Genomic DNA, 57,671 nt, shown 5'->3' with positions numbered 1-57,671 from the left:
TGATGACGGCTTCGGCAGCGATCTCGCTACCGTGCAGGATGATTACATCGCCCGCTCACGCTTACTGGATGGTGCTCGCTGGGCTAAACGTGCCTGGTGGCAACGCATCGTTGAACGACTGTTTTACTTCTTTAGTCCTTTACTGTAAAACGAGCGAAAATATTACCGCCTCAGGGCAAGCAGGAATGACCATGGATTTAAATAATCGCCTTACTGAAGATGAAACGCTGGAGCAGGCTTACGATATTTTTCTTGAGCTGGCTGGCGACAATCTCGATCCCGCTGACATTATTCTGTTCAATCTGCAGTTTGAAGAGCGCGGTGGCGCGGAACTGTTCGATCCTGCGGAAGACTGGCAGGAACATGTTGATTTCGATCTCAACCCAGACTTCTTCGCAGAAGTGGTGATTGGCTTAGGTGAAGCCGACGGCGAGCCGATCACTGATGTGTTCGCACGCGTCCTGCTTTGCCGCGAGAAAGATCACAAACTCTGCCACATCCTGTGGCGCGAGTAAGCGACAGACAAAAAACGCCGGGCAATCGCCCGGCGTTTTCATTTACAGCGGATCGACTTTTAAACAAGAGACCGCATGACGGAAGCTGCCTTCCAGCAGCGGCCGGGTTTTCGCGCACTCTGGTCCGGCAATCGGGCAACGGGTGCGGAACACGCATCCCGATGGCGGATTGATCGGCGATGGCAGCTCTCCTTCCAGCAGCTGGATTTGCTTGTTCTTCTCCAGATCCGGATCGGGAATCGGCACCGCTGACATCAGCGCGCGGGTGTACGGATGCTGCGGATTGTTATACACCGCATCGTAAGTACCCAGCTCAACCGCATGCCCGAGATACATCACCAGTACGCGATCGGAGATGTGTTTTACCACCGCCAAATCGTGCGCGATAAAGATCAGTGACAGCCCCATTTCTCGCTGCAATTGCTGCAACAGGTTAACGACCTGTGCCTGAATCGACACGTCCAGCGCCGATACCGGCTCATCGCAGATGATCAGCTTCGGCTCGAGAATCAGCGCACGCGCGATGCCAATACGCTGACATTGGCCGCCCGAGAACTCGTGCGGATAGCGGTTGATGAGGTTAGGTAACAACCCAACCTTCATCATCATGGTTTTCACCTTATCCTTCACTTGCTGGCCCGGCATCTTTGGGTAATAGGTGCGCAGCGGTTCAGCAATGATATCGCCAATGGTCATACGCGGATTGAGCGATGCCAGCGGATCCTGGAAAATCATCTGGATATCGCTGCGCGCCTGACGCCATTGCTCCTGGCTTTGCCCGAGCAGATCGCGTCCTAACCAGGCGACGCGCCCTTCTGTGGCTTTCACCAGGCCAATGATGGCGCGGGCCAGCGTTGATTTACCGCAGCCTGATTCGCCTACCACGCCCAATGTTTCACCTTCGTACAAACGCAGACTGACGCCGTCGACCGCTTTCAGAGTATGCGGTGGCTGCCAGAACCACTGTTTGCCATCCTTGATCTCGAAGTGCACCTTAAGGTCGGCGATCTCCAGCAGGACTTTTTTCTCTTCGACTACGGTGCTCATACTAACTCCTCCACCGGCTTGAAGCAGGCACGCAAGCGCCCTTCAGCGAAAGGCTCCAGCGGCGGTGCCTTGGCACAAATGTCCATGGCGTAAGCGCAGCGAGGCTGGAACGGACAGCCTTGCGGCAGGCGCAGCAAATTTGGCGGGTTGCCTGGAATGGTGGTCAGCGACTCGCCCTCCTCAGCATCCAGACGCGGCACCGCACTCAGCAAGCCAATCGAGTATGGATGGGCAGGATGATAGAACACATCGCGTGCGCGTCCATATTCCATGGTACGACCGGCGTACATCACCAGCACTTTGTCACAGATACCCGCTACCACGCCGAGATCGTGGGTAATCATCACAATCGCGGTATTGAATTCGCGCTTCAGCTCATTCAGCAGCGTCATGATCTGCGCCTGTACGGTCACGTCGAGCGCCGTAGTCGGCTCATCGGCAATCAGCAGCTTCGGCCGACACAGCAGCGCCATCGCAATCATCACACGCTGACGCATACCGCCCGAGAACTCATGCGGAAACATCTTCATACGCTTACGCGCTTCCGGCATTTTCACCGCATCCAGCATGCGCACCGACTCTTCGAACGCCTGCGCGCTGTTCATGCCTTTATGCAGCTTCAGCACTTCCATTAACTGCTCGCCGACGCGCATGTAAGGGTTAAGCGACGTCATTGGATCCTGGAAGATCATCGCAATCTGCTCTGCGCGCAGTTTGTTGAGCTTGTTTTCCGGCAGATTGAGGATCTCTGCGCCGTTAAATTTCGCTGAACCGCCAATGCGCCCATTTTTTGCCAGCAGGCCCATCAAGGCAAACGCGGTTTGCGATTTCCCCGAGCCGGATTCGCCAACAATGCCCAGCGTTTCACCCGCATGCAGTGAAAAGTTGAGGTCGTTCACAGCGGTGACATCGCCATCGTGGGTGCTGAAGGTGACGCGCAGGTCTTTTACATCAAGCAGCAGGTTATTGTTTCCCGCACGTGCAGCCATGGCTGGCTGAAATTCATGAATGGTCATCGGGAAACTCCTTAACGATCTTTCGGGTCGAGGGCATCACGCAAGCCATCGCCGATAAAGTTAAAACAGAACAGCGTGACCACGAGGAAACCTGCCGGGAACATCAGTAACCACGGCGACACTTCCATCGAATTGGCGCCATCGCTTAGCAATGCGCCCCAACTGCTCAGCGGTTCCTGAGTGCCGAGGCCAAGGAAGCTGAGGAAAGATTCGAACAGGATCATGCTCGGCACCAGCAGCGAGGCATACACCACCACCACGCCTAATACGTTTGGCACAATGTGACGCAGCACGATTTTGAAGGTGCTCACACCGCCGACCTGCGCCGCTTCGATGAACTCTTTGCGCTTCAGGCCCAGCGTCTGCCCACGTACGATACGCGCCATATCCAGCCACGACACCATGCCGATCGCCACAAAGATCAGCAGAATATTGCGACCAAAGAAGGTTACCAGCAGGATAACGAAGAACATGAACGGGAAGGAGTTGAGGATCTCCAGAATACGCATCATCACCGAGTCGATTTTACCGCCCAGATAACCCGCCAGTGAGCCATACAGCGTGCCCACCAGCACCGCGATCAGCGCGGAGGCAATGCCCACCATCAGCGAGATACGGCCACCAATCGCAACACGCACCAGCAGGTCGCGACCCGATGAATCGGTGCCAAACCAGTGGCCGGAGACGGTATCCGGCGCGGCAGACATCATCGCCCAGTCGGTATCGTCATATTTGAACTGCGACAACATCGGGGCGAACACCACGAACAAAGTGATCACCAGCAGCACCAGCAGGCTGATGAAGGCTGCGCGGTTGTGAATAAAGCGGCGACGCGCATCCTGCCAGAGGCTGCGCCCTTCGACTTCCAGTTTTTCACTGAAGGTGTCCAGAGCTTCGCTGTTTTTCTTACTTAACATCATGGGCGAGCTCCACAATCAGTAACGGATTTTCGGATCGATCACGGCGTACAGCACATCAACGATCGCGTTAAACAGAATGGTCAGCACGCCGACCAGAATGGTCAGACTCATCACCAGCGAGTAGTCACGGTTCAATGCCCCGTTAACGAACAGCTGGCCGATGCCCGGCAAACCATAGATGGATTCAATCACCATGGAACCGGTGATGATGCCGACAAACGCCGGTCCCATATAGGAAAGCACCGGCAACATGGCAGGCTTCAGCGCGTGACGCAGCACGATACGACGCAGTGGCAGTCCTTTAGCACGCGCGGTACGGATGAAGTTTGAATGCATCACTTCAATCATCGAACCACGGGTAATACGCGCGATGCTGGCGATGTAGGCCAGCGACAGCGCCACCATTGGCAGCAACATGTAATTCCATTGGCCGCCGTTCCAGCCGCCGCCTGGTAGCCAGCGTAAAGTAATCGCAAACACCAGCACCAGTAACGGTGCCACGACAAAGCTGGGGATCACCACGCCGGTCATCGCGACCCCCATCACGGCATAATCCCACAAACTGTTTTGCTTCAGGGCGGCGATCACGCCAGCCGTTACGCCCAGCACCACGGCGAGGAAGAAGGCAGCCAGACCAAGTTTGGCTGACACCGGGAAGGCGTGGCCGACCAGATAATTGACCGAGTAATCTTTGTATTTAAACGAAGGGCCAAAGTCGCCATGTGCCAACTGCACCAGGTAGCTCAGGTACTGCTTGCCAATTGGATCGTTGAGATGGTACTTCGCTTCGATATTCGCCATCACTTCCGGCGAGAGGACACGTTCGCCGGAAAATGGACTGCCGGGTGCCAGTCGCATCATAAAGAAAGAGATGGTGATGAGGATAAACAGCGTCGGGATGGCTTCAAGGAGCCGACGCAGGATGAATTTTAACATTGCCGTACCTACCAGGCTGTTGCTTCACAAAGTAAAAAGGCGGTGCCGCAGCACCGCCACTGTCGATAGCCTGAGTGCTATTAATGTTTAATGATATACAGGTTTTTATCGACGGTTTTATCCAGCGGATCGTTGCCGGTGTAACCGCCCACGTAAGGTTTCACCAAACGCGCATTGACGTAGTAGTAAACCGGCACGATGGTGCTGTCTTTATCCAGAATCTGCTCAGCTTTCTGATAATCCGCTACGCGCGCTTTATCGTCTGTGGCTTTCACCGCATCGTGGATAACTTTATCGAAGTCAGCGCTCTTGTAGTGCGAGGTGTTACTGCTGCTGTCAGACAGCATGATGTTCAGGAATGAAGTCGGTTCGTTGTAATCCGCACACCATGCCGCACGAGAGACATCAAAGTTGCCCTGATGACGCGTGTCGAGGAAGGTTTTCCACTCCTGGTTTTCCAGCTTGATGTTCACGCCGATGTTTTTCTTCCAGATAGAAGAGGCCGCGATCGCCAGTTTCTTGTGCAGATCGGAGGTGTTGTACAGCAGGTTGAAGGTCAGCGGTTTATCCGCGGTGTAACCCGCTTCAGCCAGCAGCTTTTTCGCTTCTTCGTTACGCTTGTTCTGATCCCACTTGAACCAATCCGGCGGCAGCAGTTCCATGCCATCGGTGGCTGGCGGCGTAAAGCTGTAAGCCGGTTGCTGACCTTGCGCCAGAACCTTGTTCACCATGATGTCGCGATCCAGACCGAGTTTCAGCGCGGTACGCACGCGTGGATCGGTGAATGGCGCTTTCTGGTTATTGATTTCGTAGTAATAGGTGCACAGGTATGGCTTGACCATCAACTCTTTGCCGTTGTCCCGCTGCAGTTTTTTGAACAGCTCGATAGGCATGTTGTTGTAAGTGATATCGCTGCCGTTCTCAGAGAAGTAACGGTTAACGTCGCTGACTTCGGAGTTAATTGGCAGGAAGGTGACTTTGTTCAGCACGGTGTGCTCGTTATCCCAATACTGCGGGTTACGCACCAGCGTTACGCGTTCGTTGATCACGTGCGATTCAAGTTTAAAGGCGCCGTTACCGACCCAGTTTTGCGGTTGAGTCCACTGATCGCCAAATTTGTCGATCGCCGGCTTATACACCGGAGACATCACGGAGTTGATCAGCAGTTTATAGAAGTACGGCACGGGCTCGCTCAGCGTCACTTCCAGCGTGTGATCGTCGATGGCTTTTACGCCCAGCTCGGAAGTTGGCTTTTTACCGGCGATGATGTCGTCAACATTGACGATGTGGCCGTATTGCGGATAGCTGGCATAAGGCGATGCGGTTTTCGGATCGACCAGGCGCTGCCAGCTATATACGAAATCTTGTGCAGTAACCGGCTCACCGTTGGACCATTTAGCGTTCTTGCGCAGGTGGAAAGTCCAGACTTTGAAATCTTTGTTTTCCCAGCTTTCTGCCACGCCCGGTACCGGTTTGCCATCGCTGTCGCTGGTGATTAAACCTTCATACAGGTCACGCGCGATGTTGTCTTCGGGTACACCTTCAATCTTGTGGGGATCCAGCGACTGTACTTCATCGCCGTTACCGCGAACCAGTTCCTGTTTTGCTGCCAATTCAACGCCTGCTGGCACTGTTGCTGCCAGCGCGGCATTCCCTGCCAGCGCGCCGATTGCGGCTAATACGCCCGCGGCAATCAGGCTTTTTTTTGTGATGTTGTTCATTATTACGCTCCAGTTTTATTATCTTTACCGGGTCGATTTAACGCCCGGCGTACCCCGTTTCCAGGTGATCTTCGCGTGTCTGAACGAAGACCCTAATCACCCTTCAGGGTTTACCACGGTAAAGTGCCGCCCGACTGTAGCGCCGGATCGGCCCATTACTCAATGTTTCTTTATGTAATAGTATTTCAACGCCAGCATGTCCTGCGGATCTTTGCCGGTAAAACCACCCACCCAGGGTTTTACCAACCGCACGCTAACGCGGTAATAGACCGGTACAATTGGCGAGTCTTTATCGAGTTGTGCTTCCGCCTGCTGATAAAGCGAGGCGCGCTTTGCTTCGTCTGCGCTGGTTAATGTTTGCTTCATCAACTGGTCAAACGCCGGGCTGTGGTAAAACGCGGTGTTATTGGATGAACCGCTCAACAGCATATTCAGGAAGGTAGAAGGTTCGTTGTAATCCGCGCACCATGTGGCGCGTACCACCTCATACTGCGCCTGATGGCGCGTCTCCAGCAGCGTTTTCCACTCCTGGTTCTGCAATGTCACCACCGCCCCCAAATTTTTCTGCCACATCGAGGCCGCAGCAATCGCCTGTCGCTTGTTTTGTTCGGAGGTGTTGTACAGCAGCGTAAAACGCAGCGGGTTTTGCTGATTAAAGCCGGCATCGGCTAATAACTGTTTGGCGCTGGCATTACGCTCGGACTGCGTTTGTTGCGCCCAGGCCGGTGGGGAAAGCGTGATACCGTGGGTAAACGGCGGCGTCAATCCGTAGGCAGGAATCTGCCCCTGCCCCATGATCTTCTGCGCAATGATGTCGCGATCGAGGGTTAACTTCAGGGCTACGCGAACGCGCGCGTCATCGAATGGCGCTTTTTTGTTATTGATTTCGTAATAGAAGGTGCACAGCAGCGGGCTGATTTTGACCTCATCGCCGAGATCCTGCTGTAACTTTTTGAACATTTCCGGCGGCACCACACTGTTGGTCATATCAGTGCCTCCGCTGCGATAGCGGTTGATATCGCTGTTCTCTGAGGAGAGCGGTAAAAATACGCCCTCTTCCATCACCGTGTGGGCATTATCCCAATACTGTGGATTGCGTTTAACCACGATTTTTTCATTTACCACCCATTCCGAAAGCGTAAATGCGCCGTTGCCAACATAATGTTGCGGCTGCGTCCACTGTTCGCCCCACTGCTCTATCGCAGGACGATAGACCGGTTTCATCGCGCTATGAGCCAGCATGGCTACAAAATAGGGAACAGGTTCAGAAAGGGTGACTTGCAGATGGCGATCGTCGAGGGCTTTAACGCCAAGTTCAGCGGGTGCGGCTTTGCCAGACAGAATGGCATCAACGTTCGCCACATGCGCAGCCTGTAAGTAGCTGGCGTAAGGCGATGCAGTTTGAGGATCGGCGAGGCGCTGCCAGCTGTAGACGAAATCCTGCGCAGTAACAGGCTGGCCGTTACTCCAGCGCGCATCGTCACGCAGCGTGAAAATCCAGATGCGCCCTTCTTCGCTTTGCCATTGCTTAGCGACACCGGGGACGAGTTGACCGTTATTATCGGTTTCAACCAGGCCTTCCAGCAAATTACGCATGACATTGGATTCCGGCACGCCTTCTGCTTTCTGCGGATCAAGCGTTGCCACCTCACTGCCATTATTGATCACGATACGCTGTAATTCTGATAATTGCGTGCCCGCGGGAATTTGGGCTGCCTGGCTTGCTGCCAGTGCGCCTGTAAGGCAGAAGGCAAGCACTGAACGTACGGCCGTTTTCGCTACCATGCATTTCATCAACAAATATCAACCTTAATCATAAGCCTGATAGCCTGTAAGCAAGAAGCGTACACATTTGTCACTATCAGATAAAAAATTTGTGATGTGCCGAAAATTATCAGAACCGATGCCCGCACGCCAAAGCTAAACTGCAAAAATGTTAGCATATTCTCTTTTATCACGTTCGCGAGAGTAGGAGAAGTGTTAATTCTTTTATTGAATTATCGATTAACCAAATGATTTTAATGTTATTTGTAGGATAACTGCATGTAATTTACTCGTTATTGTTCTTTCAATATGATTTTTACGAATTCGACTATAAAAATAGCCATTATCCGCATAAAGAGTCATCGATTAACTTATCAACTTTTCTCAAATGCTAATTTCAAAGATATGTGCAGAACAATTATCTGTGACAATTATCACAGTTTAGTGTGAGGTTTTACTCGGATGGGATGAGGATAGTAGTAAAAGTGATGCTGGACGTTTGCAGTTAAGGCTAACGAATAAATTAACCAAAATGGTGCAATAAAATGAAGATATGCACCATTTTGGATCGTGAAATCTCTTAAAAGAAAAAAATAACTTCGTTTAATTCAGCAAACCAGGAAAAATAGATTTCATACCTGTAACAATAAACTCGATGCCCAACGCCATTAACAACAAGCCCATAATACGGGTAATCACGTTAATCCCGGTTTGTCCAAGCACCCGCACCATCAACGGTGCTGCGCGGAACAGCAGCCAACAGCAAAAGGCGAAAATGGCAATCGCGATACTAAAACCAATTAAGTTCTGCCAGCTGTGATAACGCGTACTCCAGACAATGGTTGAACTAATTGCACCGGGACCAGCCATTAACGGTAACGCTAGCGGTACCACGCCAATGCTTTCGCGAATAGCGCTCTCTGACTTCTCCTGCTTGTTCTGCTTATCCTCACCCAGTTTTCCGCTGATCATCGACATCGCGATAGTGACCACCAGAATACCGCCAGCAATACGGAATGAATCTATCGAAATGCCAAACAGATGCAGGATGCCATCGCCAAGAAACAGTGACGTCCAGAGGATGATGGCCACGGCCAGGTTGGCGGTAAGATTAGTTTTATTACGTTCAACAACCGCCTGATAGCTGGTCATGCTGATAAAGACCGGGATGATACCTACCGGATTTACCAGGGCAAACAAACCGACAAAAAACTTAATGTAGCCGGAAAGATCGAGTAGCACGGGATTCAAAGTGGGCTCCGGTAAAGTCTGAGTAGAAAAGCGCGCTTAATGTAGTGCATAAGCCGGGCGAAAAACCAGAGGTGACGGCAGAAATTTATGCTATCCGTCTGGCTTTGAGCCAGTTTTTTCAGCTGCTGTTAACCGTTGGTTATTACGATGCAGCCCATGCGTGCAGAATATGTGGCACATCACGCTAACTTTACTTACGAAAGTTAGTGCTGAAAGGTGTCAGCTTAGATCAGGATTGATCTGAATCAAAATTTAGCTACCTCATCAGGGGTAATCTTACCCCGTCGAAACAACTTCCTGACGCTTAAGTATCTTGACCAGGAAACCCTTTTAGTAAGCAACGGCAAAACAGACGCCAACCTGCCCAAAATATAAGCATAGCGTGACTATACTTCTGGATTCAGGCTTGTTTACTAAAAGAGTTTAACTTCCTTCAGGAGAGCACTATGGCCGTTACTAATGTTGCCGAACTTAATGCACTGGTTGAACGTGTAAAAAAGGCACAGCGTGAGTACGCTAATTTTAGTCAGGAACAAGTTGATGCAATCTTCCGCGCCGCCGCCCTCGCCGCTGCAGACGCACGCATTCCACTGGCCAAGCTGGCCGTTGCCGAATCAGGTATGGGTATTGTTGAAGATAAAGTCATCAAGAACCACTTTGCTTCTGAATACATCTATAACGCCTATAAAGATGAAAAAACCTGCGGTATTCTCGCCACTGATGACACCTTCGGCACGATTACTATTGCTGAACCGATTGGCCTGATCTGTGGCATCGTTCCTACCACCAACCCAACTTCTACGGCGATTTTCAAAGCACTGATCAGCCTGAAAACCCGTAACGGCATTATCTTCTCTCCGCATCCACGTGCGAAAGATGCCACTAACAAAGCCGCTGACATTGTGCTGCAGGCAGCGATTGCGGCGGGTGCGCCAAAAGATATCATCGGCTGGATCGACACCCCATCTGTCGAACTTTCTAATCAGTTAATGCATCACCCTGATATCAACCTGATCCTTGCAACCGGCGGTCCGGGCATGGTCAAAGCCGCTTACAGTTCCGGTAAGCCCGCAATTGGTGTTGGTGCCGGTAACACGCCAGTCGTAATTGATGAAACAGCGGATATCAAACGCGCTGTCGCATCCATCCTGATGTCGAAGACCTTCGATAACGGTGTGATTTGTGCGTCTGAGCAATCCGTAATTGTGGTTGATTCGGCCTATGACGCGGTACGTGAGCGTTTTGCCAGCCACGGCGGCTATCTGTTGCAAGGTAAAGAGCTGAAAGCGATTCAGGATATCATTCTGAAGAATGGCGCGTTGAATGCAGCGATTGTCGGCCAGCCGGCGACGAAGATTGCCGAATTGGCGGGAATTAGCGTGCCGGCAACCACCAAGATTCTGATTGGTGAAGTGAAACTGGTTGATGAATCAGAGCCTTTCGCGCATGAAAAACTCTCTCCAACCTTAGCGATGTACCGGGCGAAGGATTACCACGACGCGGTCGATAAAGCTGAAAAACTGGTAACCATGGGCGGTATCGGCCACACCTCATGTCTGTATACCGATCAGGATAATCAGATTGAGCGTGTGCACTACTTCGGCGACAAAATGAAGACCGCGCGTATTCTGATTAACACGCCGGCGTCACAAGGCGGTATCGGTGACCTGTACAACTTCAAGTTGGCTCCATCACTGACGTTGGGCTGTGGTTCATGGGGCGGTAACTCCATTTCTGAGAACGTGGGACCAAAACATCTCATCAACAAGAAAACCGTGGCCAAGCGAGCTGAGAATATGTTGTGGCATAAACTTCCGAAGTCTATTTACTTCCGTCGCGGCTCACTGCCGATTGCTCTGGAAGAAGTGGCAACTGATGGTGCCAAACGCGCCTTTATCGTTACCGACCGCTTCCTGTTCAATAATGGCTATGCCGATCAGGTGACTCGCGTACTGAAATCTCACGGTATTGAAACCGAAGTCTTCTTCGAAGTAGAAGCTGACCCAACGTTGAGCATCGTCCGTAAAGGTGCAGAGCAGATGAACAGCTTTAAACCTGATGTGATTATCGCACTCGGCGGTGGTTCACCGATGGATGCAGCAAAAATCATGTGGGTGATGTACGAACATCCTGAGACGCATTTCGAAGAACTGGCACTGCGCTTTATGGACATCCGTAAACGCATCTATAAGTTCCCGAAAATGGGTGTTAAAGCGCGTATGGTGGCCATCACTACCACTTCCGGTACGGGTTCTGAAGTAACGCCGTTTGCCGTGGTGACGGACGATGCGACCGGCCAGAAATATCCATTAGCGGATTATGCGCTGACGCCAGATATGGCCATAGTTGATGCCAACCTGGTGATGGATATGCCGCGTTCACTTTGCGCCTTCGGTGGCCTCGATGCGGTAACGCACTCACTCGAAGCCTATGTCTCCGTATTAGCGAATGAGTATTCTGATGGCCAGGCCTTGCAAGCACTGAAACTGCTGAAAGAGAACCTGCCAGCCAGTTATCGCGATGGCGCAAAAAATCCGGTAGCACGTGAACGCGTTCACAATGCGGCAACTATCGCGGGGATTGCGTTCGCAAACGCCTTCCTGGGTGTGTGTCACTCAATGGCGCATAAACTGGGCTCTGAGTTCCACATTCCACACGGTCTGGCAAACGCCCTGCTGATTTCAAACGTCATTCGCTATAACGCCAATGACAACCCGACTAAGCAAACGGCTTTCAGCCAGTACGACCGCCCACAAGCACGTCGTCGTTATGCTGAGATTGCTGACCATCTGGGACTCTCCGCCGCTGGCGACCGCACCGCGCAGAAAATTGAAAAACTGCTCGCCTGGCTTGAAGAGATGAAAACGCAGTTGGGCATCCCAACCTCAATCCGCGAAGCGGGCGTGCAGGAAGCTGATTTCCTCGCGAAAGTGGACAAACTGGCTGAGGATGCATTCGATGACCAATGTACCGGTGCGAACCCACGCTATCCGCTGATTGCTGAGTTAAAACAAATCATGCTGGATACCTTCTACGGCCGTGAATTTTCTGAGTCATTAAGTGAGAATGCTCAAGAAGTTAAAGCCGAAGTGAAAATTGACAAGAAAACCAAAAAAGCCTAAACCGCTTTAAACAAAAAACCCGCTACGGCGGGTTTTTTTATGGCTTGCTGATGAGTTAAACCTGCGGCGATTGTGAGCCATATATCGCCTGAAGTGAACCCTCATCGATTGCCTGCTTATAGTGTTTACGGCAGACCGATATATAACGCTCATTGCCACCAATCACCACCTGCTCGCCTTCGCTGAAAGGTTTACCCTTTGCATCAAGACGAAGCACCATGCTGGCTTTTCTGCCACAGTGGCAGATGGTTTTAAGCTCAACCAGCTTATCCGCCCATGCCAGTAAATATTGGCTGCCAACAAACAGCTCTCCACGGAAATCTGTGCGCAGGCCATAGCAAAGCACCGGAATATCCAGATTGTCGACAACATCAGATAATGCTTTGACCTGTTCGCGCGTAAGGAACTGGCTTTCATCGACCAACACGCAATGCACGGGTTGCTTCGCATGTTCTGCAGCTATTTCCTCATCGAGCTTTGTCTCATCGTTATATAAAAATGCAGGAGACGAAAGCCCGATACGTGAACTGACTTTGCCTGCACCAAAGCGGTTGTCGATCTCGGCGGTATAAACCAACGATCGCATACCACGTTCATGATAATTATAAGAAGACTGTAGCAAAGCCGTTGATTTACCCGCATTCATCGCAGAGTAATAAAAATAAAGTTGAGCCATTAGAAAATCTCATCGCAGCCTATATCTGTTGCGGCGCAGTTTACCATAAACCTGTATAGCTGTAGCGATGCATTATTTTTATCATCTGCTCAAAATAACATCACCATTAAGATGGATATCACTGTCACTATAGATAGAAAGCACGTTTTGACAAAATAACGATTACGCCGATATTTTATTCATTTAAATTAAAGCCGAAGCGTCAGGTTCAGCGTTCAGTCTGGTCAGCAAGTTAGAAAAGTTTACCAAATAAGTAAATATATTCTGAAGAGCGTTATCAATCTGCCCTTCTTTTTTATTTTTACGTTTTGCTTTTAAATCTGGCTATTGCAGTTATTTTTTTGCACCATTATTATGAGTCGGCAGAACAACTCCCATTTATTATATTTTGAGATTAGGACAATGAGCGAAGCACTTAAAATTCTTAATAATATCCGTACATTGCGCGCACAAGCTCGGGAATGCTCTCTGGAAACATTGGAAGAGATGCTAGAAAAACTCGAAGTTGTGGTCAATGAGCGTCGTGAAGATGATACTCATGCACAAGCGGAAAATGCAGAACGCACACGCAAACTCGAACAATACCGCGAGATGCTAATTGCCGATGGTATTGACCCAAATGATCTGTTACAGGCATTATCTGAAACGAAAGTTCCGGGCAAAGCTAAGCGCGCTGCGCGTCCAGCTAAATATTCTTACGTTGATGAAAACGGTGAAAACCGTACCTGGACTGGCCAGGGCCGCACTCCTGCTGTGATTAAAAAAGCAATTGAAGAACAAGGTAAACAACTGGACGATTTCCTACTGTAATCATTCCAGCGCTCAGCATTGTAATTAGTTCATCGCTAATTCACTTTGACCAGGTAAGAAAAAGGAAGCCAATGGCTTCCTTTTTTCATGCTTAATTATTGTTGATAGAAGCGGCGATACCAATCAACAAAATGCTGCACACCTTGCTCTACACTAGTTTGAGGACGGAAATTGATCGCGTCGTACAAAGGTTGCGTGTCAGCGCTGGTACCCAGTACGTCGCCAGGTTGCATGGGCAGCATATTTTTTTTCGCTTCAATGCCCAATGCTTTTTCCAGCGACTCAATATACGTCATTAAGCTGGTCGGCTGGCTATTACCAATGTTGTAAACGCGGTAAGGAGCCGAGCTGCTGGCGGGAGAACCTGCTTCCACCGTCCACTTTTCATCCGGTTGAGGAATCACATCCTGCAAGCGCACGATTGCTTCAGCAATATCATCGATATACGTAAAGTCACGCGTCATTTGTCCGTTGTTATAGACGTCAATTTGCTCACCCGCTAACATCGCGCGTGTAAATTTGAACAATGCCATATCCGGACGGCCCCATGGGCCATACACGGTGAAGAAACGTAATCCCGTAGTGGGCAATTGATAAAGGTGTGAATAGGTATGCGACATCAATTCGTTGGCTTTTTTTGTGGCCGCATAAAGTGAAACCGGATGGTCAACGGAATCGTCCGTTGAAAAAGGCATTTTGCGATTCAGGCCATAAACTGAACTGGATGAGGCATACAAAAGGTGGCCGATTTTATGATGACGGCAACCTTCAAGAATATTGAGGTGGCCGATTAGATTTGCTTCGGCATAAGCATGGGGATTTTCGATTGAATAACGCACGCCGGCTTGAGCGCCCAAATGAATAACGCGTTCAAACGCATGCTCAGCGAATAAAGAGGAAATGGCCTGGCGATCCGCCAGGTCCATTTTTACGAAAATAAAATCAGGATGTTGGGTGTTATGGTCTAAACGAGCCTGTTTTAGGCTGACATCATAATAGTCATTCAGGTTATCGATACCGACAACCTGGTGACCAGCGGCCAGCAAACGCTGACTGACGTGAAATCCAATAAAACCTGCCGCGCCGGTGACCAGAAACTTCATACATCCCTCATTATTCTACGATTTTAATTGACGCTCCGCGGCCGATTGCATAGTACGTGAAACCGCGCTTGCTGATACGCTCAGGATCATACAGGTTACGACCATCAAAAATCACGGGTTCTTTTAACGCACTTTTGATGACGTCAAAGTCTGGCGCACGGAAGTTTTGCCACTCAGTACAGATCACTAAGCCATCCGCACCCTGCAGCGCTGCTTCCTTGGTACCCATCAACTTCAGATCGTTACGATGGCCGTAAATGCGTTGCGCTTCGTCCATCGCTTCTGGGTCGAACGCCTGAACCGTTGCCCCTGCTTCCCACAGCGTCTCCATCAGCACGCGGCTGGAGGCTTCACGCATATCGTCAGTGTTCGGTTTGAACGCCAGTCCCCACAGAGCAAAGGTTTTGCCGCGCAAATCGTCGCCAAAATGGCGTTTGATAAAGGTTGGCAGCTTGTTCTTCTGCGAATCGTTGACGTCTTCAACCGCCTGCAGTAGACGCGGAGTGTAACCAATTGACTCAGCAGTGCGAATCAGCGCTTGCACGTCTTTCGGGAAACAAGAACCGCCATAGCCGCAGCCTGGATAGATGAAGTGATAACCAATACGTGAATCTGAACCAATACCCTGGCGAACTTTCTCAACGTCGGCTCCCAGACGTTCTGCCAGGTTAGAGATCTCGTTCATGAAGCTGATTTTGGTTGCCAGCATGCAGTTAGCCGCATATTTGGTCAGCTCTGCACTGCGGATGTCCATCAAAATCATACGATCATGATTACGGTTGAACGGCTCGTACAGCTCGCGTAACAGCTCAACCACTTCATCATTATCGGTACCGACAACGATACGTTCAGGACGCATGCAGTCATTGACTGCCGCACCTTCTTTGAGGAATTCCGGGTTTGAAACCACGTCAAAGGCGATGTTTGCATCACGCTTTTGCAGGGTTTCCGTCATTACCGCTCGCACGCGATCTGCGGTACCCACTGGTACAGTAGATTTGTCGATAACAACTTTGTGATCGTTCATGTGCTGCGCAATCGTGCGCGCAACGGCAGTCACATACTTCAGATCGGCAGAACCGTCTTCATCCGGTGGCGTACCCACGGCGATAAACTGCATCACGCCATGATTAACGCCTTCTTCCGCATTCGTACTGAACTTCAGGCGACCCGACTCGTAATTAGACATAACAAGCGGCGTCAGGCCTGGTTCAAAGATCGGAATATTGCCTTTCTTTAAGTTCTCGACTTTCTTTTCGTCGACATCAATGCAGAGAACGTCATGTCCGACTTCGGCCAACACCGCAGCCTGAACCAGACCGACATAGCCGATACCAAATACAGTGACTTTCATTGAATTATCCTGTGTTTATTGAGTTACTTTTTGTTGCCTACCGCGCCTTCAAGCCACTGGGTGAAATCTTTACCCAGCACTGGATGGCGAACGCCGTACTCAACAAACGCTTGCATGTAACCCAGTTTGTTACCGCAGTCATGGCTGACACCGTTCAGGTGATAAGCTTCAACGGTCTCTTTTTCCATCAGCATCGCAATGGAGTCAGTCAGCTGAACTTCGCCACCTGCACCTGGAGGCGTTTTCGCCAGCAGCGGCCAGATTTCAGCAGACAACACGTAACGTCCCACAACGGCCAGGTTTGATGGGGCTTCTGAAGCTTTAGGCTTCTCAACCACGCCAACCATTGGCGCGCTCTGACCTGCAGAGAGTTCAGCACCCTGGCAATCAACTACACCGTAAGCGGTTACATCAGCAACCGGCTCGACCATGATCTGGCTGCGGCCGCTCTCTTCGTAACGAGCCAGCATCTCTGCCAGGTTGTCTTTGGTTGGATCAGATTCGTATTCGTCGATGATTACGTCTGGCAGGATTACAGCGAACGGCTCATCACCAATCAGCGGATGTGCGCACATTACTGCGTGGCCCAGACCTTTCGCGATACCCTGACGAACCTGCATGATGGTGACGTGTGGAGGGCAGATTGACTGGATTTCGTCCAGCAGCTGACGCTTAACACGTTTTTCCAGCATAGATTCCAGCTCAAAACTGGTATCAAAGTGGTTTTCGATGGCGTTTTTAGAAGAGTGCGTAACCAGCACAATCTCGTTAATGCCTGCTGCAATGCACTCATTTACGACATACTGGATCAACGGCTTATCGACCAACGGTAACATCTCTTTTGGAATAGCTTTGGTCGCAGGCAGCATACGCGTGCCGAGGCCTGCAACTGGGATTACCGCTTTTTTAACTTTAGTCTTATAGGCAGACATCAAAAATACCTCTCTTAATAGGCCGTTCAAGTTAATACTTGATATGTCGGTTTAAAAACGAAATGAGTATATCAGTTACTATCAGGTGGAATTATCCTGGAAGAAGTTAATCCACGGAATTTAGGACTATTACCCAAGTGTAAAGCTTGCTCCTGGTCCTGTCTTTAACCCACGGAAAAATTAAATCTAACCGGTTATTCTTCGGCTGAAAGCATCAAACGTAACCTGCCTCCGGCGCCCCAAATATGACACTGCCAGGCGTCGGCACGTTGGCTGATTTGATTAAGATGAGTGCTGCCCATAGTACCAAGCGGCACACCATTACTGAGTTGGATTTGATGAGTATTGACATGCAACGTCGCGTTGAGCCCTGCTGAAACCAGGATTAGGTTTTTTAACTGGCGATGATAATAGCCCACCAGCAACGGGAACTGCCCGCTTAGATTCGCCTGCCTTAACAGCATGTTGACCTGACGCAGCAGCCCATTTAACTCAGGCAGTCGCTGCTTCTGGCCGGAGAGCTGCTCCTGCAGCAAACCATTAAACAGTGCGCGCAGTAACAGCGCGGCTAACACGCCATTATCGCCAGCGCGCGTTACATCAAGGCAATAGAATGCCAAATCGTTATCTGACAGCGCCGCGATATCCAGTACTAAGCCCGGCTGTTCCGCCATGGTGAGCTGACGGTAATTGATACGGCAATTGGCAATGGTTTGCTGCACCGGCGGCTGGAGCTGTTTAAGTAATTTAGAGGCCGCCAGCGGATCGCTGACCAGCGCATCCCAATCCTGAAACAGTTGTTCATCCTCCTCGACTTTGGAGGTAAACATGGATGGATAGAGACACTCAAACACCGCTTCACGGAAACGTTCCATATTTTTGAGCGGTTTTAGCAATACGTCCTGCACGCCCAAACGCAACACATGCGCGATATCCGCCATATTTTGTGTGGCGGAGATAATCAGAATGGGCACATTGTTGCCGCGCGTGCGAAGACGCTCAACGAACGGGATACCGCCCATACGCGGCATTTCAAGATCGCAAATAACCAGATCCACTGATTGCGCCGACAACAAGGTTAAGCCATCAACACCATCACCTGCCTCAAGCGTTGTTGCACCTAAGCTGGTTAATAAATTGTCTATCAATGAACGGAAAACGACCTCATCTTCGACAATGAGTATCTTTTTGCCGATTAGCGGTTTTTCCATTCTCTCCCCCTGCGTACCAGATAATTCAATAGTGGTTCATAAAATGCCGTTGCGCCTTTCAGAATTAGCTGAAGTCGCAACACCTGTGAATGAACAACCTGACTATCTGCCACGGACCAGCGGTAATAGTTCATCCATTTTTTTCTCAACGGCGGCCTTGCCAGCCGCAATGGCTTCTTCTGCACGATGGAAGTCCAGTGTGGAAATTTGTGGACAAAACGGCTGAATCAGCACATCCGGCGGATCGCCCGCCATGCGGTTACGTTTCAGGCGATTTTCCAGAACCTGGATTGATGTCGACATAATCTCCATCGCACCCGGCGTTTGATTAGCACGGCGATGCGTCAGGCCAATCAGGCGTTGACGCAGTTTCTTTCCCCAGCTCAGCGCTTCTACTGCCGCCGCTTCTTCACCGCTCTGCGGCGTAACTGACAATAAATCCTGTTGCATCAGATGTGCGTCATGCTGTAAATCCACGGCGATGACGATGTCAGCACCCAATGCGCGGGTTAATGAGATCGGCACGGGATTCACCACCGCGCCATCCACCAACCAGTATCCATTGTAAGCAATGGGTGGCAATAAGCCTGGCATACTACAGGACGCACGCACAGCTTGATGCAAATCGCCTTCGGTCAACCACACTTCTCGTCCGGTACTGAGATTGGTCGCGACGACGCCAAATGGCTTATCGCACTCATCGATGAGGTCGTTGGGAATCAGCTGGCGGATGTGGCTAAACACCCGGTCGCCGCGCAATAAACCACCGCGCTGCCACGACAGGTCCATTAATCGAATGACATCCCAATAACGGAATGCACTCACCCACTTCTCCATCACGCCCAGCCGTCCATTCACGTAAGCCGAACCGACCAACGCGCCAACAGAACATCCGGCCACCACATCGATTTCAATCCCTGCGCGTTCCAGCGCATTGATCACGCCGATGTGGGACCAACCTTTGGCAGCACCTGAACCCAGTGCCAGCCCAATCCTGACCTTTCTCATCTCACCTCATGATTGGCATGGTACGTAGCATCACGCCTGACAGTCGGCTACCATAGCGCACGCTTAAATTTACTTTAATCACTTCCAGGAGATGACGTGTCTGAAAAGTGCCCTTGCTGCAGCGGAAAGGAGTATAGCGTATGTTGCCAACCCTTTCTGAATGGCCAAGCGAACCCGTCCAGCGCGGAACAATTAATGCGCTCACGCTACACCGCCTACGTCGTGAAAGATGCCGCGTGGCTGGCGAAAACCTGGCACTCCAGTAAACGCGTGGCCGACCTTGAGACGTTATTATCCGAAAGTTTTGCCGGTACTGAATGGCTGGGCTTGAATGTAACTCGTTGTAATCATGGAAGCCATGAGAATGAAGCCTTCGTGACGTTTTTTGCGCGTTACCTCGAAAAAGGCCGCACTTCAGCCATCTATGAATGTTCGCGCTTTCTTCGCGAGGATCAACGCTGGTACTATGTCGACGGAACAACGCCTGAGTTGGGACGTAACGATCGCTGTCCTTGTGGCGCCGATAAAAAATACAAAAAATGTTGTGGGTAATCTGGACAGATACACAACGGCTTTACCATTCATCGCTTTGACAGGACTCTGATCGAGATGCAAGCGCAAACCATCCAACGAAAAGTTTTACGAACCATTTGCCCTGATGCGAAAGGTTTGATCGCCAAGATCACCAACATTTGCTACAAGCACGAACTCAACATTGTGCAGAATAATGAGTTTGTCGATCACCGCACCGGACGCTTTTTCATGCGCACCGAGCTGGAAGGCATTTTCAACGACAACACCTTGCTGGCCGATCTCGATAGCGCGCTACCGGTCGGTTCAGTGCGTGAACTGCAAAGTGCCGGTCGTCGCCGTGTCGTGATTCTGGTGACCAAAGAGGCGCATTGCTTGGGCGATCTGCTAATGAAAAGCGCGTTTGGCGGTCTGGATATGGAGATTGCTGCAGTCATCGGTAACCACGAAACGCTGCGTTCACTGGTTGAACGTTTCGATATTCCGTTTGTGATGGTGAGCCACGAAGGCCACACGCGTGAAGAGCACGACAACCGCATGGCGGATGAAATTGACCGTTATCAGCCTGATTATGTGGTGCTGGCAAAATATATGCGCGTGTTGACGCCCGCCTTTGTGCAACGTTATCCAAACCAGATCATCAATATTCACCACTCCTTCTTGCCGGCGTTCATTGGCGCGCGTCCGTATCATCAGGCTTATGAGCGCGGCGTGAAAATCATCGGCGCCACCGCGCACTACGTGAACGATAACCTCGATGAAGGTCCAATTATCATGCAGGACGTGATCAACGTCGATCATAGCTACACCGCAGAAGAGATGATGCGTGCAGGACGAGACGTTGAGAAGAATGTGCTGAGCCGCGCGCTGTATAAAGTGTTAGGCCAGCGCGTGTTCGTTTACGGCAACCGCACGATCATTCTTTAACCACTTCGGCGCTGAACTGCACAACTCTTCAGCGCCACGCATAAAAAGTGGGCAAACAGTTTTTATTTTCAGTGACGGCGCTTTACAGGCTGAGCGCATTTGTTATGATGCGCCCCGCTTTAAGACGCAATGATTCAGGCCAGTGGTGGGATTCCCGAGCGGCCAAAGGGAGCAGACTGTAAATCTGCCGTCACAGACTTCGAAGGTTCGAATCCTTCTCCCACCACCATCTGAATCGTCTCTGCCTGAAGCCACAATATGTCATATCCCCGGTGGGATTCCCGAGCGGCCAAAGGGAGCAGACTGTAAATCTGCCGTCACAGACTTCGAAGGTTCGAATCCTTCTCCCACCACCATCAATACCATTCTCCTGTTTTTCCCACTTGTTTTAATCGTTGTAACCTCCTGATTCACACCATGACTTTTGCCCAAAAACTCGTTACCATCGCGCCATACTTTTGCGGATAAAAATGGCAGCGAAATGAAATTTGTCTCTTTCAACATCAACGGCTTGCGTGCGCGTCCTCATCAATTAGCCGCGCTGGTTGAACAGCATCAACCCGATGTCATCGGCTTGCAGGAAACCAAAGTGCATGACGATATGTTCCCGCTCGAAGACGTCAGCAAACTGGGTTATCACGTGTTTTATCATGGACAGAAAGGTCATTACGGCGTCGCGCTGCTGACCAAAGCTGAGCCTGTCAACGTCTACCGTGGTTTCCCTGGCGATGAGGAAGATGCACAGCGTCGTTTGATCATGGCGGAAATCCCGAGTCCGATTGGTGATATCACGGTGATCAACGGTTATTTTCCGCAGGGTGAAAGCCGCGACCATCCCACCAAGTTCCCGGCGAAAGAGAAGTTTTATCGCGATCTGCAAAGCTATCTTGAGCAACAGCTAGCCGTGGATAAACCGGTATTGATCATGGGCGACATGAACATCAGCAGCACCGATTTTGACATCGGCATTGGTGAAGACAATCGTAAACGCTGGCTGCGTACCGGAAAATGCTCGTTCCTGCCTGAGGAGCGCGAGTGGATGGATCGCTTGCTGAAGTGGGGTTTAGTTGATACCTGGCGCGCTAAGTTCCCGGAAACCAACGATCGTTTCTCATGGTTTGACTACCGTTCGAAAGGCTTTGACGACAACCGTGGTCTGCGCATTGATCTGCTGCTGGCAAGCCAACCGCTTGCCTCGCGCTGCATTGAGAGTGGCATCGATTACGATATCCGCAGCATGGAGAAACCGTCGGATCACGCCCCGGTTTGGTCGACATTTAAGCTGTGATGAAGCAGCGTGGCGTCTAGCGCCACGCGCTTTTATTTGATGATCTTCCAGATAAGCGGATTGGTTCCTAATACCTTCTCATCCCTGCCGCACTGCAATAACACGCCTTCTGCTTTGACCACCGCACCTTCAGAATAACTGCGGTTCTCATAGGTACAGCACTGCATGCAATTGCTCTGACGATTGTTTTGCCCTTGTGTCCAAGCTTCTGGCGGCAGATCCACCACCACATCGGTATTGCCCATACGATTGTTTTCCGGCTGGCGGTTGGCCAGCGCCGAGGTGCTGCATAACAACAATCCGCCCAGCAACATCATTGCATAACGCATCACTCTGTCTCCTTGGTTTTGCGACGAGCCGTTTTCGGTTTGGCTTTCTTTTTGGCCCCAGGCGCTGTCAATCCGCGAAAGGCCTGTAACGACGGTCGCTGGCGTGCTTCACCAATCAGCCCAATCAAGGTGCTGACCAGCGGCTGCATAAACTCATCATAGCGACAAGACTTCTCGCTAATCCGGGTAAGCGTCGATTCCCATTGCGCCGTCATATCGGGCCGGGCGGCCATTTCTGGCAGTGCATGGATCAACGCCCTGCCCGCATCCGTCGAATGAATATAGCGGCCTTTTTTCACCAGGAAAGTGCGGCGGAACAGCAATTCGATAATGCCCGCACGCGTCGCTTCCGTACCTAAACCATCGGTTGCACGCAGCACTTTCTTTAATTCTTTATCCTGCACAAAGCGGGCGATGCCGGTCATCGCAGACAACAGCGTCGCATCGGTAAACGGACGCGGCGGTTGAGTCTGCTTCGCCAGCACTTCGCCGCGCTCGCACAGCAGCTCATCACCTTTAGCGACGACCGGCAGCGGCGTGCCATCGTTCTCCTCGTCACGCTCTTTACTGCCGAGCAGCGCACGCCAGCCGGCTTCGGCCAGAAAACGCGCTTTGGCGATAAATTTTCCGCCGCCGATATCAAGATCAATAACGCATTTGCGGAACACCGCATCCGGGCAAAACTGCATTAGATACTGGCGGGCGATCAATCCGTAAATATTGGCCTCATTTTCGGTCAGACTAACCTTACTGGCACGCGCAGTGGGAATGATGGCATGGTGCGCATCGACCTTTTTGTCGTCCCAGCAGCGGTTCTTCTGATCGGGATTGAAATCCGCTGGCGGTGTCAGATTGGGCTGATGCGCCTGAATGGCGTTCAGCACCGCATGGCGTCCGGCAAAGTGCTCATCGGGTAGATAGCGGCTATCGGAACGCGGGTAGGTGATCAGCTTATGGGTTTCATACAGCCGCTGACAGCAATCCAGTACGTTCTGCGCGCTGAGGCCAAAGCGCTTACCGGCTTCGATCTGCAGGCCAGAAAGCGAAAATGGCAGCGGTGCGGTATCGGATTCACGTTTGTCGTTATATCCGGTGACCAGCGCCGGCTTACCATTAATGCGCTCAAGCACGTGATCCGCCAGCGGACGATGCAGCAAACGCCCCTCTTCATCCTGCCACGGCTCGCAAGCATCGCTTGGCACCCATGTCGCGACAAAACGCTCGTCTTTTGGCGTGACGATGTGCGCTTTAACTTCGAAATAGTCCTTAGGGATAAAGTTTTCGATCTCTTCATCGCGGCGCACCACTAAACCCAGCACCGGCGTCTGCACGCGGCCAACCGACAGCACGCCGTCGTAACCGGCGTTACGGCCCAGCAAGGTAAAGGCGCGCGTCATGTTGATGCCGTACAGCCAGTCGGCGCGCGCACGCGCTAACGCAGACACACACAGCGGAATGAATTCGCGGTTCTCACGCAAGCGCCCAACCGCACGTTCAACCGCCGAGGGATTAAGATCGTTAATCAGGCAGCGCTGCACCGCTTTACGTTTCTCTGGTGCGAGCTGCAGGTAATCCAGCACTTCATCCACCAGCAGTTGACCTTCACGATCGGGGTCACCCGCATGCACCACCATGCTGGCTTGTTGCAGCAGGCCTTCAATCACTTTCAACTGCTTCGCTACGGATGAACGTGGCTGCAAGCGCCATTTTTCCGGAATAATCGGTAAATCAGCCAGATTCCAGCGCGCATAGCGGCTGTCATAACTGTCGGGCTGCGCCTGCTCCAGCAGGTGCCCAACACACCAGGTCACAACCTGGTCATTCCCGCAGGCAATATAGCCGTCTCCGCGTCGATGCGGTTTTGGCAACACGTCGGCAATCGCACGCGCTAAGCTGGGTTTTTCGGCAATAAACAAACGCATGGATGGCGTCGTTCCTTAACGTCAGGTAACTACGGTAATCAGTGGACGATCGGCTCTAGCGGCAAACAGTTCGCCAATCGACGTTGCTTGCACGCCTGCTGCAGAGGCGCAGCGCTGGAATGCCTCAATGGCGCTGGGTTGAACCGCCACCAGCAGACCACCGGAGGTTTGTGGATCGCACAGCAACGCGCGGGTGGCATCATCTAAGGGTGAAACCTGCTCGCCATAGCTGGCGAAGTTGCGGCTGGTGCCACCGGGCACCGCTCCCGCAGCGATATAGTCATCGACGCCCGCCAGGCGCGGTACCTGCGCTGCAATCACTTCGGCACGCAATCCTGAACCCTGGCAGATTTCACTTAAATGGCCGAGCAAGCCAAAACCGGTGACATCGGTCATCGCGCTGATGCCCGCCAGTTTGGCGAACTCCGCTCCGGCTTTATTCAGCTGGCACATCACATCGGCAGCCAGCGAACGGTGTTCAGGCCGCAGCAGGCCTTTTTTCTCCGCGGTAGTGAGAATGCCAATGCCTAAGGGTTTGGTGAGGAAAAGCTGACAACCGGCCTGCGCCGCGCTGTTCTTTTTCACCCGTGCCACATCGACGATACCGGTCACGGCCAGGCCGAAGATCGGCTCTGGTGCATCAATCGAATGGCCGCCCGCCAGGGCGATTCCCGCCGCCTGACAAGCGGCACGCCCGCCCTCGACCACCTGCTGCGCCACTTCCGGACTCAGTAGATTCACCGGCCAGCCTAATATAGCGATCGCCATGATTGGTTTCCCGCCCATGGCGTAGATATCGCTGATGGCGTTAGTGGCGGCGATACGACCAAAGGTAAAAGGATCGTCGACGATCGGCATAAAGAAGTCGGTGGTGCTTACCACCGCAGTACCGTTGCCGAGATCGTAGACTGCAGCATCATCACGCGTTTCATTGCCAACCAGCAGTTGCGGATCGTGAAACGGACTGAGCTCACTGCGCAGAATGGTTTCCAACACCTGTGGCGAAATCTTGCACCCACAACCCGCACCGTGGCTGTATTGCGTTAAACGAACAGGTTCACTCATGGCGACTTCCTTATGCGATGAACAGAAGGCGCTATGTTAGCCTGGCTGTCAGTTGGGAGTAAGTGTTGCACGACCTAACCTCGATCTTTCGCACAGGCTCTGTGCAATCTTTGCAACGGCGCCTAACCTGCCGCAAAAGTCCAGCATTGTCTGTCAGAAATAACTGACAAACTGCGCGGTGTCCGGCGCAACCACGGTGGTGTTGGCTTTCAACTGTGGCGTGCCGAGATAGAGGAAACCAACAATCGCATCTTGCTCGCGGCAGCCAAAGGCTTCGCGCACGGACGGATGATCGGTCCACGGACCGCTGCGCCAGATGCCATTAAAACCTTGCGCCACTGCGGCCATCTGCATCGCCATCACTGCACAGCTGGCAGAAGCCAGTTGCTCCCACTGCGGCACTTTGGCGTTCTCTTCACAATGCGCCACCACGGTGATGATCATCGGCGCGCGAAAAGGCGCGGAAGCTGCTTTGTCGATCGCCTTCTGCTCAAGGTTGCTGTCACGCGCGGCCTGTTCCAGCAAATTAGCAAAGCGCTCGCGCCCCTCATTTTCGACAATAATGAAACGCCATGGCTGCAGCGTACCGTGATCGGGGGCGCGCATCGCGGCGTGCAGAATATTTTGCAACGCTTCACCTGCCGGAGCCGGTTCTGCCAGGCGAGACGCCGAGCGGCGATTAACTAATAAATCCAATGCATCCATTATTCTTCTCCCGTGAATAAAAAGCGTGGGCTAATCCTGGCACAGCACGATCTTTTGTAACAGTCTGGCGCGATTTCCTGCTGACTTTTCGCACGCCGCTCTTTAGGATGAACCCGACATCGGGGCAGACCGCGTGCTGGCTGCCCTGCTACGTGAATATGGAGAGTTTATGCGCACTTTGTGGCGAATTATTTCCGGTCTGTTCCGCTGGACCTGGCGGGTACTGAATTTTATTCGGGAATTTATTCTTAATTTATTTCTTATTGTTTTGATCCTGGCGGGCGTCGGGATTTGGCTGCAGGTTTCCAGTTCCAACAACAGTGAGCCTGTACAGCAAGGCGCATTGAAAATCGATCTGAGTGGAGTGCTGGTCGATAAACCTTCCGTCAGCAATCGTCTAAGTCGTATCAGCCGTCAACTGTTAGGCGCAAATAGCGATCGCCTGCAGGAGAATTCCCTGTTCGATGTCGTCGATGCGATCCGCCAGGCAAAAACCGATAAAAACATCACTGGCATCGTGCTGGAGCTGCGTGACTTTGCCGGTGGCGATCAACCTTCGCTGCAATATGTGGGTAAAGCACTGCGCGAATTCCGTGACGCCGGCAAACCTATTTATGCAGTCGGCGACAGTTACAGCCAGGCGCAATACTACATCGCCAGTTACGCCAACAAGGTGTATCTCTCACCTCAGGGCACGGTCGATCTACACGGTTTCGCCACCAATGGTCTGTACTACAAGACTTTGCTGGAAAAGCTGAAAGTTAACTCGCATGTCTTCCGCGTAGGCACTTATAAGTCTGCGGTCGAGCCGTTCCTGCGTGACGATATGTCACCAGAAGCACGCGACGCTGATGGGCGCTGGATCGGCCAGCTGTGGCAGAATTACCTGAATACTGTGGCAGCCAATCGTCAGATCACACCAGAACAGCTGTTCCCGGGCGCAGCCGGCATCATTAGCGGCCTGCAAGCGGTGCAAGGTGATACCGCGAAATATGCGCTGAATAATAAATTGGTGGATGTACTGGATACGCGTGCAGCCGCCGATCAGGAACTGGTGAAAACCTTCGGCTGGGATAAGGCGAATAATGATTACCGTAGCGTGAGTATCTACGATTACACCGTTAAACAGCCGCCGCAGAGTCAGGATGGCAATATCGCCGTGATCCTTGCCAGCGGTGCGATTATGGACGGTGAAGAGAGCGCCGGAAACGTCGGCGGGGACACCACGGCGTCGCAAATCCGCGATGCGCGCCTGGATGCTAAAATCAAAGCCATTGTGTTGCGCGTCAACAGCCCTGGCGGCAGCGTCACGGCATCGGAAGCGATTCGTGAAGAGCTGGCGGCAGCCCACGATGCGGGTAAACCGGTGGTGGTCTCAATGGGCGGCATGGCGGCTTCGGGCGGTTACTGGATTTCAACGCCTGCTGATTACATCGTGGCGGCACCCAGCACGCTGACCGGTTCCATCGGGATCTTTGGCGTGATTAACACCGTTGAAAACAGCCTGAGTTCGGTGGGGGTACACACTGACGGCGTTGCCACATCACCGCTGGCGGACGTCGCTACCACCAAAGCGCTGCCAACTGAAGTGCAGCAGCTGATGCAGCTGACCATTGAGAACGGCTATCGTAATTTCGTTGGCCTGGTGGCGACCTCGCGTCACAAAACGCCTGAGGAAATCAATGCGATTGCGCAGGGTCACGTCTGGACCGGTAGCGATGCGAAAGCCAATGGTTTGGTCGATGCGTTGGGAGACTTTGACGATGCCGTGGCGAAAGCTGCTGAGCTGGCGAAAGTCGCTAAGCCGGAGTTGAGCTGGTATCAGGACGATCCGGGCATGATCGATCTGCTGCTGAATCAGATGAACGCGTCGGTTCAGGCGGTGTTGCCGGCTGCGCTGAAAGTCTGGCTGCCTGCGCCAATGCTGGACGTAATGAGCGCAATGAAACAGCAACCTGGCTTACTGAATAACCTCAACGATCCGCAAAATCGCTACGCTTTCTGCCTGAACTGCGGCAACGTACGCTAATCTTTACAGCCCGGCCGCTGGTTGGGCTGCTTTTCGTTCGCAATCCCCTTATACTGCGCGTTTTACGGCAAGTCTGAGTTCCTTCATGCAAAAGAAAAATATCTACGTAGCCTACACCGGCGGCACCATCGGGATGCAGCGCTCTGCGCAGGGTTACATTCCGGTATCGGGTCATCTGCAACAGCAGCTGGCAAACATGCCCGAATTCCATCGGCCTGAAATGCCGGATTTCACCATCCATGAATATCAGCCGCTGATGGACTCCTCGGACATGACGCCGCAGGATTGGCAATCGATTGCGAACGATATTAAGCAAAACTACGATCGTTACGATGGCTTTGTAATTTTGCATGGTACCGACACCATGGCCTTCACCGCTTCGGCGCTCTCCTTTATGCTGGAGAACCTCGCTAAGCCGGTGATTGTCACCGGCTCGCAAATTCCCCTGGCAGAATTGCGTTCTGATGGGCAGCAAAACCTGCTGAACTCGCTGTATGTGGCGGCCAATTATCCGATCAGTGAAGTTGCCCTGTTTTTCAATAACACGCTGTTCCGCGGCAACCGTACCACTAAGGCACATGCTGACGGCTTTAATGCCTTCGCATCGCCAAACCTAGCGCCCTTGCTGGAAGCGGGTATTCATATCCGCCGGTTAAACACCCCGCCCGCACCGCAAGGTCACGGCGAGCTGATTGTGCATCCGATAACACCACAGCCGATTGGCGTGGTGACGATTTATCCGGGTATTTCTGCCGACGTGGTGGGTAATTTCCTGCGTCAGCCGGTGAAAGCCTTGATCCTGCGCTCTTACGGCGTTGGCAACGCGCCGCAAAATGCCGAGTTCCTTTCGGAACTGCAACAGGCCAGCGATCGCGGCATCGTGGTGGTGAATCTGACACAGTGTATGTCCGGCAAAGTGAATATGGGCGGCTATGCCACCGGCAATGCGCTTGAGCATGCGGGCGTGATCAGCGGCTTTGATCTCACCGTTGAGGCCACATTAACCAAACTGCATTTTTTATTGAGTCAGAACCTTACCAGCGCGGAAATTCGTGCCAAAATGCAGCAGAATTTACGCGGCGAACTGACCGAAGATTGATACGGAGCGAAACCAATGAAGCGGGCATTGATAATCATCGATATTCAGAACGATTTTTGCCCCGGCGGCCCAATGGCGGTGCGTGAGGGTGACCAAACGGTTGCCGTCGCCAATCGATTTGCGCGTGAGTTTCACGATCGGGGTGAATGCGTGGTGGCATTGCAAGACTGGCATCCAACCAATCACGGCAGTTTCGCCTCGATCTCCGGCGAGCCGGTCTACACGCTCGGCGAATTAAACGGTTTAGCGCAGATCTGGTGGCCCGATCACGGTATTGAGAATTCTGTCGGGGCGGATTTTCATCCCGATCTCGATCGCTCTCTGATAGATGCCGTGTTCCATAAAGGGGGCGATGTTGAGGTGGATAGCTACAGCGCCTTCTTTGATAACGGCCATCGACGCAAGACAGAACTCGACAGTTGGCTGCGCGAGCGCGGCATTAGCGATTTAGTGATGTTGGGTATTGCGACCGATTACTGCGTCAAATACAGCGTGCTGGATGCGCTGGAGTTAGGTTACAACGTGGAGGTGGTTAAAGAGGGCTGCCGCGGTGTGAACCTGAATCCGGATGACAGTGAAATTGCTTTCGCTCAGATGGAAGCACAAGGTGCGGTATTAATCTGAAAATAAGGGGCTGGTGAGAACCAGCCCTTTTGATTTTTAGTGCAGGTTGATGCGCGTGACGTCGGGCTCAATGCCAAACTCTTCTTTCAGCTGTTTCTTCGATTTCATCACCATATCCCCACCTTTGCTAATGGTCATATGTTGCGGATCGTCATTGTGGCGAGCCTGCCACAACATCACCAGCTGCAGACAATTCTCTTTCTGCTCTGGCGTCAGCGCGACGCCATCTGGCCATTTGCCGATTTCAACCGCCGTGGAGAGCCGCTCGTACACTTCCGGCGTCATCGCCTCCAGCATCGCTTCCAGTTCCTGTTTCATGCTTAGCCCTCTTGCTGATTGCCCTGCTCATCAGTGAAGTTTAGCGAGGCGGAGTTCACGCAGTAGCGCTCGCCGCTCGGTTGTGGGCCATCCGGGAACACATGTCCCAAATGCGCATCACAGTTGCCACAGCGAATCTCAACCCGGTGCATGCCGTGTGAATCATCTTCCAGATAGCGGATAGCGTCGTCACTGAAAGGCTGATAGAAACTTGGCCAGCCACAGCCTGAATCGTATTTGGTTTCGGAGAGAAACAGCGGCGAATTACAAACTAAGCAGTGGTAAATCCCTTCCTGCTTGTTGTGCAGCAAGGCGCCCGAGAAAGGGGGCTCCGTTCCACGATGCTGAGTGACATAGCGCTGCATTTCGGAAAGCTGCGCAATTTTTGCGTCGGGTGCGGTGTCTTTAGCCATTTTGAGTTCCGGAGTGTCATTCTGAAAAAATCGACTAGTATTCTAACAAACGTACAACATCTATCGGGTCTTTTTTCGTGCTAACGCCTCCGACATCTGTTCCACAGCACGATTTTGTGATGGCGATCACCCTTTGTAAAAGTCATCCCTTTTCAGCCCGCATTCGGCGTAACATAGGCGCGCAATAAGGGTGCTGCGTAAGCGATTGCGCAACGAATTATTCCTGGTGTTGGAATTGACCTGTCGCAACAATTGACACGATTCCGCTTGACGCCTGGTAAGGTTTTTGTAATTTTACAGCCAACCTTTTATTCACTAACAAATAGCTGGTGGAATATATGACTATCAAAGTAGGTATTAACGGTTTTGGCCGTATCGGTCGCATCGTTTTCCGTGCTGCGCAGCAGCGTTCTGACATCGAAATCGTCGCGATCAACGATCTGCTCGACGCCGATTACATGGCATACATGCTGAAGTATGACTCTACTCACGGTCGTTTTGACGGCACTGTAGAAGTGAAAGACGGTGCACTGATTGTTAACGGTAAGAAAATCCGTGTTACCGCTGAGAAAGACCCGGCTAATCTGAAGTGGGACGAAGTGGGTGTTGACGTTGTTGCTGAAGCGACCGGTATCTTCCTGACCGACGAAACTGCACGTAAACACATCACCGCTGGCGCGAAGAAAGTGGTTCTGACTGGTCCATCTAAAGACAGCACCCCGATGTTCGTACGTGGCGCTAACTTTGACAAATATGCTGGCCAGGACATCGTTTCTAACGCGTCTTGCACCACTAACTGCCTGGCTCCACTGGCTAAAGTTATCAACGACAACTTCGGTATCGTTGAAGGTCTGATGACCACCGTTCACGCGACCACCGCGACGCAGAAAACCGTTGATGGCCCGTCTCACAAAGACTGGCGCGGCGGCCGTGGCGCAGCGCAGAACATCATCCCATCTTCTACCGGTGCAGCTAAAGCAGTTGGCGTTGTTCTGCCAGAGCTGAACGGCAAACTGACCGGTATGGCGTTCCGCGTTCCTACTCCAAACGTGTCTGTTGTTGACCTGACTGTTCGCCTGGAAAAACCAGCGACCTACAAAGAAATTTGTGCAGTGATCAAAGCTGAGTCAGAAGGCAAAATGAAAGGCGTTCTGGGCTACATTGAAGACGACGTGGTTTCTACCGACTTCAACGGCGAAACCCTGACTTCAGTATTCGATGCTAAAGCAGGTATCGCTCTGAATGACAACTTCGTGAAACTGGTTTCCTGGTACGATAACGAAACTGGCTACTCACATAAAGTTCTCGATCTGATTGCACTGGTTGCTTCTAAGTAAGCTAACCGGCTAAACGGACAAGGGGTGACTTCGGTCGCCCCTTTTTTTCGACTGGATAAAATAGAAGGTCTGACCATGCAAGATACGCTTTATACCCTTCCGGTAGTGAATCAAATCACCCCTTATCTGTCACAGCGTCAGCAGGGTGATTTGCCAATTGTGGTAATCAGCCATCCTAAAGTGCGTGCGGCGATTGCCCTGCAAGGTGCGCATCTGCTTTCGTGGCAGCCTAGCGGTCAAAAACCGGTGATTTGGCTCAGTGAAAAGACCCCATTTATCTCTGGTAAAGCAATCCGCGGCGGCGTGCCTATTTGCTGGCCGTGGTTCGGTCCGGCAGGTGAACCGGCGCACGGTTTTGCACGCAATATGCCGTGGACGCTGACCGCCCATGACGAAAACGAAGATGCGGTAATGCTGACTTTTACGCTGGAAAGCAACGCACAAACCAAAAAGCTCTGGCCACACGATTTCACCCTGCTCGCTCGCTTCCGGATTGCTGAGCATTGTGAAATTGAGCTGGAAGCTTACGGCGACTATGAAGCCACCGCAGCGCTGCACAGCTACTTCCAGATTGCGGATATCTCTCAGGTCGAAGTGAGCGGATTGGGTAACAGCTTTATTGATAAGGTTAACGATAATGCGATTGGCGCATCCGACGGCAAGCAAACCTATCCCAACCGCGTGGATCGTATTCACACCGCAGCGGATGACTGCAGCGTGATTCACGATAAAGCGGGCAAACGCCAGATTGAAGTCTATCACCACTATCAGAGTGACGTTGTCACGTGGAATCCAGGTCCGGAGTTATCATGCAGCATGGGGGACATGCCAAATGAAGGCTATAAAACCATGGTGTGCGTGGAAACGGCGCGCATTAGTAAGCCGCTAAAAAGCGCGGGCGAATCCCCTGCGCGTTTAGGCACCACGATGCGTATCGTTAATAAGTAATAAAATGCGGCGCCGTTGCGCCGCTAAACCACATCTAATGCAGTTTTAGATTGAGGCGCAGGAAACGCCCGATCAATGATGCTCAGCTCTTCATTAGTCAGATTGATACTTAGCGCGGCCGCGTTTTGCTGCACATGTGAAACGCTGCTGGCTTTAGGAATGGCCAAAACACCTTGCTGACGGATCACCCAAGCCAATAGCATTTGCGCCACGCTGATGCCCTTCTGTTGTGCAATCTGTTGAAGACCCGCATCGTCAAACAGCGCCTGTCGCAGTCGTCCAGCCTGCGCTAACGGGCAATAGGCCATAATCGGTATCTCGCGCTGCTGACACTGCGGCAACAAATCGTACTCGATCCCGCGTGACGCTAAGTGGTACAGCACCTGATTGGTTAAACAGGATTTGCCGCCGGGCTCTTGCCACAGTTCCAGCATATCGTCATGGTCAAAGTTCGAGACGCCCCAATGGCGGATTTTGCCCTGCTGCTGCAAGGATTCCATCGCGCGAATGGTTTCTTCTAAGGGCACATTGCCACGCCAGTGCAGCAGGTAGAGATCGAGGTAATCGGTTTGCAGACGGCGCAGACTGCGCTCGCAGGCCTCGATAGCATCGACTTCACCGGCATTCCAGGGATACACCTTCGATACCAGCCAGGCTTGATCGCGACGGCCGCGTAACGCTTCGCCGACCACCTCTTCGGCAGCGCCTTCCGCATACATTTCCGCCGTGTCGATAACCTTAAGTCCAAGATCTAAACCCGCCTGCAGTGCGCCCACTTCCTGGCTGCGCAGCGCTGCATTCTCACCCATATACCAGGTTCCCTGGCCAATAGCGGGTAAAGCTGATTCACCGTGAAATTGGATAGTCTTCATCACTCCTCCTGTTGTGCTGATATGGGGCTCTGAATTGGTGCAATGTAAGAAAAACGCCTCATTACGAGGCGTTTATTTAATCGTCAGAAGCTGTAACTGATGCCGGTCCAGAGTGTGAACTGGCCACTCTTATCGACCATCGGGCTGTCTTTGATTTCGCTGTCGAAGCGCGTGTAACGACCAGACAAGCTGGCGTTCCAGCTTTGGCTGATTTGGTAGCTGGCATTCATCTCGACATACGGCGACCAGCTGTCGTCTGGATGATACTCAGCGATGCCGGTTCGCGCACTTTCATGGGATGAAACACCGTAGTAATAACGGTTCTGATTGGCGCTGTTCCACATTGCACCAATGCCCGGCGTCAGGCTGAATGCGCCGAAATCAAAGCGATATAGATAGGTGAGATCCCAGATTAAACCATTGCTGTTATTGAGCACATCACCCAGCAGAGCGGTGCGCACGATACCCCAATCGGCAACGTGGCGATAGTTGGCGCCGGCCATCAGCGTCATACGGCGCTTATCCAGCGCTTTCATGTCACCCAAATCGTTGTCTTTCGGATCGTACTGCTGCGGCGATCCCAGCACCGTCAGCGACAGCTGATTCTGCGGGTCTTTCCACAGGTAATAGCCGCCTTGCAGGCTGCGGAACCAGAAGTTTTCACCTTCATAATTAATCACCGGAATCGGCAGATAGCGGTCTTGTCCGCCCCGATAAGGTGACTGCGCATAAATCACCGAAGCGCCAAGAGATAAGGGTTCTGCATGAGTGCCGAACGCCGCAAAATAACAAGGAATAGCCAGAGTAAGCGCTTTAAGTTTGAATTGGTTCACAATTTATTCAGTCCATTAATATAACAATCACACGCAGAGTCTAACCAAATTTTTGCTATCGGTTAACGTTCAATGATGCTCTCTAACCAGCATAGCGAAATATTCTCAGTGTCTTCATCGCTCTCACGGCTTAGGTTGATTGCCTCAGTGCTTATGAGACTTTGTTATTGATATATCGCCGAATAAGGAGAAAAGTGGCTGCAGGTTTTCTGAATGCCTTCTACAGTTAAATGTAAGACGAGACTTTTTTGTACGAGCAGAGTAACCATAAGAATTGTGTATCCCGATAAAAAAACGTCAGGTTGGCATAAGGGTTGCTGTACTCAATAAAGAATATCTTCCGGGAGCTGCTACAAACTTTTATTACGCTCCTTTACCTGTGCTAAAAACGAAAGGACGGGCATCGCTATGAATATATTCGATCACTATCGTCAGCGTTATGAAGCTGCCAAGGACGAAGAGTTCTCATTGCAGGAATTCCTCGCCATCTGTAAACAGGATCGCAGTGCATACGCCAACGCTGCCGAGCGACTATTAATGGCCATCGGTGAGCCGGTGATGGTTGACACTGCGCAAGAGCCTCGCCTTTCCCGAATCTTCTCCAACCGTGTCATGGGACGCTACCCGGCCTTCGAAGAGTTTTACGGTATGGAGGAAGCGATTGAGCAAATCGTCTCCTACCTGAAACACGCCGCGCAGGGTTTGGAAGAGAAGAAACAGATCCTTTACTTACTGGGCCCGGTGGGTGGCGGTAAATCCTCATTGGCTGAGCGCCTGAAAGCGCTGATGCAGCGTGTGCCGATCTATGTGCTGAGCGCCGACGGCGAGCGCAGCCCGGTAAACGATCATCCGCTCTGCCTGTTTAACCCTCAGGAAGACGCCAATATTCTGGAAAAAGAGTATGGCGTGCCGCGGCGTTATCTGGGCACCATCATGTCGCCCTGGGCGGCGAAACGCCTGCATGAGTTTGGCGGCGATATCACCCGCTTCAAAGTGGTGAAAGTGTGGCCGTCAATTCTGGAGCAGGTAGCAATTGCCAAAACAGAACCAGGCGATGAGAACAACCAGGATATCTCTGCGTTGGTCGGTAAAGTGGATATCCGTAAACTGGAAAATCACGCGCAAAACGATCCTGACGCATACGGCTATTCAGGTGCCCTTTGCCGCGCAAACCAAGGCGTGATGGAATTCGTTGAGATGTTTAAAGCACCGATTAAAGTGTTGCATCCGCTGCTGACCGCCACGCAGGAAGGTAACTACAACGGTACCGAAGGGATCTCTGCCCTGCCGTTCAACGGCATCATTCTGGCGCACTCTAACGAATCAGAATGGGTCACCTTCCGTAATAACAAAAACAATGAGGCCTTCCTCGACCGTGTTTACATCGTCAAAGTGCCTTATTGCCTACGCGTTTCCGAAGAGATCAAGATCTATAACAAACTGTTGGATCACAGTGAGTTGACCACTGCGCCATGCGCGCCGGGCACGCTGGAAACCCTGGCCCGCTTCTCGATTCTGTCGCGTTTGAAAGAGCCGGAAAACTCCAGCATCTACTCCAAAATGCGCGTCTATGATGGCGAAAGCCTGAAAGATACGGATCCAAAAGCCAAATCCTGGCAGGAGTATCACGATTACGCGGGCGTTGATGAGGGCATGAACGGTCTTTCAACCCGCTTCGCGTTTAAAATCCTGTCGCGCGTGTTCAACTTCGACCATGCCGAAGTAGCGGCCAACCCGGTGCATCTGTTCTACGTACTGGAGCAGCAAATTGAGCGCGAGCAGTTCCCACAGGATCAAGCCGAGAAGTATCTGGAGCACCTGAAAGGCTATTTGATTCCAAAATACGCCGAGTTTATCGGTAAAGAGATTCAGACCGCGTATCTGGAGTCCTACTCTGAATACGGTCAAAACATCTTTGATCGCTACGTCACCTACGCTGATTTCTGGATTCAGGATCAAGAGTACCGCGATCCTGACACCGGACAGCTGTTTGACCGCGAATCGCTGAACGCCGAGCTGGAAAAGATCGAGAAACCTGCCGGGATCAGTAATCCGAAAGATTTCCGTAACGAGATTGTCAACTTTGTGCTGCGTGCCCGTGCGCAGAATAGCGGACGCAATCCGAACTGGACCAGCTACGAAAAACTGCGCACGGTCATCGAGAAGAAAATGTTCTCGAACACCGAAGAGTTGCTGCCGGTGATTTCGTTCAATACCAAAACCTCAACGGACGAGCAGAAAAAACACGATGATTTTGTCGATCGCATGATGGAAAAAGGCTATACCCGCAAGCAAGTACGCCTGCTGTGCGAATGGTATCTGCGCGTGCGTAAATCTTCATAATCGTTATCTGTAAGCGTCGCGGCGCTTCGGTGCTGCAACAGGAGGCCGGGTTTTCCCGGCCTAAGCTTGCAATGCAGTTTGGGGGATTTTTATGGCCTATTTTATCGATCGGCGTCTCAACGGTAAGAACAAAAGCGCCGTCAATCGGCAGCGCTTTCTGCGCCGTTATAAGTCGCAAATCAAGCAATCGATCTCCGAGGCCATCAACAAGCGTTCGGTGACCGATGTCGAGAGCGGCGAATCGGTCTCGATTCCAATTGACGATATTAATGAACCGAGCTTCCATCAGGGCCGCGGCGGCAGCCGTCATCGCGTGCATCCTGGGAATGACCATTTCGTGCAAAACGATCGCATTGAACGTCCGCAAGGTGGCGGCGGCAGCGGCGGTAGCGGCCAGGGCAACGCCAGTCAGGATGGTGAAGGCCAGGACGAATTCAGCTTCCAGATATCTAAAGATGAATATCTCGATCTTCTGTTCGAAGATTTGGCGTTGCCGAACCTGCGCAAGAATCAGCATCGGCAGTTAAACGAGTACAAAACCCATCGCGCGGGCTACACCTCAAACGGTACGCCGGCTAATATCAGCGTGGTGCGCTCGCTGCAGAACTCGCTGGCTCGTCGTACGGCGATGACGGCGGGTAAACGCCGCATGTTAAACGAACTGGAAGCTACGCTATCCGAAGTGGAAACCAGCGAACCGGCGCAGTTACTGGAAGAGGAGCGTTTACGTAAAGAGATCGCTGAGTTGCGCGCGCGCATCGACCGCGTGCCGTTTATCGATACCTTTGACCTGCGCTACAAAAACTTCGAGAAGCGACCAGAACCTTCAAGCCAGGCCGTGATGTTCTGCCTGATGGACGTGTCTGGTTCGATGGATCAAGCCACCAAAGATATGGCGAAGCGTTTCTACATTCTGCTGTATCTGTTCCTGAGCCGTACTTACAAGAACGTCGACGTGGTGTACATCCGGCATCACACTCAGGCGAAAGAGGTCGACGAACAGGAGTTCTTCTACTCGCAGGAAACGGGCGGCACCATTGTTTCCAGTGCACTGAAGTTAATGGATGAGGTGGTTAAAGAGCGTTATGACCCGTCACAGTGGAACATCTATGCGGCGCAAGCGTCGGATGGTGATAACTGGGCCGATGATTCACCGCTCTGCCACGAGATCTTAGCCAAACATATTCTGCCGGTTGTGCGTTATTACAGCTATATCGAGATCACGCGTCGCGCGCATCAGACCTTATGGCGCGAGTATGAACATCTGCAGGCAATGTTTGATAACTTCGCAATCCAACATATTCGCGAGCCAGAAGACATCTATCCGGTATTTAGAGAACTTTTCCACAAACAGGCTGCAGAAGCCTGATTTTATAAGCCGGTCACTGACCGGCTTTTTCTTTGCAGCAGCCCGACTCACTTCGCGCCATTTCCTGTTGTTTTTTCATACAAATTTAGCTGTGTATGGGATGCGGCCCCACAGAATGAAAAAATGTGCAATTAAGCGCTGACAAGCTATTGATAAGGCATTATCTTTCCACCTTGTCTGTGTGAATCGCCCGCAGTTTGTCTTTTTTGCCCCGCCGCAGGAGAACGCCGTTGAATACCAGCATGATTTACAGTTTGTTCATTATTGGGTCCGTGCTGGTAGCAGCAAGTATTTTGCTCAGTTCCTTTTCCTCACGCCTTGGCATTCCGATTCTGGTGATCTTCCTCGCTCTCGGCATGTTGGCCGGGATTGATGGTATCGGTGGCATCGCCTTTGATAACTATCCCGTCGCCTATCTGGTCTCCAACCTCGCTCTAGCCATCATCTTGCTTGATGGCGGGATGCGCACCAAAGCGTCTTCGCTAAAGGTGGCGCTCGGCCCGGCATTATCGCTGGCGACGGTTGGCGTGATGATCACCGCAGGGTTAACCGGCGTTGCCGCTGCCTGGCTGTTTAAGCTCGATCTGATGCAGGGCTTTCTGATTGGCGCGATTATCGGTTCTACCGATGCCGCCGCCGTATTTTCGCTGCTGGGTGATAAAGGCCTCAACGAACGTGTCAGCTCTACGCTGGAAATTGAATCCGGCAGCAACGATCCGATGGCGGTGTTTCTCACCATCACGCTGATCGACATGATTCAGCAAGGCCAGTCCGGCCTGAGCTGGATGTTTGTGGTGCATCTGGTGCAGCAGTTTGGTCTTGGCATCGTATTAGGCCTGGGCGGCGGCTGGGCGCTGCAGCAGTTGATTAACCGTATCAATCTGGCGCAGGGTTTATATCCGCTGCTGGCGGTGAGTGGCGGCATCATCGTGTTTGCGCTCACCACCGTGATGGAAGGCAGCGGCATTCTGGCGGTGTATCTTTGCGGCTTCCTGCTGGGCAACAGCCCGATTCGCAACCGCCACGGTATTTTGCAAACCTTTGACGGCATGGCATGGCTGAGCCAAATCGGCATGTTCATTGTGCTGGGCTTGCTGGTGACACCCTCCGATTTGTGGCACATCGCGGTGCCGGCGATGATTCTGTCGCTGTGGTTGATTCTGGTAGCGCGCCCGCTGTCGATTCTGGTTGGTCTGTTACCGTTCAAAGGCTTCACCGGACGCGAACGTATCTTCATCAGTTGGGTGGGCTTACGTGGCGCAGTGCCGATCATCCTCGCCGTATTTCCGATGATGGCCGGGCTGGAGAACGCCAAGCTCTACTTCAACATCGCTTTCTTTGTAGTGTTGGTGTCGTTGATGCTGCAAGGTACCTCGCTGGGCTATGCCGCCAAACGCGCCAAAGTGGTGGTGCCACCAACCGCCTCGCCGATTAGCCGGGTTGGGCTGGATATCCATCCGGAGAATCCGTGGGAACAATTTATTTACCAGCTGAGCGCCGACAAATGGTGCGTCGGCGCAGCGCTGCGTGATTTACAGATGCCGCGCGAAACCCGCATCGCCGCCCTGTTCCGGGATAACGCGTTAATGCATCCCAACGGCAATACGCGCCTGAAAGAAGGCGATGTGCTGTGTGTGATTGGCCGTGAACGCGACCTCCCCGCCTTAGGTAAAATGTTCAGCCAATCGCCGCCGGTATCGCTGGATCAACGCTTCTTCGGCGACTTTATTCTGGATGCCGAAGCGCGCCTACGCGACGTGGCGCAAATTTACGGCCTGGAGTTAGATGAACAGACCAACGATCAGCAGTCGCTTGGACAGCTGGTAATGAGTTTGCTCGGCAGCACGCCGGTGGTTGGCGATCAGGTGGAATGGAAGCAGTTAACCTGGACGGTGGCAGAAAAAGAAGATAACCAGATTGTGAAAGTTGGCGTGCGCGTCAGTGAAGACAAGGATTAATCCGAGGCTTTATCGCTCGTAAACTGCGTGTGAACGACTATGCTCACTATTCAACCCAGTTAATACGGGAGAATGTAATGGGACGCGTGGTGAAGATTGGTCAATATGAAATCGTTGATGCAGAGTTCAATAGTGACAATGGCGACACTGTCAGTATTCCCTGCCATACCAATCCCGGCCTGAGTGACCAACTCGACGGCTGGGATGTGGATACCAGTGTACCGGCATGGATTGATGAAGAGGCTGTCGATTTGCAAATCGGACACTATGATAAGCAGCAGGACCTGTGGGTATTAAAAAAACCCGCCTGATTGGCTGGCGCCGCCATTGATGTGAATGGCGGTCATTCCGAAAAGCTGTCCTAAAATGAAGCGTAATATTCGCGATTAATTAACTTTTAACCATACATTTCAATTAAATAGCCAATTATTTCTTTAGTCATTTATTTCCTTTTCAGACTATTTCCATATTAACTCTGTCAAATAACTCCTGCATACTCTTAAACGTTGCTGCAGCTTTTCGTGACGTGCATCACGTCTCAAACGGTCCTTTCCTTGCAGCGCTTATGGCAGCACTGACTTATATCTCGCTGAAAGAATACTTCTTTCCATTTTTCAGCGGACCACTCCTGAGCGCGTACTTGATTCTGGTCAGGCCATCTTTTACTTAAGAAAAGAGAGCAGGTTTTATGGCAAGTACTTTGATAATGAATGATGCAACCCGCTCGTGGAGCGGACTGCGCAAAAACCTCATCGCAAAAGTCGCACTTAGTTTCTCGGATTTAATTGCATTAAATCTGGCATTGTTTTTATCTGCCGCCACCGTTCAAGGTATTTGGGGCGAACTGGATACCTTTATTCCGCCCCAGCAGATTGAATACCGGTTTATTGCCCAATTTAGCCTTTCTATTCTTTGCACCGCCTGGTTCTGGGTGCGTATGCGTCACTACACTTATCGCAAGCCGTTTTGGTTTGAACTGAAAGAAGTGATTAAAACCCTGTTCGTCTTCTCTCTGCTTGATCTGGCGTTGATTGCCTTTTCAAAATGGGACTTCTCGCGCATGGTTTGGGTATTTAGCTGGACTTACGCTCTGCTGCTGCTGCCGCTGATGCGTGCCGTGGTAAAACGCGCCATCAACCGCGCAGGTCAGTGGCAGAAGGAAACCATCATCATTGGTTCCGGTAAAAATGCCATGGAAGCTTATGCGGCGCTGCAGAGCGAGGAGATCCTCGGTTATAACGTGCAGGCGTTTATCTCGCTGGATGATGACCAACAGCATGAGAAGGTTAATGGCGTTCCGGTGATCACCTGGAAAGACATCAACTGGCAAACCATGGACCGTGACAACACGCAATTTATCGTCGCCACCGAATTTGAGCAGCAAGTGGTGCGCGATAAATGGCTGAAGTTCCTGTCCAAAATGAAGTGCCGTTCAATCTCCGTGATCCCAACGCTGCGCGGCGTGCCGCTGTATGGCACCGATATGTCATTCATCTTCAGCCATGAAGTGATGATTTTGCGCGTCAGCAACAACCTGGCGAAACGCTCTTCGCGCTTCCTGAAACGCACCTTCGATATCGTGGTGGCATCCATGCTGCTGCTGTTCCTCGGACCGGTATTTGGACTGCTGTGTGCGATGGTGAAACGTGACGGCGGCAATGCGATTTATGGTCATGAACGCGTTGGGCAAGATGGCGTGAAGTTTAAGTGCCTGAAGTTCCGCTCAATGGTGACCAACTCGCAGGAAGTGCTGCAAAATTTGCTGGCGACCAGCGAGGAAGCGCGTGCCGAATGGGACCGTGATTTCAAACTGAAAAACGATCCGCGTGTGACCAAAATTGGTAACTTCCTGCGCAAAACCAGCCTTGATGAGCTGCCACAACTGTGGAACGTGATTCGTGGCGAAATGAGTCTGGTCGGTCCGCGTCCGGTGATTGAAGCAGAACTGGAGCGTTATGCCGGTGATGTGGATTACTACCTGATGGCGAAACCGGGCATGACCGGCTTGTGGCAGGTCAGCGGACGTAACGACATTGACTACGATACGCGCGTCTACTTCGATTCCTGGTACGTGAAAAACTGGGCGTTATGGACTGACATTGCGATTCTATTCAAAACCGCTGGCGTAGTGGTTCGTCGCGACGGCGCTTACTAATACCCTCGAGGCGGTGCCTGTGCACTTCGGCAGGCATCGCTTTTATTATCCCTTTCTTTTTCCCCTAAGAGTCATTACCCTTCCGGATTGTTTAACAGGTCGTCCGGTTCGTAATGCAAAAATTCACCTTAATACTTCTTAGCCTGGTGCTGCTGGCGCCGCTTGGCATTGATCTTTACCTCCCGACATTGCCGCAAATCGCCGAAGGTCTTAACAGCCCGGTGAGCCTCATCCAAATCACGATTCCTCTGTTTTTATTGGTGATGGGCATTGGCCAATTGATTACCGGTCCGCTGGTGGATAATTTTGGTCGTAAGCCGCTCGCGTTAATTGGTCTTGCGCTTTACATCATTGGCAGCGCGATTGCCGCCACGAGCACGCTGTGGCCGGTGTTCTTTCTCGCACGCATCATTCAGGGTTGCGCGGTGTGCTGCACGGCGGTGGTGGCCTTCAGCGGCGTGCGTGACCGTCTCAGTGGCGAGGATGCCGCACGCGCTTACGGCTTTCTCAATGGTGCGCTGAATATCGTTCCCGCGCTGGCGCCACTGCTGGGTGGGATCCTCGCCGAAGCCTACGGCTGGCGGATGCCGTTCTGGTTCCTGTGCGGCTATGCGGTGGTAATCGGCTTGATCGTCCTGCTGTGGCTGCCCGAAACGCGCCCGGCGGACACCTTACGCGTTAAAGGTTTACCGCTGGCGCAGTATGCTGCCATCGCCCGTGAACCGCGCTTTCTCGCCTTTGCCTTTGCCAATGCCGGCGCGCTGGGCATGGTGCTGACCTATGTGTCGCTGGCGCCACACGTGCTGATGACCGAAGGCGGCCTGACGCCGTTGCAATTCTCTTTCGCCTTTGGCGCCAACGGGTTTTGGATCATGCTGGTTAGCGCGTTCGTAAACAAAACCATTCGCAAAGCGGGACGCCCGTTCTGCCTGGCGATGGGTTTCGCCACCATGTTGATCGGCGCAATTCTTCTGATGATGGGCACCACGCTGTTACCGGCGGCGTGGCAAAACCATTGGGCGCTGTACATGATTCCCGTGGCGGTTTCCGTTGCTGGCCTGGCGTTCACGGTCGGTCCCGCCACCAGCTACGCGCTGGAGCCGTATCAGCAGCAAGCGGGCGTGGCCTCAGCACTGCAGGGATTTATTCAGATGGCGTGTGGTGCGGGCGGCAGCATGGCAATCGTGGCATTGCCCGTTGCGGAGAAGTCGTCACTGGCATTGATGATGCTGCTGGGTGCAGCGCTGGCACTGACCGCCTGGCGCTGCAGTAAGAAAATGCACGGTCGCGTGACCGCGCTTAAATAACCTCAACCGGAACGCGTGGCGCGAGCGCGCACATCAGCTCGTAGCCCACCGTTCCGGCGGCTTTTGCCACCTCATCGATCTTCACCTGATTGCCCCACAGCTCCACCTTTGAACCGATGCCGGCCTGCGGGCAAGGTTCTAAATCGATCATCATCATGTCCATGGAGATGGCGCCCAGCGTTTGCGTGCGTATGCCATCCACGCTGACTGGCGTGCCGGTGGGCGCATGACGCGGATAACCGTCGGCGTAGCCACAGGCGACGATGCCGATACGCTGGGTGCCGCTAGCGTGATAGCGATAACCGTAACCCACGCCCTCACCGTCATTCAGCTGCTGAACGCCAATGATTTCGCTGGTGAGCGTCATCACCGGCTGCAATCCGGTGCTGGCGATATCCTGCCAGTCGCCGCTCGGTGACGCGCCATAGAGAATAATGCCGGGACGCACCCAGTCAAAATGCGCTTCAGGATGCCACAGCGTAGCCGCAGAGTTAGACAGGGAACGCGGACAATCGAGCCCTTCCGCCGCCAGTTCGACGCGCTTCATCGGCTCAACAACTCCTTGCGGATTTTCTGCATCAGCGAAGTGCGCCATCAACGTCATTGCACCGACGTTCGGCAGAGCGCGCAGTTTTTGCCACGCCGCATGGGCCTGCTCAGGACGGAAACCAAGCCGGTTCATGCCGCTGTTGATTTTGAGGTACACATCGACCGGTGCCGACAGCTGCGCTTTTGCCAGCGCCTGAATCTGCCAGTTGCTGTGCACGCTGGTGGTGAGGCGGTAACGATCGATTAGCGCTAAATCCTCGGCATGAAAGAAACCTTCCAGCAGCAGGATCGGTTTTTTCCAGCCCTGCTCACGCAGCAGGATCGCCTCTTCCATATTCAGCAGCGCGAAACCATCGGTTTCTGCCAGGCTTTGCCACACGCGAGCCACACCGTGACCATACGCATTGGCTTTTACCACCGACCAGACGCGTGATTGCGGGGCCGCCCGGCGAACAACGGCCAGATTATGACGCAGTGCCTGTTGATTGATGGTGGCGCCGGTTGGACGTGACATGCTTTTACTCTCCCTGAGGTCTCAGCGCGCCGCGCTGGCGTTACGCAGTGGCGAAGAATGTGGCTCAAAACCTGGCAGGTAGCGCAGCACTGACAAATCATCTGCGGCAATCGCCGGTTTCTGGCCGGAAATTAAATCAGCCAGAAGCTGACCGGAACCACAAGCCATCGTCCATCCCAGCGTACCGTGACCGGTATTGAGATAGAGATTGGAGAGCGGCGTGCGCCCGACAATCGGCGTACCGTCTGGCGTCATTGGACGCAATCCGGTCCAGAACGTGGCCTGTTCGACAAAACCGCCTTCAGGATAGAGATCGCGGACCACCATCTCCAGCGTTTCGCGTCGTGCCGGCAACAGTTTGGTGTTAAAACCAACAATTTCTGCCATGCCGCCCACGCGAATGCGATCGTCAAAGCGCGTTACCGCCACTTTGTAGGTTTCATCGAGGATGGTGGAAACCGGTGCGGCGTCGGCATTCTTGATTGGAATCGTCAGCGAATAGCCTTTCAACGGGTAAACCGGGATGGCGAGAATGTCTTTCAGCAGCGCGGTTGAATAGGAACCGAATGCCACCACGTAAGCATCGGCTTTGATCACCTCATCGCCACACTTCACGCCATAAATGCGATTGCCCTCACGCAACAACTGATCAACCGAGGTGTTGTAGCGGAAGGTTGCGCCCGCCGCCGCTGCCATCGCAGCCAGACGTTGGGTGAACAGTTGGCAGTCGCCGGTTTCGTCGTTAGGGAGACGCAAACCGCCGGTGAGTTTATGCGCCGTTGCCGCCAGCGCAGGTTCGACATTTTTGAGCTGATGCGCTTCCAGCAGCTCATAGGGCACGCCCGCATCGCGCAGCACGGCGATATCTTTGCTGGCACTTTCGAACTGTTGCTGCGTGCGGAACAGCTGCAGCGTGCCGCCCTGCCGACCTTCATAGGCAATGCCGGTGCTGGCGCGCAGCATTTTCAGGCAGTCGCGGCTGTACTCCGCGATGCGCACCATGCGGCTCTTATTCTCTTGATAGTGCTGCATGTCGCAGTTTCGCAGCATATTCCACATCCATTCCAGCTGGAATTTGCTGCCATCAAGACGTACTGCCAGCGGCGCGTGACGCTGGAACATCCATTTGACCGCTTTCAGCGGAACGCCTGGCGCCGCCCAGGGCGCAGCATAGCCCGGTGAAATCTGTCCCGCATTACCGGCGCTGGTCTCCAGCGCGGCGGCAGGTTGACGATCGATAACCGTGACCTCATGTCCGGCCTGCGCCAGATACCATGCGCTCGCTACCCCAACCACACCACTACCAAGAATCACTACGCGCATAAGCCCCTCGTCGCAGCAAAAGAATAATTAACTATTAACCCAGCCCAACACAGCATAACCCGACCGCTATTGAAATCTTACATTCGACCGACTTATTTCACATGTTTTTTACCTGACTGCACACTGAAATCATGCAACAGCGGCAAAATCAGGATTTTTTATGCCTTAAATCCCTTAATCAGCCATTTATTATGCGGAAGGGAGCGGTTTTGACTTTTTTCAGGAGAAAGCGCCGCAGTCATACAATCCACTTATAAACAGAGCATTGTTCTGCTAAATGAATAATGGCCAACATTTGCCATCAGTATTGGCTTAACTAACGCTTTTTGAATGATTTTCTGCCAAAAGAATTCGATTGAGATTCAGTTTCGGATAGGCGACAGTGGACTATCATTGAAGTGTTCGCTCAGTTTTTTGGGCCATCTTTACTCAGGATGAGGCCTTAAACGATCGTGACAGGTAACTCCTGCCGCTTGCAAAACAGAGGTGCGCTATGACGACAATCTTTGACGAGCCAACCCGCAACAGTAAACGACTCAGTGATGGTCCCGACTGGACCTTCGAACTGCTGGATGATTATCTGGCGGAAATTGACCGCGTAGCCAAAAGTTACGGACTGGAAACCTATCCGCACCAAATTGAAGTGATCACCTCCGAGCAGATGATGGATGCCTACTCCAGCGTGGGTATGCCGATCAACTATGCGCACTGGTCGTTCGGCAAGAAATTCATCGAAACGGAACAGCGCTACAAGCATGGTCAGCAAGGCCTGGCGTATGAGATCGTCATCAACTCCAATCCATGTATCGCCTATTTGATGGAAGAGAACACCATGACCATGCAGGCGCTGGTAATGGCGCACGCCTGTTACGGTCACAACTCTTTCTTTAAAAATAACTATCTGTTCCGCAGCTGGACCGATGCCAGTTCGATTGTGGATTACCTGCTGTTTGCGCGAAATTACATTACCGACTGCGAAGAGCGCTATGGCGTGGAGGAAGTTGAGCGGCTGCTCGATTCCTGCCATGCGTTGATGAACTACGGTGTGGATCGCTATAAGCGTCCGCAGAAAATTTCGCTGCAGGAAGAGAAGGCGCGCCAGCAGAGCCGCGAAGAGTATTTGCAGAGTCAGGTGAATACGCTGTGGCGCACCCTGCCGCGTAAAGAGAAAGAGTCGGTGCACGTTGAGGCATCGCGCTACCCTTCTGAACCGCAGGAAAACCTGCTCTATTTTATGGAAAAAAATGCGCCGCTGCTGGAATCCTGGCAACGTGAAGTGCTGCGCATTGTTCGCAAAGTTAGCCAGTATTTTTATCCGCAGAAACAGACGCAGGTGATGAACGAAGGCTGGGCCACTTTCTGGCACTACACCATCCTTAATCATCTGTATGACGAAGGCAAAGTGTCGGAACGCTTTATGATGGAGTTCCTGCACAGCCACACCAACGTGGTGTATCAGCCACCGTATAACAGCCAGTGGTATAACGGCATCAACCCGTATGCGCTGGGCTTCGCGATGTTCCAGGACATCAAACGCATCTGTCAGACACCGACCGAAGAAGATCGCTACTGGTTCCCGGATATTGCCGGTTCCGACTGGCTGAAAACCCTGCATTTCGCGATGCGTGAATTCAAGGACGAAAGCTTTATCAGCCAATTCTTGTCACCAAAAGTGATGCGTGATTTCCGCTTGTTCACGGTGATGGATGATGACCGCAACAATTTCCTCGAAATTGCAGCGATCCATGATGAAGCGGGTTACCGCGCCATTCGTCAGCAGCTGTCGGCGCAGTACAATCTGAGCAATCTGGAACCTAACATTCAGGTCTATAACGTGGATTTGCGTGGCGATCGCTCACTGACGCTGCGTTATGTGCCGCAACAGCGTGCGCCGCTCGATAAGAGCCGCAAAGAAGTGTTGAAGCATGTGCACCGTTTGTGGGGCTTTGATGTGATTCTGGAACAGCAGAATGAAGACGGCAGCGTCGAGTTGCTGGATCGTTCGCCCACGCGCGGCCCAACGTTGTAAGGCAAAAAAAACCGGACTGTCGAAGTCCGGTTTTTCTTTTATCGCTTGCTGGCTAAATCGTCCGGCATGCTTTTCTGCATCTTGTGCCAAATCTCACCGCTGCGGCGGCCGTATTCACGCACGCTATCGACAATCTGCTCCTGCGAAGGATTAGCCACGCACAGGTCAGCCAGCTGGCGATAGAAGTTACGCGCCAGTTCACGCGCTTCCAGACTAGAGAAGTAGTGACGACCAACGCGGGTATACAATCCTTTCAGGCCATTCAAAATCAGACCATAAATCGGGTTACCCGATGCAAACGCCAGGCCGCGAAACACGCGATAATCCAGCTCGGTGTAGGCTTCGGCTTTGTCTTCCTCGATCAGCGCATTTTCCAGCACTTCGCGCGCTTTCTCTGGATGATGACGCAGCGCACGGCTGATAAAAATCGAAGAGATGTTAGTCCGCACCGACAGCAGATTATCAATCAACTGTGGAACGCTATCGTGATCGAGTCGGGCCAGGGTTTCGAGGATGTTTAAACCGGAGGTTTCCCAAAAATCGTTAACGCGCGTCGGTTTGCCATGTTGAATGGTCAACCAGCCATCGCGCGCCAGACGCTGCAAGACTTCACGCAACGTGGTGCGGGTCACGCCAATCAGTTCAGAAAGCTCACGCTCGGCAGGTAGAATGGATCCCGGCGGAAAACGACTGTTCCAGATGCTTTCAATAATATACTCTTCCGCAAATCCCGCGGGGCTCTGCGCCTTAATCACCATAGCATTTATTTCTCGTTGCTTTCTTTATCGTAATGCGACTCATCATACCAGAGCGGCTATAGCGGAAATAGCCTGCCAACCGATTAAAAGCGCGCGCTGGCGCAAAATTCAGCCGTGAATTCAGACGAAACGGCGCTGGCAAGCACACGTTTGCGCTGCGCCTGTGGCTTGCACTTATCGGATGAAGCGCATGGCCGGATCTTTTTTGGCCTCAACGCGACTTAAGTCATTTTTGTACATGATTTTTTCCCTTTACCTGGCTGGCACGGTTGCGCTTTTGGTTTACACTGCGAAACATTAACGGTTACAGGAAAAGCAATATGTTGCGATATTTGAATCAATGCTCGCGTGGACGCGGTGCCTGGCTTCTGCTGGCCCTGACGGCGCTAGCGTTTGAATTGACGGCGTTGTATTTTCAGCACGTCATGGGGCTGCAACCCTGCGTAATGTGTATTTATGAGCGTTGCGCGCTGTTTGGCGTGATGGGCGCGGGCATCGTGGGTGCGATTGCACCGAAAACCCCGCTGCGCTGGGCGGCGATCCTCATCTGGATTTATAGCGCGATTGAAGGCACTCGTCTCTCTTACGATCACACCATGATTCAGCTGCATCCCAATCCGTTTGTCACCTGCGACTTTGCCGCACGTTTCCCAGCCTGGTTGCCACTGGATAAATGGTTGCCCTCGGTGTTTGTGGCCAGCGGTGACTGCGCTGAGCGCGGCTGGACTTTCCTGACCTGGAGTATGCCGCAGTGGATGATCGTGATTTTCGGCGCTTATCTGCTGGTGGCGCTGCTGGTGTTGATTGCACAGCCGTTTAAACCGAAACGCCGCGATCTGTTCGGACGTTAAGCACAAAAAAACAGGCAGCCTTGGCTGCCTGTTTTATTTTTAACCGTTGCGATCCGGTCGATCGATTATATGCTCTTCCCAATCCCGCACTTCACTCTCACGCACCGCAATAAAACGCACTGAAATGCGCTGCGCATGCATCGCCTTTTTAGAACCGGCGATCAGCGGATGCCAGGCCGGCAAGGTTTTGCCTTCCCCTAACACGCGATAGGCGCAGGTACGAGGCAGCCATTCAAAGCTGGTGAGGTTTTCACGCGTCAACTTGATGCAATTCTCTTCTAACTCAAAACGATGCTCGTAGTTACGGCATTGGCAGGTTTTGATATTCAGCTGATTGCAGGCCACGTTGGTGAAGTAGATTTCGTCGGTATCCGCATCCTGCAACTTATTCAAGCAACATTGGCCGCAGCCGTCGCACAGGGATTCCCACTCTGCGTCGTTCATTTGGTCAAGGCGTTTAGTCTGCCAGAAAGGTTGTTCAGTCATGATGGCGGTCCGGGTTAGCAAAGAGACCGCACCTTATAAAGGTTCAGGTGCGGTGATGCAAGTTTTACAGAACGCGCGTCGAAATACCGTGACCCGCCAGCGATACTTCCAGCTTGTCGCCAGAACGCATCGGGCCAACGCCTTCCGGCGTACCGGTCAGCACCACATCGCCCGCGCGCAGTGTGAAATACTGGCTCATATAGGCAATCAGCGGCAGAATTTTGTGGATCATATCGGCGGTCGTCCCGTGCTGACGCACTTCGCCGTTAACCATCAGCTTCAGTTCGGTGTTCTGGGGATCGCCGCTGAACTCGGCAACCGGAATAAAACCTGACAGCGGACACGAGTTATCGAAACCTTTGGATTTTTCCCACGGTTGGCCCGCTTTCTTCAACCCGGCCTGCACGTCACGTAAGGTCAAATCCAGCGCGACGCCATAACCGGCAATCGCCTTCGCCACATGCTCTTCGCTCGCCTGCTTCAGCGTCGAGCCAATCAGCACCGCCAGCTCCACTTCATGATGCACTTCACCAAAATTTGCCGGGATCGACAGCGGCTGGCGCAGATCGCACACCGCGGTTTCCGGTTTGATAAATACCACCGGTTCGGTTGGCGTGGCACTTCCCATTTCCTTTATGTGCTTTGCATAGTTGCTGCCGACGCAGACCACTTTGCTGACCGGATAATCCAACAGAGCGCCCTGCCAGTTACGATGCTGATACATGCTATTCCCCTGCTTTGGTTGTGTTTGCCGCCAGTGCATCTGGCGATGAAGTCTGGCTCAGTGCCGGAACGCGGCACGCTGAGGTGGAATATATTAGCGGGTTTATGGCGGCAGGCGTGGCGGAAATTGTCAAAAGTCGTTAATCGTATACAACAAAATCAGCTAAACGCCGGGATAATTGCCCGCAATAAAAGGTTAAAGCGGGCAGTTAATTAACGCAAATAGCACTGATTATTTCTACAGGATATATTTACAGAGGAATCTGAATTAATCTTTTTTACCCTGATCGAGATGAATGTTGAGCAGACTTTCAACCGGCGGTGGAATTTGCAAATAAAAACCGTGTTCGCTTAAACCTTGCTTAACTTTATTGATATCCGCGTTAGCCAGCTTGTCACGCTTATCCAGTGACAGCACCATGGCCAGCTGGGGTTTGCCGAAGCCACGCAGCAGTTCTTCCGGCACCCGTGAGAAATCGTCTTTTTTTTCAACATACAGATAAGTCTGTTCACGTTGCGGGCTTCTGTAGATCACACAAAACATATTTTTTACTCGAATTAACCGATGGCGTCACTTGCCTGAATATAGCAGTAACTATAACATGCTTGCAGAACTTCGAATATTGACCGTTTGATGTTATTGCCGATTTTATCGGCGAGCATTTAAGGGTCGTAAAACAGGACTGAGTCAGCACAGATGTCGCAAACGCCAATCGAATTCAAGGGAAGCAGTTTTACCCTGTCAGTCGTTCATCTGCATCATTCGCAACCCGAGGTGATTCGTCAGGCGCTACAGGACAAAATCGATCAGGCACCGGCCTTTTTGCTGAATGCGCCGGTGGTGCTGAATGTATCAGCGTTAACCGGCGACATTAACTGGAAACAGATGCAACAAGCGGTGATGGCGACCGGTCTGCGTATCGTGGGTGTCAGCGGATGCAAAGATGAAGCCCTGAAAAAAATGATCGCCCGCGCGGGCTTGCCGGTCCTTTCTGAAGGTAAAGAGAGCCGCAAACAAGCCGCGGCGCCGGTCGCTGAAGCCGCACCGGTTGTTGCGGCGGTGGTGGCGGATGCCGCCAGTAAAACCCGCATCATTAATACGCCGGTGCGTTCGGGCCAGCAAATTTATGCGCGCAATGCCGATCTCATCGTCACCAGCAGCGTCAGCGCCGGTGCCGAACTGGTCGCCGACGGTAACATCCATATTTACGGCATGATGCGCGGTCGTGCGTTAGCCGGCGTCGGCGGACAACGCGACAGCCAGATTTTTTGCACCAACCTCGCCGCAGAGTTGGTCTCTATTGCCGGGGAATATTGGATGATCGATCAAATCCCGGCGGAATTCTTTGGTAAAGCGGCGCGCCTCAGCCTGATAGAGGGCGCGCTTACCATTCAGACACTTAATTAAGCCCCTTTTCTTTCGTTAAGGAAATCAACATTTATGGCACGCATTATTGTAGTTACATCGGGTAAAGGGGGCGTTGGCAAGACCACGTCAAGCGCGGCCATCGCTACCGGGTTAGCGCAGAAAGGCAAAAAAACCGTCGTCATCGATTTCGATATCGGTCTGCGTAACCTGGATTTGATCATGGGCTGTGAACGCCGCGTGGTGTATGACTTTGTAAACGTCATTCAGGGCGATGCAACGCTGAATCAAGCGCTGATTCGCGACAAGCGCACAGAGCAACTCTACATTCTGCCGGCTTCACAGACGCGCGATAAAGATGCACTGACGCGTGAAGGCGTTGAAAAAGTGCTGAACGATCTGGCGGCGATGGAGTTCGACTTTATCGTCTGTGACTCACCAGCAGGTATCGAAACCGGCGCGCTGATGGCATTGTACTTCGCCGATGAAGCCATCATCACCACCAACCCGGAAGTCTCTTCAGTACGTGACTCCGACCGTATTCTCGGCATCATCTCGTCGAAATCCCGTCGTGCAGAGAACAGCCAGGATCCGGTGAAAGAGCATCTGCTGCTGACCCGTTACAATCCTGGCCGCGTAACCCGTGGCGATATGCTGAGCATGGAAGATGTGCTGGAAATTCTGCGCATTCCCCTGGTTGGCGTTATCCCGGAAGATCAATCTGTCCTGCGCGCCTCTAACCAGGGTGAGCCGGTGATCCTTGACGCAAACGCTGACGCCGGTAAAGCCTATGCTGATACCGTAGATCGCCTGCTTGGCGAAGAACGCCCCTTCCGCTTTATCGAAGAAGAGAAGAAGGGTTTCCTTAAACGCCTGTTCGGGGGATAACCAATGGCATTACTTGATTTCTTTTTATCCCGTAAGAAGAACACAGCCAATATAGCCAAGGAAAGGCTGCAGATTATCGTAGCCGAACGCAGAAGGGGCGACAGTGAGCCCCACTATCTGCCGCAGCTGAAGCGCGATATTTTGGAAGTGATCTGTAAATACGTAAAAATTGACCCGGATATGGTGACCGTTCAGCTGGATCAGAAAGGGGATGATATCTCGATCCTCGAGCTCAACGTGACACTGCCGGAGCCGGAAGACGTTCCTAAATGATTAAAGCGGTTTCCTGATTTTCCCCTGCGGTGTTGCGCAGGGGAAAATGCTCGCATTAAAGTGCCTGCAGAATCTCGTTGATACCCGCTTTCAGCAAGTCGCCCCGCCAGCCTGTCTGTAACTCAGGTGTGCGCGACGCGTTTTTCAATCCCCAATGCACACTCATCACCTGATTAATCTGCCGACGTGATGCCAGCAGTTCCTGGCTGAAACCACTCTCTTCACTCACCTGTTGCACCAGCGCTTTAATGGCTTTGAACGCCTGTTTGTAGTGCGGATGATCGATCAGATTGGGCAGCGGCTGTGGCAAAGTCGCTTCATCCTGCGCCTGCGCTTCAGCCACCAGCGCCACCATCGCTTTACCGTGGAAGCGGATTTCGTGGCCGTTCAGCCCTAAATGATCCAGCTCGCCAAGGCTGCCCGGCATAAAGCGCGCCACTTTCCACAGATTCTCTTCGCGCACCACGAAGTTCACCGCCATATCTTTCTGACGCGCGAGGTTTAAACGCCACGCGGCCAGACGTTGCAACGCCGCAAGCTGACGCGGACGCAGTTGCCACGCATTGGTGATGTCGCGCCAGGCTTCTTCCGGTTGCAGCACATCCAGGCGGCGCTGGCACAGCATCTTGCATTCGCTTAGCGCCGCCGCCATGTTGCCAGCTTCTTCAGTTTGCGCCACCAGCTGATGGGCAATCGGCAGCAGATAGGCGACATCGGCGGCGGCATATTCACATTGACGTTCGGTCAACGGACGCGCCAGCCAATCGGTACGCGATTCGCTTTTATCCAGCTCGATTTGGTTGAAATGCATCACCATCGAGGCAAAGCCCCACGACAACGCCTGGCCGGTAAATGCCGCCAGAATTTGCGTATCAATCATGGGATCGGGCAGGCATTTAAAGCGATGCAGGAACACTTCCAGATCTTCGCCGCCGGCGTGCAGGAATTTGGTGACCTGCTTGTCCTGCAACAGCGCCACAAACGGCGTCCAGTCACTGATATTAAGCGGATCGATCAGGATCAGCTGGTCGCCATCAAACAGCTGAATCAGGCCGAGCTGCGGATAGTAGGTGCGGGTGCGCACGAATTCAGTATCCAGCGCCACGGCGGCGTGCTGGCGTGCTTTCTCGCACACGGCGGCCAGTTGGTCATTTTGGTCGATCAGGGTGTAATTCACGTTGTCTTTCTCGCTGCGGCAAACAACGCGCAGCGCTCCATGTTAAAAGCAATAAAAACGCCGGACTGTGCCGGCGTTAACCTGAGGAGAATGGCGCGTTACTGCCCTTCTCGCTTCGCCTCATCACGCAATTCGCGACGCAATATTTTGCCGACGTTGGTCTTCGGCAACTCGTCACGAAACTCGATAATCTTCGGCACTTTGTAGCCGGTGAGCTGGCGACGGCAATGATCCAGCACTTCTTCTTTCGTCAGTGAAGGATCTTTCTTCACGATGCACACTTTTACCGCTTCGCCCGACAGATCGCTGGGAACGCCAATCGCCGCGGCTTCACGCACTTTCTCATGCTGCATCAGCACATCTTCGATCTCGTTAGGATACACGTTAAAGCCTGACACCAGAATCATGTCTTTCTTACGATCGACGATGCGAATAAAGCCTTCGCTATCAACGGTAACAATATCACCAGTATGCAGCCAGCCATTTTTCAGCACTTCATCGGTAGCGTCGGCGCGCTGCCAGTAGCCGGTCATCACCTGCGGACCGCGAATACACAGCTCGCCCGGTTCACCTGGCGCCACATCCTTGTCTTCATCATCGACGATGCGCACATCGGTGGACGGCACCGGCAAACCGATGCTGCCGGTATGACAGGTAATGTCATACGGATTCACTGACACCAGCGGCGAACACTCGGTCAGGCCGTAACCTTCCAGCAGATAGTGTCCGGTGAGTTTTTCCCAGCGCTCGGCAACCGCTTTTTGCACCGCCATGCCGCCGCCGGCTGACAGGCGCAGCGTAGAGAAATCGAGCTTATTGAAATTGGCATCATTCAGCAGCGCATTGAACAAGGTGTTCACGCCGGTAATGGCGGTAAACGGGAACTTGCTGAGCTCTTTAACAAAGCCGGGAATATCGCGCGGATTAGTGATCAGCAGGTTGGTGCCGCCAAGGTCAAGGAACAACAGCCCGTTTACCGTCAGCGCGAAGATGTGATAGAGCGGCAGCGCGGTCACCACTTGCTCTTTGCCCGGACGCAGCAGCTTGCCGTAAGTAGCTTTAGTCTGTTCCAGATTAGCCTGCATATTGCGGTGCGTCAGCATCGCGCCTTTGGCCACGCCGGTGGTACCGCCGGTATATTGCAGGAAAGCGAGATCGTCGTTGGTCACGGTTGGGCGTTGATAGGTCATCTGTTCGCCCTGCGACAAGGCGCTGCGGAACGGGACCGCGCCCGGCAGATGGTATTTTGGCACCAGCTTTTTCACGTATTTAACGACGAAGTTCACCAGCGTGGCTTTCACCGGCGCCAGCTGATCGCCCATACGCGTTAACATCACATGTTTGATCGGCGTTTCGGCCACCACTTTTTCCAGCGTGTGGGCAAAGTTCGAGACGATCACTATGGCGCTGGCGCCGCTATCAACGAGCTGATGCTTGAGTTCACGCGGCGTATAGAGCGGATTGACGTTGACCACCACCATGCCAGCGCGCAGTACGCCAAACAGCGCGACGGGATATTGCAGCAGATTGGGCATCATTAGCGCCACGCAATCGCCCTGCTTCAACCCTAAACCTTGCTGCAGCCAGGCGGCAAAGGCGCGGCTTTGCTTTTCCAGCTGCCGATAGGTCATCGGCTGGCCCATATTGATGAAAGCCACCTGATCGGCGTATTGCTCTGTTGCGTGCTCGAAAAGATCGACCAGAGAAGCGTAACGATCCGCATTAATTTCCGCAGGGACATCTGCCGGATAGCGTTTGAGCCAAACCTTATTCAAAGAATCACCCCGATAATCTTGTTGCGTAGCCATCGCCGCCTCGACAATCAATGTTGTTAACAATATTTTAACTGATTGTACCAGTTTGCCTGTTTCGGCATTTTCAGGTTGCGAAGCGCATCACTAAATTTCGCGCATCGGTTGCGCGCCCAATAAAAAGGCCCGTTCGCAAGCACCGCGACCGGGCCGTAAATAACATTATAAAAAGCTTATTCGGTGAGGATAGTTTGCACCTGCGCCGGTTGGCCAAGGTTCATGCCCCAATACGGATTGGGTCCCCAATATCCCGGACGATGGCGCGTTGGGCCATACCAGATGTAAGGATCAATCGGCTGCGGCGGCGTCATCACCTGTTGCGTCAGATGCCAGCGCTGATAGCCGCGCGCATCGATCACCACAAAGTTGTAACTGGCCTTACCGATATCGCCTTTCTCGGTGCCTTTGATGTTGCCCAGCACCGTAATGTATTGGTTATTCAAATCGACCGGATCGACAAAGCCGCGGATGTCAGCAAAGATGCGGCCAACCGAAGCTGCGCCTAAACGCGGACGCGCGCTCTCATCCAGCGGCTGGGTCGCAATTTCCACGCGCGTTAAGCCGTTGAGATTGGTGACCTTCACCACTTTCCCGCCGAAGCGTGATTCCTGACCGACAAACAGTTGCGGCGCGTTCATCACGCGCAGTAAATCTTGCTGTGGAAGCTCAGAACTTCCTTTAATTGAATCTGGCACCGAAACACAGCCGCTGAGCAGCATTGCGCAGGCTAACAGAGCGCCAGACATCCCTTTACGACTTATTGGCATAGCACTTCTCCTGTTATTTCTCTGATTAGACTGAGCACGCGAAGATAAGTTGCGCGCGGCCTAGCGTCCCGGCAACTTTTTCCATGCCACTTCATTGCGCAGATAAACCGGCTCGGCATTCTCCACCGCAACCGCTTCATCACGCTGCCAGGCGCTGAGCGCCAGCGGCAGCATATCTTCCGCCGCCGGTAACAATACCTCTGAGGCAATAAGCTGCGCGCCTGGCGAGGTGAGCAGATGCGGATAGGCTTGCCAGCCGGTGCCAACAGCCGTCCATTCGCCACCTAATGCGGCAATACGTTGCTGCGCCACGTCGGGTTTGATCACCGCTTCGGTTTCCGCGCCCTGCCATTCACCGTTTTCGTCGCGCTGATATTCAGCCCAATAGAGTTCGCCCA

General features: G+C 52.5%; 54 protein-coding genes and 2 tRNA genes (2 of these 56 running past the window's edge). 25 read left to right on the top strand and 31 right to left on the bottom strand.

Translation table 11 applies throughout. The features are described 5' to 3' along the window. Both cls and K5Y33_RS04925 read left to right on the top strand, forming a co-directional pair. Positions 1 to 148, top strand: partial view of a cardiolipin synthase gene (gene cls, locus K5Y33_RS04930; protein WP_101764252.1) — the 3' portion only. Its footprint begins 1,313 nt before the window's first position; only the last 148 of its 1,461 coding nucleotides appear in the window; its start codon lies beyond the left edge, outside the window; the stop codon is at positions 146 to 148. 37 nt (positions 149 to 185) lie between these two features. Beyond that, positions 186 to 515: an HI1450 family dsDNA-mimic protein gene (locus K5Y33_RS04925; protein ID WP_196761379.1), complete on the top strand. Its 330-nt coding sequence runs from the start codon at positions 186 to 188 to the stop codon at positions 513 to 515. Between the two features lie 42 nt (positions 516 to 557). Here K5Y33_RS04925 and oppF read toward each other — a convergent pair whose 3' ends face one another. From oppF to K5Y33_RS04890, 7 genes are all read right to left on the bottom strand, one after another. Next, on the bottom strand, positions 558 to 1,562 hold the full coding sequence (oppF, locus tag K5Y33_RS04920; protein ID WP_101764250.1) for a murein tripeptide/oligopeptide ABC transporter ATP binding protein OppF: 1,005 nt from the start codon (positions 1,560 to 1,562) through the stop codon (positions 558 to 560). Beyond that, positions 1,559 to 2,578, bottom strand: a complete 1,020-nt coding sequence (locus K5Y33_RS04915; RefSeq protein WP_061718771.1) for an ABC transporter ATP-binding protein — start codon at positions 2,576 to 2,578, stop codon at positions 1,559 to 1,561. Before K5Y33_RS04915 ends, oppF begins: the two co-directional genes overlap by 4 nt. A gap of 11 nt (positions 2,579 to 2,589) precedes the next feature. Next, positions 2,590 to 3,498: an oligopeptide ABC transporter permease OppC gene (oppC, locus tag K5Y33_RS04910; protein ID WP_222210339.1), complete on the bottom strand. Its 909-nt coding sequence runs from the start codon at positions 3,496 to 3,498 to the stop codon at positions 2,590 to 2,592. 15 nt (positions 3,499 to 3,513) lie between these two features. Continuing rightward, on the bottom strand, positions 3,514 to 4,434 hold the full coding sequence (oppB, locus tag K5Y33_RS04905) for an oligopeptide ABC transporter permease OppB (RefSeq protein WP_222233351.1): 921 nt from the start codon (positions 4,432 to 4,434) through the stop codon (positions 3,514 to 3,516). Positions 4,435 to 4,514: 80 nt separating this feature from the next. Further along, positions 4,515 to 6,155 (bottom strand): oligopeptide ABC transporter substrate-binding protein OppA, encoded by a 1,641-nt coding sequence (oppA, locus tag K5Y33_RS04900; protein WP_110866261.1) that lies wholly within the window; start codon positions 6,153 to 6,155, stop codon positions 4,515 to 4,517. Positions 6,156 to 6,314: 159 nt separating this feature from the next. Next, positions 6,315 to 7,949, bottom strand: a complete 1,635-nt coding sequence (locus tag K5Y33_RS04895; protein ID WP_222233350.1) for an ABC transporter substrate-binding protein — start codon at positions 7,947 to 7,949, stop codon at positions 6,315 to 6,317. Between the two features lie 573 nt (positions 7,950 to 8,522). Then, positions 8,523 to 9,170 carry a YchE family NAAT transporter gene (locus K5Y33_RS04890; protein WP_008106584.1) on the bottom strand — a complete coding sequence of 216 codons (648 nt, stop codon included), beginning with the start codon at positions 9,168 to 9,170 and terminating at the stop codon, positions 8,523 to 8,525. A gap of 446 nt (positions 9,171 to 9,616) precedes the next feature. Here K5Y33_RS04890 and adhE point away from each other — a divergent pair, with 446 nt between their 5' ends. Continuing rightward, positions 9,617 to 12,292 carry a bifunctional acetaldehyde-CoA/alcohol dehydrogenase gene (gene adhE, locus K5Y33_RS04885; protein ID WP_101764245.1) on the top strand — a complete coding sequence of 892 codons (2,676 nt, stop codon included), beginning with the start codon at positions 9,617 to 9,619 and terminating at the stop codon, positions 12,290 to 12,292. Between the two features lie 55 nt (positions 12,293 to 12,347). Here adhE and tdk read toward each other — a convergent pair whose 3' ends face one another. After that, complete coding sequence (gene tdk / locus K5Y33_RS04880) at positions 12,348 to 12,968, bottom strand: thymidine kinase (RefSeq protein ID WP_101764244.1); 621 nt, start codon at positions 12,966 to 12,968, stop codon at positions 12,348 to 12,350. 402 nt (positions 12,969 to 13,370) lie between these two features. Between tdk and hns the strand changes: the two genes are divergently transcribed. Continuing rightward, the gene (gene hns / locus K5Y33_RS04875; RefSeq protein ID WP_101764243.1) at positions 13,371 to 13,778 is read left to right on the top strand and encodes a histone-like nucleoid-structuring protein H-NS; all 408 of its coding nucleotides are present in this window, start codon (positions 13,371 to 13,373) and stop codon (positions 13,776 to 13,778) included. Between the two features lie 95 nt (positions 13,779 to 13,873). Here the strand turns inward: hns and K5Y33_RS04870 are convergent, their stop codons facing one another. From K5Y33_RS04870 to rssA, 5 genes are all read right to left on the bottom strand, one after another. Next, positions 13,874 to 14,881 (bottom strand): NAD-dependent epimerase, encoded by a 1,008-nt coding sequence (locus K5Y33_RS04870; RefSeq protein WP_110866263.1) that lies wholly within the window; start codon positions 14,879 to 14,881, stop codon positions 13,874 to 13,876. Positions 14,882 to 14,891: 10 nt separating this feature from the next. Further along, the gene (locus K5Y33_RS04865; RefSeq protein ID WP_137385896.1) at positions 14,892 to 16,235 is read right to left on the bottom strand and encodes a UDP-glucose/GDP-mannose dehydrogenase family protein; all 1,344 of its coding nucleotides are present in this window, start codon (positions 16,233 to 16,235) and stop codon (positions 14,892 to 14,894) included. A 23-nt stretch (positions 16,236 to 16,258) separates the two neighbouring features. After that, on the bottom strand, positions 16,259 to 17,167 hold the full coding sequence (galU, locus tag K5Y33_RS04860) for a UTP--glucose-1-phosphate uridylyltransferase GalU (protein ID WP_101764240.1): 909 nt from the start codon (positions 17,165 to 17,167) through the stop codon (positions 16,259 to 16,261). A gap of 194 nt (positions 17,168 to 17,361) precedes the next feature. Further along, positions 17,362 to 18,378, bottom strand: coding sequence for a two-component system response regulator RssB (gene rssB, locus K5Y33_RS04855; protein ID WP_101764239.1), 1,017 nt, complete (start codon positions 18,376 to 18,378; stop codon positions 17,362 to 17,364). 102 nt (positions 18,379 to 18,480) lie between these two features. After that, positions 18,481 to 19,386: a patatin-like phospholipase RssA gene (rssA, locus tag K5Y33_RS04850; protein WP_101764238.1), complete on the bottom strand. Its 906-nt coding sequence runs from the start codon at positions 19,384 to 19,386 to the stop codon at positions 18,481 to 18,483. A gap of 96 nt (positions 19,387 to 19,482) precedes the next feature. Here rssA and K5Y33_RS04845 point away from each other — a divergent pair, with 96 nt between their 5' ends. The 5 genes from K5Y33_RS04845 (at position 19,483) to xthA (ending at position 22,132) form a co-directional block, all read left to right on the top strand. After that, entirely contained in the window at positions 19,483 to 19,938 is a 456-nt protein-coding gene (locus K5Y33_RS04845; RefSeq protein ID WP_101764237.1) for a YchJ family metal-binding protein, read from the top strand. A gap of 57 nt (positions 19,939 to 19,995) precedes the next feature. Next, positions 19,996 to 20,844, top strand: coding sequence for a formyltetrahydrofolate deformylase (gene purU, locus K5Y33_RS04840; protein WP_101764236.1), 849 nt, complete (start codon positions 19,996 to 19,998; stop codon positions 20,842 to 20,844). 144 nt (positions 20,845 to 20,988) lie between these two features. After that, positions 20,989 to 21,073, top strand: a tRNA-Tyr gene (locus tag K5Y33_RS04835). A 42-nt stretch (positions 21,074 to 21,115) separates the two neighbouring features. Beyond that, a tRNA-Tyr gene (locus tag K5Y33_RS04830) sits at positions 21,116 to 21,200 on the top strand. A gap of 125 nt (positions 21,201 to 21,325) precedes the next feature. Beyond that, complete coding sequence (xthA, locus tag K5Y33_RS04825; RefSeq protein WP_110866265.1) at positions 21,326 to 22,132, top strand: exodeoxyribonuclease III; 807 nt, start codon at positions 21,326 to 21,328, stop codon at positions 22,130 to 22,132. Between the two features lie 32 nt (positions 22,133 to 22,164). On the opposite strand, the gene K5Y33_RS04820 is transcribed toward xthA, so the two are convergent. The 4 genes from K5Y33_RS04820 to K5Y33_RS04805 all read right to left on the bottom strand — a co-directional run bounded on the left by K5Y33_RS04820 (position 22,165) and on the right by K5Y33_RS04805 (position 26,153). Further along, on the bottom strand, positions 22,165 to 22,461 hold the full coding sequence (locus K5Y33_RS04820) for a YnjH family protein (RefSeq protein ID WP_137386880.1): 297 nt from the start codon (positions 22,459 to 22,461) through the stop codon (positions 22,165 to 22,167). Continuing rightward, on the bottom strand, positions 22,461 to 24,383 hold the full coding sequence (locus K5Y33_RS04815) for a DNA topoisomerase III (RefSeq protein WP_222233349.1): 1,923 nt from the start codon (positions 24,381 to 24,383) through the stop codon (positions 22,461 to 22,463). Before K5Y33_RS04815 ends, K5Y33_RS04820 begins: the two co-directional genes overlap by 1 nt. A 21-nt stretch (positions 24,384 to 24,404) precedes the next feature. Further along, a complete protein-coding gene (gene selD, locus K5Y33_RS04810; protein ID WP_217546479.1) occupies positions 24,405 to 25,448 on the bottom strand; it encodes a selenide, water dikinase SelD in 1,044 nt (347 codons plus the stop codon). A gap of 153 nt (positions 25,449 to 25,601) precedes the next feature. Next, positions 25,602 to 26,153 (bottom strand): NAD(P)H nitroreductase, encoded by a 552-nt coding sequence (locus tag K5Y33_RS04805; protein ID WP_176970011.1) that lies wholly within the window; start codon positions 26,151 to 26,153, stop codon positions 25,602 to 25,604. A gap of 169 nt (positions 26,154 to 26,322) precedes the next feature. Between K5Y33_RS04805 and sppA the strand changes: the two genes are divergently transcribed. The 3 genes from sppA to pncA all read left to right on the top strand — a co-directional run bounded on the left by sppA (position 26,323) and on the right by pncA (position 29,905). Further along, complete coding sequence (gene sppA / locus K5Y33_RS04800; protein ID WP_222233348.1) at positions 26,323 to 28,182, top strand: signal peptide peptidase SppA; 1,860 nt, start codon at positions 26,323 to 26,325, stop codon at positions 28,180 to 28,182. An 85-nt stretch (positions 28,183 to 28,267) separates the two neighbouring features. Next, complete coding sequence (ansA, locus tag K5Y33_RS04795) at positions 28,268 to 29,281, top strand: asparaginase (protein WP_101764219.1); 1,014 nt, start codon at positions 28,268 to 28,270, stop codon at positions 29,279 to 29,281. 15 nt (positions 29,282 to 29,296) lie between these two features. Continuing rightward, the gene (gene pncA / locus K5Y33_RS04790; protein ID WP_222233347.1) at positions 29,297 to 29,905 is read left to right on the top strand and encodes a bifunctional nicotinamidase/pyrazinamidase; all 609 of its coding nucleotides are present in this window, start codon (positions 29,297 to 29,299) and stop codon (positions 29,903 to 29,905) included. A 36-nt stretch (positions 29,906 to 29,941) separates the two neighbouring features. On the opposite strand, the gene K5Y33_RS04785 is transcribed toward pncA, so the two are convergent. Together K5Y33_RS04785 and msrB are read right to left on the bottom strand one after the other, a co-directional pair. Next, entirely contained in the window at positions 29,942 to 30,223 is a 282-nt protein-coding gene (locus K5Y33_RS04785; RefSeq protein ID WP_101764217.1) for a YeaC family protein, read from the bottom strand. Between the two features lie 2 nt (positions 30,224 to 30,225). Beyond that, the gene (gene msrB, locus K5Y33_RS04780; RefSeq protein WP_110866272.1) at positions 30,226 to 30,636 is read right to left on the bottom strand and encodes a peptide-methionine (R)-S-oxide reductase MsrB; all 411 of its coding nucleotides are present in this window, start codon (positions 30,634 to 30,636) and stop codon (positions 30,226 to 30,228) included. Positions 30,637 to 30,974: 338 nt separating this feature from the next. On the opposite strand from msrB, the gene gapA reads away from it, so the two are divergent. Continuing rightward, a complete protein-coding gene (gene gapA / locus K5Y33_RS04775) occupies positions 30,975 to 31,973 on the top strand; it encodes a glyceraldehyde-3-phosphate dehydrogenase (protein WP_007889697.1) in 999 nt (332 codons plus the stop codon). A 75-nt stretch (positions 31,974 to 32,048) separates the two neighbouring features. Further along, on the top strand, positions 32,049 to 32,921 hold the full coding sequence (locus K5Y33_RS04770; RefSeq protein ID WP_222233346.1) for a D-hexose-6-phosphate mutarotase: 873 nt from the start codon (positions 32,049 to 32,051) through the stop codon (positions 32,919 to 32,921). Positions 32,922 to 32,944: 23 nt separating this feature from the next. Here K5Y33_RS04770 and K5Y33_RS04765 read toward each other — a convergent pair whose 3' ends face one another. Both K5Y33_RS04765 and K5Y33_RS04760 read right to left on the bottom strand, forming a co-directional pair. Then, positions 32,945 to 33,796, bottom strand: coding sequence for an aldo/keto reductase (locus K5Y33_RS04765; RefSeq protein WP_370634089.1), 852 nt, complete (start codon positions 33,794 to 33,796; stop codon positions 32,945 to 32,947). 80 nt (positions 33,797 to 33,876) lie between these two features. Continuing rightward, on the bottom strand, positions 33,877 to 34,626 hold the full coding sequence (locus K5Y33_RS04760; protein WP_110866275.1) for a MipA/OmpV family protein: 750 nt from the start codon (positions 34,624 to 34,626) through the stop codon (positions 33,877 to 33,879). Positions 34,627 to 35,034: 408 nt separating this feature from the next. Between K5Y33_RS04760 and yeaG the strand changes: the two genes are divergently transcribed. The 6 genes from yeaG to K5Y33_RS04730 all read left to right on the top strand — a co-directional run bounded on the left by yeaG (position 35,035) and on the right by K5Y33_RS04730 (position 43,758). Then, positions 35,035 to 36,969 (top strand): protein kinase YeaG, encoded by a 1,935-nt coding sequence (yeaG, locus tag K5Y33_RS04755; protein WP_008110364.1) that lies wholly within the window; start codon positions 35,035 to 35,037, stop codon positions 36,967 to 36,969. A 91-nt stretch (positions 36,970 to 37,060) separates the two neighbouring features. After that, positions 37,061 to 38,338: a YeaH/YhbH family protein gene (locus K5Y33_RS04750; RefSeq protein WP_137385905.1), complete on the top strand. Its 1,278-nt coding sequence runs from the start codon at positions 37,061 to 37,063 to the stop codon at positions 38,336 to 38,338. Positions 38,339 to 38,568: 230 nt separating this feature from the next. Further along, positions 38,569 to 40,296, top strand: a complete 1,728-nt coding sequence (locus K5Y33_RS04745; protein WP_101764211.1) for a potassium/proton antiporter — start codon at positions 38,569 to 38,571, stop codon at positions 40,294 to 40,296. A gap of 77 nt (positions 40,297 to 40,373) precedes the next feature. Beyond that, the gene (locus K5Y33_RS04740; RefSeq protein WP_110866277.1) at positions 40,374 to 40,607 is read left to right on the top strand and encodes a DUF1480 family protein; all 234 of its coding nucleotides are present in this window, start codon (positions 40,374 to 40,376) and stop codon (positions 40,605 to 40,607) included. Positions 40,608 to 40,984: 377 nt separating this feature from the next. Further along, positions 40,985 to 42,451 carry an undecaprenyl-phosphate galactose phosphotransferase WbaP gene (wbaP, locus tag K5Y33_RS04735; protein WP_008110368.1) on the top strand — a complete coding sequence of 489 codons (1,467 nt, stop codon included), beginning with the start codon at positions 40,985 to 40,987 and terminating at the stop codon, positions 42,449 to 42,451. A gap of 113 nt (positions 42,452 to 42,564) precedes the next feature. Further along, positions 42,565 to 43,758, top strand: coding sequence for a multidrug effflux MFS transporter (locus K5Y33_RS04730; protein WP_101764208.1), 1,194 nt, complete (start codon positions 42,565 to 42,567; stop codon positions 43,756 to 43,758). Here K5Y33_RS04730 and dadX read toward each other — a convergent pair. After that, a complete protein-coding gene (gene dadX / locus K5Y33_RS04725; protein ID WP_222233344.1) occupies positions 43,751 to 44,821 on the bottom strand; it encodes a catabolic alanine racemase DadX in 1,071 nt (356 codons plus the stop codon). The two genes, K5Y33_RS04730 and dadX, sit on opposite strands and share 8 nt — an antisense overlap. A gap of 21 nt (positions 44,822 to 44,842) precedes the next feature. After that, entirely contained in the window at positions 44,843 to 46,144 is a 1,302-nt protein-coding gene (locus tag K5Y33_RS04720; protein WP_222233343.1) for a D-amino acid dehydrogenase, read from the bottom strand. A gap of 493 nt (positions 46,145 to 46,637) precedes the next feature. Between K5Y33_RS04720 and K5Y33_RS04715 the strand changes: the two genes are divergently transcribed. After that, complete coding sequence (locus K5Y33_RS04715; RefSeq protein ID WP_101764205.1) at positions 46,638 to 48,173, top strand: SpoVR family protein; 1,536 nt, start codon at positions 46,638 to 46,640, stop codon at positions 48,171 to 48,173. Between the two features lie 38 nt (positions 48,174 to 48,211). On the opposite strand, the gene fadR is transcribed toward K5Y33_RS04715, so the two are convergent. Beyond that, complete coding sequence (gene fadR, locus K5Y33_RS04710; protein WP_008110376.1) at positions 48,212 to 48,931, bottom strand: fatty acid metabolism transcriptional regulator FadR; 720 nt, start codon at positions 48,929 to 48,931, stop codon at positions 48,212 to 48,214. Positions 48,932 to 49,251: 320 nt separating this feature from the next. Here fadR and dsbB point away from each other — a divergent pair, with 320 nt between their 5' ends. Then, entirely contained in the window at positions 49,252 to 49,782 is a 531-nt protein-coding gene (gene dsbB, locus K5Y33_RS04705; protein WP_101764203.1) for a disulfide bond formation protein DsbB, read from the top strand. 39 nt (positions 49,783 to 49,821) lie between these two features. On the opposite strand, the gene K5Y33_RS04700 is transcribed toward dsbB, so the two are convergent. From K5Y33_RS04700 to K5Y33_RS04690, 3 genes are all read right to left on the bottom strand, one after another. After that, positions 49,822 to 50,268, bottom strand: coding sequence for a YcgN family cysteine cluster protein (locus K5Y33_RS04700; protein ID WP_008110381.1), 447 nt, complete (start codon positions 50,266 to 50,268; stop codon positions 49,822 to 49,824). Between the two features lie 64 nt (positions 50,269 to 50,332). Further along, on the bottom strand, positions 50,333 to 50,992 hold the full coding sequence (locus K5Y33_RS04695) for a fumarylacetoacetate hydrolase family protein (RefSeq protein WP_101764202.1): 660 nt from the start codon (positions 50,990 to 50,992) through the stop codon (positions 50,333 to 50,335). A 267-nt stretch (positions 50,993 to 51,259) separates the two neighbouring features. Further along, on the bottom strand, positions 51,260 to 51,535 hold the full coding sequence (locus K5Y33_RS04690) for a YcgL domain-containing protein (protein WP_176970024.1): 276 nt from the start codon (positions 51,533 to 51,535) through the stop codon (positions 51,260 to 51,262). A 153-nt stretch (positions 51,536 to 51,688) separates the two neighbouring features. Between K5Y33_RS04690 and minC the strand changes: the two genes are divergently transcribed. The 3 genes from minC to minE are packed head-to-tail and all read left to right on the top strand — an operon-like array spanning position 51,689 to position 53,518. Further along, entirely contained in the window at positions 51,689 to 52,399 is a 711-nt protein-coding gene (minC, locus tag K5Y33_RS04685; RefSeq protein ID WP_137385909.1) for a septum site-determining protein MinC, read from the top strand. A 33-nt stretch (positions 52,400 to 52,432) separates the two neighbouring features. Beyond that, positions 52,433 to 53,245: a septum site-determining protein MinD gene (gene minD, locus K5Y33_RS04680; RefSeq protein WP_007889662.1), complete on the top strand. Its 813-nt coding sequence runs from the start codon at positions 52,433 to 52,435 to the stop codon at positions 53,243 to 53,245. A 3-nt stretch (positions 53,246 to 53,248) separates the two neighbouring features. Next, positions 53,249 to 53,518 carry a cell division topological specificity factor MinE gene (gene minE / locus K5Y33_RS04675; protein ID WP_007889661.1) on the top strand — a complete coding sequence of 90 codons (270 nt, stop codon included), beginning with the start codon at positions 53,249 to 53,251 and terminating at the stop codon, positions 53,516 to 53,518. Between the two features lie 55 nt (positions 53,519 to 53,573). Here minE and rnd read toward each other — a convergent pair whose 3' ends face one another. The 4 genes from rnd to tsaB all read right to left on the bottom strand — a co-directional run. Next, positions 53,574 to 54,695: a ribonuclease D gene (gene rnd / locus K5Y33_RS04670; RefSeq protein ID WP_222233342.1), complete on the bottom strand. Its 1,122-nt coding sequence runs from the start codon at positions 54,693 to 54,695 to the stop codon at positions 53,574 to 53,576. A gap of 98 nt (positions 54,696 to 54,793) precedes the next feature. Continuing rightward, positions 54,794 to 56,470 carry a long-chain-fatty-acid--CoA ligase FadD gene (gene fadD, locus K5Y33_RS04665; RefSeq protein ID WP_222233341.1) on the bottom strand — a complete coding sequence of 559 codons (1,677 nt, stop codon included), beginning with the start codon at positions 56,468 to 56,470 and terminating at the stop codon, positions 54,794 to 54,796. A gap of 209 nt (positions 56,471 to 56,679) precedes the next feature. After that, positions 56,680 to 57,273 carry a Slp family lipoprotein gene (locus K5Y33_RS04660; RefSeq protein ID WP_222233340.1) on the bottom strand — a complete coding sequence of 198 codons (594 nt, stop codon included), beginning with the start codon at positions 57,271 to 57,273 and terminating at the stop codon, positions 56,680 to 56,682. 60 nt (positions 57,274 to 57,333) lie between these two features. Continuing rightward, positions 57,334 to 57,671, bottom strand: the 3' end of a protein-coding gene (tsaB, locus tag K5Y33_RS04655; RefSeq protein WP_101764196.1) for a tRNA (adenosine(37)-N6)-threonylcarbamoyltransferase complex dimerization subunit type 1 TsaB. It continues 361 nt past the right edge of the window; 338 of the gene's 699 nt are visible here — the last part of the coding sequence; the start codon falls outside the window, past its right edge; its stop codon occupies positions 57,334 to 57,336.

Origin of the sequence: Pantoea sp. DY-17 (genome assembly GCF_019795975.1) — a bacterium.
Taxonomy (GTDB): Bacteria; Pseudomonadota; Gammaproteobacteria; order Enterobacterales; family Enterobacteriaceae; genus Pantoea; species Pantoea leporis.
This window is presented reverse-complemented; position numbering and strand designations above follow the sequence as displayed.

Bases quoted from the DNA above. Each gene is read 5' to 3' on its own strand.
- K5Y33_RS04690 (WP_176970024.1), bottom strand. From the start codon at position 51,535: ATGTTTTGTGTGATCTACAGAAGCCCGCAACGTGAACAGACTTATCTG.
- rssA (WP_101764238.1), bottom strand. From the start codon at position 19,386: ATGAGAAAGGTCAGGATTGGGCTGGCACTGGGTTCAGGTGCTGCCAAA.
- dadX (WP_222233344.1), bottom strand. From the start codon at position 44,821: ATGTCACGTCCAACCGGCGCCACCATCAATCAACAGGCACTGCGTCAT.
- K5Y33_RS04750 (WP_137385905.1), top strand. From the start codon at position 37,061: ATGGCCTATTTTATCGATCGGCGTCTCAACGGTAAGAACAAAAGCGCC.
- K5Y33_RS04715 (WP_101764205.1), top strand. From the start codon at position 46,638: ATGACGACAATCTTTGACGAGCCAACCCGCAACAGTAAACGACTCAGT.
- msrB (WP_110866272.1), bottom strand. From the start codon at position 30,636: ATGGCTAAAGACACCGCACCCGACGCAAAAATTGCGCAGCTTTCCGAA.
- sppA (WP_222233348.1), top strand. From the start codon at position 26,323: ATGCGCACTTTGTGGCGAATTATTTCCGGTCTGTTCCGCTGGACCTGG.
- K5Y33_RS04865 (WP_137385896.1), bottom strand. From the start codon at position 16,235: ATGAAAGTCACTGTATTTGGTATCGGCTATGTCGGTCTGGTTCAGGCT.
- K5Y33_RS04770 (WP_222233346.1), top strand. From the start codon at position 32,049: ATGCAAGATACGCTTTATACCCTTCCGGTAGTGAATCAAATCACCCCT.
- fadR (WP_008110376.1), bottom strand. From the start codon at position 48,931: ATGGTGATTAAGGCGCAGAGCCCCGCGGGATTTGCGGAAGAGTATATT.
- minD (WP_007889662.1), top strand. From the start codon at position 52,433: ATGGCACGCATTATTGTAGTTACATCGGGTAAAGGGGGCGTTGGCAAG.
- K5Y33_RS04785 (WP_101764217.1), bottom strand. From the start codon at position 30,223: ATGAAACAGGAACTGGAAGCGATGCTGGAGGCGATGACGCCGGAAGTG.
- K5Y33_RS04730 (WP_101764208.1), top strand. From the start codon at position 42,565: ATGCAAAAATTCACCTTAATACTTCTTAGCCTGGTGCTGCTGGCGCCG.
- K5Y33_RS04870 (WP_110866263.1), bottom strand. From the start codon at position 14,881: ATGAAGTTTCTGGTCACCGGCGCGGCAGGTTTTATTGGATTTCACGTC.
- pncA (WP_222233347.1), top strand. From the start codon at position 29,297: ATGAAGCGGGCATTGATAATCATCGATATTCAGAACGATTTTTGCCCC.
- K5Y33_RS04815 (WP_222233349.1), bottom strand. From the start codon at position 24,383: ATGCGTTTGTTTATTGCCGAAAAACCCAGCTTAGCGCGTGCGATTGCC.
- K5Y33_RS04700 (WP_008110381.1), bottom strand. From the start codon at position 50,268: ATGACTGAACAACCTTTCTGGCAGACTAAACGCCTTGACCAAATGAAC.
- yeaG (WP_008110364.1), top strand. From the start codon at position 35,035: ATGAATATATTCGATCACTATCGTCAGCGTTATGAAGCTGCCAAGGAC.
- minC (WP_137385909.1), top strand. From the start codon at position 51,689: ATGTCGCAAACGCCAATCGAATTCAAGGGAAGCAGTTTTACCCTGTCA.
- K5Y33_RS04695 (WP_101764202.1), bottom strand. From the start codon at position 50,992: ATGTATCAGCATCGTAACTGGCAGGGCGCTCTGTTGGATTATCCGGTC.
- hns (WP_101764243.1), top strand. From the start codon at position 13,371: ATGAGCGAAGCACTTAAAATTCTTAATAATATCCGTACATTGCGCGCA.
- K5Y33_RS04660 (WP_222233340.1), bottom strand. From the start codon at position 57,273: ATGCCAATAAGTCGTAAAGGGATGTCTGGCGCTCTGTTAGCCTGCGCA.
- ansA (WP_101764219.1), top strand. From the start codon at position 28,268: ATGCAAAAGAAAAATATCTACGTAGCCTACACCGGCGGCACCATCGGG.
- rssB (WP_101764239.1), bottom strand. From the start codon at position 18,378: ATGGAAAAACCGCTAATCGGCAAAAAGATACTCATTGTCGAAGATGAG.
- tdk (WP_101764244.1), bottom strand. From the start codon at position 12,968: ATGGCTCAACTTTATTTTTATTACTCTGCGATGAATGCGGGTAAATCA.
- oppF (WP_101764250.1), bottom strand. From the start codon at position 1,562: ATGAGCACCGTAGTCGAAGAGAAAAAAGTCCTGCTGGAGATCGCCGAC.
- K5Y33_RS04720 (WP_222233343.1), bottom strand. From the start codon at position 46,144: ATGCGCGTAGTGATTCTTGGTAGTGGTGTGGTTGGGGTAGCGAGCGCA.
- galU (WP_101764240.1), bottom strand. From the start codon at position 17,167: ATGTCTGCCTATAAGACTAAAGTTAAAAAAGCGGTAATCCCAGTTGCA.
- K5Y33_RS04895 (WP_222233350.1), bottom strand. From the start codon at position 7,949: ATGAAATGCATGGTAGCGAAAACGGCCGTACGTTCAGTGCTTGCCTTC.
- dsbB (WP_101764203.1), top strand. From the start codon at position 49,252: ATGTTGCGATATTTGAATCAATGCTCGCGTGGACGCGGTGCCTGGCTT.
- gapA (WP_007889697.1), top strand. From the start codon at position 30,975: ATGACTATCAAAGTAGGTATTAACGGTTTTGGCCGTATCGGTCGCATC.
- K5Y33_RS04915 (WP_061718771.1), bottom strand. From the start codon at position 2,578: ATGACCATTCATGAATTTCAGCCAGCCATGGCTGCACGTGCGGGAAAC.
- purU (WP_101764236.1), top strand. From the start codon at position 19,996: ATGCAAGCGCAAACCATCCAACGAAAAGTTTTACGAACCATTTGCCCT.
- K5Y33_RS04805 (WP_176970011.1), bottom strand. From the start codon at position 26,153: ATGGATGCATTGGATTTATTAGTTAATCGCCGCTCGGCGTCTCGCCTG.
- oppA (WP_110866261.1), bottom strand. From the start codon at position 6,155: ATGAACAACATCACAAAAAAAAGCCTGATTGCCGCGGGCGTATTAGCC.
- selD (WP_217546479.1), bottom strand. From the start codon at position 25,448: ATGAGTGAACCTGTTCGTTTAACGCAATACAGCCACGGTGCGGGTTGT.
- oppB (WP_222233351.1), bottom strand. From the start codon at position 4,434: ATGTTAAAATTCATCCTGCGTCGGCTCCTTGAAGCCATCCCGACGCTG.
- K5Y33_RS04820 (WP_137386880.1), bottom strand. From the start codon at position 22,461: ATGCGTTATGCAATGATGTTGCTGGGCGGATTGTTGTTATGCAGCACC.
- wbaP (WP_008110368.1), top strand. From the start codon at position 40,985: ATGGCAAGTACTTTGATAATGAATGATGCAACCCGCTCGTGGAGCGGA.
- xthA (WP_110866265.1), top strand. From the start codon at position 21,326: ATGAAATTTGTCTCTTTCAACATCAACGGCTTGCGTGCGCGTCCTCAT.
- K5Y33_RS04740 (WP_110866277.1), top strand. From the start codon at position 40,374: ATGGGACGCGTGGTGAAGATTGGTCAATATGAAATCGTTGATGCAGAG.
- K5Y33_RS04925 (WP_196761379.1), top strand. From the start codon at position 186: ATGACCATGGATTTAAATAATCGCCTTACTGAAGATGAAACGCTGGAG.
- minE (WP_007889661.1), top strand. From the start codon at position 53,249: ATGGCATTACTTGATTTCTTTTTATCCCGTAAGAAGAACACAGCCAAT.
- oppC (WP_222210339.1), bottom strand. From the start codon at position 3,498: ATGATGTTAAGTAAGAAAAACAGCGAAGCTCTGGACACCTTCAGTGAA.
- adhE (WP_101764245.1), top strand. From the start codon at position 9,617: ATGGCCGTTACTAATGTTGCCGAACTTAATGCACTGGTTGAACGTGTA.